This window comes from Lentibacillus cibarius (genome assembly GCF_005887555.1).
In the GTDB taxonomy this organism is placed as follows: domain Bacteria; phylum Bacillota; class Bacilli; order Bacillales; family Amphibacillaceae; genus Lentibacillus; species Lentibacillus cibarius.
On record NZ_VCIA01000001.1, the window covers coordinates 865,070 to 922,740 of the forward strand.

The 57,671-nt window shown below is 41.8% G+C and carries 42 protein-coding genes and 3 pseudogenes (2 of these 45 running past the window's edge); 14 read left to right on the forward strand and 31 right to left on the reverse strand.

Translation table 11 applies throughout. The features are described from left to right. The 7 genes from FFL34_RS04305 to FFL34_RS04335 all read right to left on the reverse strand — a co-directional run. Window positions 1-1,174, reverse strand: the 5' portion of a protein-coding gene (locus FFL34_RS04305; protein ID WP_138601800.1) for a CDP-glycerol glycerophosphotransferase family protein. Its footprint begins 2,444 nt before the window's first position; the window shows 1,174 of its 3,618 coding nt (coding positions 1-1,174); it begins with the start codon at window positions 1,172-1,174; its stop codon lies off the left edge, out of view. Between the two features lie 143 nt (window positions 1,175-1,317). Then, the gene (locus tag FFL34_RS04310; RefSeq protein WP_138601802.1) at window positions 1,318-2,583 is read right to left on the reverse strand and encodes a flagellin N-terminal helical domain-containing protein; all 1,266 of its coding nucleotides are present in this window, start codon (window positions 2,581-2,583) and stop codon (window positions 1,318-1,320) included. A 240-nt stretch (window positions 2,584-2,823) separates the two neighbouring features. Continuing rightward, window positions 2,824-3,108 carry a hypothetical protein gene (locus FFL34_RS04315; RefSeq protein ID WP_138601804.1) on the reverse strand — a complete coding sequence of 95 codons (285 nt, stop codon included), beginning with the start codon at window positions 3,106-3,108 and terminating at the stop codon, window positions 2,824-2,826. A gap of 235 nt (window positions 3,109-3,343) precedes the next feature. Beyond that, window positions 3,344-4,603, reverse strand: a complete 1,260-nt coding sequence (locus FFL34_RS04320; protein WP_138601806.1) for a TIGR02679 family protein — start codon at window positions 4,601-4,603, stop codon at window positions 3,344-3,346. 38 nt (window positions 4,604-4,641) lie between these two features. Further along, complete coding sequence (locus tag FFL34_RS04325) at window positions 4,642-8,790, reverse strand: TIGR02680 family protein (RefSeq protein ID WP_138601808.1); 4,149 nt, start codon at window positions 8,788-8,790, stop codon at window positions 4,642-4,644. Beyond that, window positions 8,774-9,946 (reverse strand): TIGR02678 family protein, encoded by a 1,173-nt coding sequence (locus FFL34_RS04330; protein WP_138601810.1) that lies wholly within the window; start codon window positions 9,944-9,946, stop codon window positions 8,774-8,776. The genes FFL34_RS04325 and FFL34_RS04330 overlap by 17 nt, the downstream gene beginning before the upstream one ends. Beyond that, window positions 9,947-11,443, reverse strand: a complete 1,497-nt coding sequence (locus FFL34_RS04335) for a TIGR02677 family protein (RefSeq protein WP_138604665.1) — start codon at window positions 11,441-11,443, stop codon at window positions 9,947-9,949. Window positions 11,444-11,698: 255 nt separating this feature from the next. On the opposite strand from FFL34_RS04335, the gene FFL34_RS04340 reads away from it, so the two are divergent. Then, window positions 11,699-13,030 (forward strand): short-chain fatty acid transporter, encoded by a 1,332-nt coding sequence (locus tag FFL34_RS04340; RefSeq protein WP_138601812.1) that lies wholly within the window; start codon window positions 11,699-11,701, stop codon window positions 13,028-13,030. A gap of 80 nt (window positions 13,031-13,110) precedes the next feature. Here FFL34_RS04340 and FFL34_RS04345 read toward each other — a convergent pair whose 3' ends face one another. The 5 genes from FFL34_RS04345 to FFL34_RS04370 form a co-directional block, all read right to left on the reverse strand. Continuing rightward, entirely contained in the window at window positions 13,111-13,611 is a 501-nt protein-coding gene (locus FFL34_RS04345) for a GGDEF domain-containing protein (protein WP_138601814.1), read from the reverse strand. Window positions 13,612-13,632: 21 nt separating this feature from the next. Continuing rightward, window positions 13,633-14,379, reverse strand: coding sequence for a PAS domain-containing protein (locus tag FFL34_RS04350; protein ID WP_138601816.1), 747 nt, complete (start codon window positions 14,377-14,379; stop codon window positions 13,633-13,635). Between the two features lie 375 nt (window positions 14,380-14,754). Next, a complete protein-coding gene (locus FFL34_RS04355) occupies window positions 14,755-15,672 on the reverse strand; it encodes a DMT family transporter (protein ID WP_138601818.1) in 918 nt (305 codons plus the stop codon). A 550-nt stretch (window positions 15,673-16,222) separates the two neighbouring features. Beyond that, the gene (locus FFL34_RS04360) at window positions 16,223-17,953 is read right to left on the reverse strand and encodes a methyl-accepting chemotaxis protein (protein ID WP_138601820.1); all 1,731 of its coding nucleotides are present in this window, start codon (window positions 17,951-17,953) and stop codon (window positions 16,223-16,225) included. Window positions 17,954-18,614: 661 nt separating this feature from the next. Continuing rightward, window positions 18,615-19,097 (reverse strand): flavodoxin, encoded by a 483-nt coding sequence (locus tag FFL34_RS04370; protein WP_138601822.1) that lies wholly within the window; start codon window positions 19,095-19,097, stop codon window positions 18,615-18,617. A gap of 205 nt (window positions 19,098-19,302) precedes the next feature. Between FFL34_RS04370 and mscL the strand changes: the two are divergent. Continuing rightward, window positions 19,303-19,790 (forward strand): annotated as a pseudogene (gene mscL / locus FFL34_RS04375) (large conductance mechanosensitive channel protein MscL). Between the two features lie 40 nt (window positions 19,791-19,830). Here mscL and FFL34_RS04380 read toward each other — a convergent pair. Next, the gene (locus tag FFL34_RS04380) at window positions 19,831-21,408 is read right to left on the reverse strand and encodes a plasmid pRiA4b ORF-3 family protein (RefSeq protein ID WP_171046267.1); all 1,578 of its coding nucleotides are present in this window, start codon (window positions 21,406-21,408) and stop codon (window positions 19,831-19,833) included. Window positions 21,409-21,524: 116 nt separating this feature from the next. Here FFL34_RS04380 and FFL34_RS04385 point away from each other — a divergent pair, with 116 nt between their 5' ends. The 3 genes from FFL34_RS04385 to rpoN all read left to right on the forward strand — a co-directional run bounded on the left by FFL34_RS04385 (window position 21,525) and on the right by rpoN (window position 24,540). Further along, the gene (locus FFL34_RS04385) at window positions 21,525-21,947 is read left to right on the forward strand and encodes a YmaF family protein (RefSeq protein ID WP_138601825.1); all 423 of its coding nucleotides are present in this window, start codon (window positions 21,525-21,527) and stop codon (window positions 21,945-21,947) included. A gap of 211 nt (window positions 21,948-22,158) precedes the next feature. Next, window positions 22,159-23,088 carry a DMT family transporter gene (locus FFL34_RS04390; protein ID WP_138601827.1) on the forward strand — a complete coding sequence of 310 codons (930 nt, stop codon included), beginning with the start codon at window positions 22,159-22,161 and terminating at the stop codon, window positions 23,086-23,088. A 135-nt stretch (window positions 23,089-23,223) separates the two neighbouring features. Next, window positions 23,224-24,540 carry an RNA polymerase factor sigma-54 gene (gene rpoN / locus FFL34_RS04395; protein WP_138601829.1) on the forward strand — a complete coding sequence of 439 codons (1,317 nt, stop codon included), beginning with the start codon at window positions 23,224-23,226 and terminating at the stop codon, window positions 24,538-24,540. A 78-nt stretch (window positions 24,541-24,618) separates the two neighbouring features. On the opposite strand, the gene FFL34_RS04400 is transcribed toward rpoN, so the two are convergent. The 6 genes and pseudogenes from FFL34_RS04400 to FFL34_RS04425 all read right to left on the reverse strand — a co-directional run bounded on the left by FFL34_RS04400 (window position 24,619) and on the right by FFL34_RS04425 (window position 31,780). Further along, entirely contained in the window at window positions 24,619-26,106 is a 1,488-nt protein-coding gene (locus tag FFL34_RS04400) for an aldehyde dehydrogenase family protein (RefSeq protein ID WP_138601831.1), read from the reverse strand. A gap of 111 nt (window positions 26,107-26,217) precedes the next feature. Further along, complete coding sequence (gene dapA / locus FFL34_RS04405; RefSeq protein WP_138601832.1) at window positions 26,218-27,114, reverse strand: 4-hydroxy-tetrahydrodipicolinate synthase; 897 nt, start codon at window positions 27,112-27,114, stop codon at window positions 26,218-26,220. A gap of 38 nt (window positions 27,115-27,152) precedes the next feature. After that, window positions 27,153-28,570: pseudogene (gene nhaC, locus FFL34_RS04410) on the reverse strand (Na+/H+ antiporter NhaC). A 78-nt stretch (window positions 28,571-28,648) separates the two neighbouring features. Next, window positions 28,649-29,560, reverse strand: a complete 912-nt coding sequence (locus tag FFL34_RS04415) for a proline racemase family protein (protein ID WP_138601834.1) — start codon at window positions 29,558-29,560, stop codon at window positions 28,649-28,651. A 15-nt stretch (window positions 29,561-29,575) separates the two neighbouring features. Further along, window positions 29,576-30,598, reverse strand: a complete 1,023-nt coding sequence (locus FFL34_RS04420; protein ID WP_138601836.1) for a proline racemase family protein — start codon at window positions 30,596-30,598, stop codon at window positions 29,576-29,578. Then, window positions 30,599-31,780 (reverse strand): NAD(P)/FAD-dependent oxidoreductase, encoded by a 1,182-nt coding sequence (locus FFL34_RS04425; RefSeq protein ID WP_138601838.1) that lies wholly within the window; start codon window positions 31,778-31,780, stop codon window positions 30,599-30,601. It abuts the gene before it with no gap. A gap of 207 nt (window positions 31,781-31,987) precedes the next feature. On the opposite strand from FFL34_RS04425, the gene FFL34_RS04430 reads away from it, so the two are divergent. The 5 genes from FFL34_RS04430 to FFL34_RS04450 all read left to right on the forward strand — a co-directional run bounded on the left by FFL34_RS04430 (window position 31,988) and on the right by FFL34_RS04450 (window position 37,987). Next, entirely contained in the window at window positions 31,988-33,658 is a 1,671-nt protein-coding gene (locus FFL34_RS04430) for a sigma-54 interaction domain-containing protein (RefSeq protein ID WP_171046432.1), read from the forward strand. A 74-nt stretch (window positions 33,659-33,732) separates the two neighbouring features. Beyond that, complete coding sequence (locus FFL34_RS04435) at window positions 33,733-34,050, forward strand: (2Fe-2S)-binding protein (RefSeq protein ID WP_138601840.1); 318 nt, start codon at window positions 33,733-33,735, stop codon at window positions 34,048-34,050. Then, a complete protein-coding gene (locus tag FFL34_RS04440) occupies window positions 34,043-34,381 on the forward strand; it encodes a (2Fe-2S)-binding protein (protein ID WP_138601842.1) in 339 nt (112 codons plus the stop codon). The genes FFL34_RS04435 and FFL34_RS04440 overlap by 8 nt, the downstream gene beginning before the upstream one ends. Next, window positions 34,374-35,600, forward strand: a complete 1,227-nt coding sequence (locus FFL34_RS04445; RefSeq protein WP_138601844.1) for an NAD(P)/FAD-dependent oxidoreductase — start codon at window positions 34,374-34,376, stop codon at window positions 35,598-35,600. Before FFL34_RS04440 ends, FFL34_RS04445 begins: the two co-directional genes overlap by 8 nt. 344 nt (window positions 35,601-35,944) lie before the next feature. Further along, a complete protein-coding gene (locus tag FFL34_RS04450; protein ID WP_138601846.1) occupies window positions 35,945-37,987 on the forward strand; it encodes a prolyl oligopeptidase family serine peptidase in 2,043 nt (680 codons plus the stop codon). 148 nt (window positions 37,988-38,135) lie between these two features. Here the strand turns inward: FFL34_RS04450 and FFL34_RS04455 are convergent, their stop codons facing one another. From FFL34_RS04455 to FFL34_RS04485, 7 genes are all read right to left on the reverse strand, one after another. Then, a complete protein-coding gene (locus tag FFL34_RS04455) occupies window positions 38,136-39,212 on the reverse strand; it encodes a M24 family metallopeptidase (protein WP_138601848.1) in 1,077 nt (358 codons plus the stop codon). A 137-nt stretch (window positions 39,213-39,349) separates the two neighbouring features. Beyond that, window positions 39,350-39,712: a DUF3899 domain-containing protein gene (locus FFL34_RS19015; protein ID WP_138601850.1), complete on the reverse strand. Its 363-nt coding sequence runs from the start codon at window positions 39,710-39,712 to the stop codon at window positions 39,350-39,352. A 15-nt stretch (window positions 39,713-39,727) separates the two neighbouring features. Continuing rightward, window positions 39,728-41,710, reverse strand: coding sequence for an ABC transporter ATP-binding protein (locus FFL34_RS18910; RefSeq protein ID WP_138601852.1), 1,983 nt, complete (start codon window positions 41,708-41,710; stop codon window positions 39,728-39,730). An 11-nt stretch (window positions 41,711-41,721) separates the two neighbouring features. After that, entirely contained in the window at window positions 41,722-42,738 is a 1,017-nt protein-coding gene (gene opp3C, locus FFL34_RS04470) for an oligopeptide ABC transporter permease (protein ID WP_138601854.1), read from the reverse strand. Then, window positions 42,725-43,663 (reverse strand): oligopeptide ABC transporter permease, encoded by a 939-nt coding sequence (opp3b, locus tag FFL34_RS04475; protein ID WP_138601856.1) that lies wholly within the window; start codon window positions 43,661-43,663, stop codon window positions 42,725-42,727. Before opp3b ends, opp3C begins: the two co-directional genes overlap by 14 nt. Window positions 43,664-43,764: 101 nt before the next feature. Beyond that, complete coding sequence (locus FFL34_RS04480) at window positions 43,765-45,426, reverse strand: peptide ABC transporter substrate-binding protein (RefSeq protein WP_171046270.1); 1,662 nt, start codon at window positions 45,424-45,426, stop codon at window positions 43,765-43,767. A gap of 102 nt (window positions 45,427-45,528) precedes the next feature. Beyond that, window positions 45,529-46,530: a proline racemase family protein gene (locus FFL34_RS04485; RefSeq protein ID WP_407656573.1), complete on the reverse strand. Its 1,002-nt coding sequence runs from the start codon at window positions 46,528-46,530 to the stop codon at window positions 45,529-45,531. A gap of 130 nt (window positions 46,531-46,660) precedes the next feature. Between FFL34_RS04485 and FFL34_RS04490 the strand changes: the two genes are divergently transcribed. Further along, the gene (locus FFL34_RS04490) at window positions 46,661-47,770 is read left to right on the forward strand and encodes a M24 family metallopeptidase (RefSeq protein ID WP_138601862.1); all 1,110 of its coding nucleotides are present in this window, start codon (window positions 46,661-46,663) and stop codon (window positions 47,768-47,770) included. A 238-nt stretch (window positions 47,771-48,008) separates the two neighbouring features. After that, the gene (locus tag FFL34_RS04495; RefSeq protein ID WP_138601864.1) at window positions 48,009-49,004 is read left to right on the forward strand and encodes an aldo/keto reductase family protein; all 996 of its coding nucleotides are present in this window, start codon (window positions 48,009-48,011) and stop codon (window positions 49,002-49,004) included. 168 nt (window positions 49,005-49,172) lie between these two features. On the opposite strand, the gene FFL34_RS04500 is transcribed toward FFL34_RS04495, so the two are convergent. The 5 genes and pseudogenes from FFL34_RS04500 to FFL34_RS04520 form a co-directional block, all read right to left on the reverse strand. Continuing rightward, complete coding sequence (locus FFL34_RS04500; protein ID WP_138601866.1) at window positions 49,173-50,513, reverse strand: purine-cytosine permease family protein; 1,341 nt, start codon at window positions 50,511-50,513, stop codon at window positions 49,173-49,175. 170 nt (window positions 50,514-50,683) lie between these two features. Then, window positions 50,684-51,001 (reverse strand): cupin domain-containing protein, encoded by a 318-nt coding sequence (locus FFL34_RS04505; protein WP_138601868.1) that lies wholly within the window; start codon window positions 50,999-51,001, stop codon window positions 50,684-50,686. A 19-nt stretch (window positions 51,002-51,020) separates the two neighbouring features. Beyond that, window positions 51,021-52,753, reverse strand: a pseudogene (locus FFL34_RS04510) (hydantoinase B/oxoprolinase family protein). Further along, a complete protein-coding gene (locus tag FFL34_RS04515) occupies window positions 52,754-54,799 on the reverse strand; it encodes a hydantoinase/oxoprolinase family protein (RefSeq protein ID WP_138601870.1) in 2,046 nt (681 codons plus the stop codon). 32 nt (window positions 54,800-54,831) lie between these two features. Beyond that, window positions 54,832-55,374 (reverse strand): helix-turn-helix domain-containing protein, encoded by a 543-nt coding sequence (locus FFL34_RS04520; protein ID WP_138601872.1) that lies wholly within the window; start codon window positions 55,372-55,374, stop codon window positions 54,832-54,834. A gap of 354 nt (window positions 55,375-55,728) precedes the next feature. Between FFL34_RS04520 and FFL34_RS04525 the strand changes: the two genes are divergently transcribed. Both FFL34_RS04525 and FFL34_RS04530 read left to right on the forward strand, forming a co-directional pair. After that, window positions 55,729-56,754, forward strand: coding sequence for a DNA-methyltransferase (locus tag FFL34_RS04525; RefSeq protein WP_138601874.1), 1,026 nt, complete (start codon window positions 55,729-55,731; stop codon window positions 56,752-56,754). Between the two features lie 4 nt (window positions 56,755-56,758). Further along, on the forward strand, window positions 56,759-57,671 hold the 5' end (the start) of the coding sequence (locus FFL34_RS04530; protein WP_138601876.1) for a thioredoxin domain-containing protein. The gene runs 1,130 nt beyond the window's last position; 913 of the gene's 2,043 nt are visible here — the first part of the coding sequence; the start codon lies at window positions 56,759-56,761; its stop codon lies off the right edge, out of view.

The following is a 57,671-nucleotide window of genomic DNA, read 5'->3' on the forward strand; positions in this document are numbered from 1 at the left end:
CTTCATCATATTCAAGTAATCTATTCATAAACTCCTGTAAAAGCTTATAATCCTCTAACTCCTTAAATAAATTAAGGGTTATGGGAATAATTTTTACTAAATATTGCGTTTTATTTATTTTCATAATATAGTGCTTAGCATTTTCATAGTCCTTTTCCTTTTCATATAATATACATAAATCCGTATATACCACTTCTACGGCGCCGAATGTTTTAATAACAACGGTTGAATCTTGTGCGGCAGGGTTATCTTGATACCTTTTAACTAACTCCAAATATTTATTGTAACTAGCTATGGCTTCCTTATTTTTCCCCATTTGAGATTGTGCTTTTCCTAAATAGCAATAGAAGTCCATAATACCATCTTTTGTATTAATCGCTTCTTTACAAATTTTCTCCACGTCAAATATTTTTTTATTATTCATTAATGCAATAGCTAAGCCAGAATAGACATACATTGTTTTAGATAGATCTATTCTTTTTTCTTTAGCCACCTCATACGCTTTTTGACTATAATATAATTCCTTATCATAATATTTTTTCATGGCGTACGTATTTGCTATATGATGTAGATAGTAGATATTATCTGGATCTTTTTCTAATTCTTTTTCTAACAAACCTCTATTTCTGGTGTATTTTCTTTCCATTAGTGCGTCATCTGTATTGTCATAACCGTAATGAACCAAGGTCAAATCTAATAAATGGGTCGGCCCTTTCTTGAGGGGCTGTTCATGAATGGCACCCACATATTTAAAGTCGCCAGTATTTTTAAACATCCTAGCAATTACAACATAATTATAAAGACCCTTTTCTTCATTAGCGATATTTTTCAAATTAACAAACATGGAATTATAATTTCGATCTTTACCAGATTGATAAAATTCAATTAATACTTCAGGATTTAAAATTACTTCATCCCCGTCTAAAACAAACAACCATTCTCCTTTTGCATAGCTAATAGATTTATTACGCATCGAAGCAAAATCATCATCCCATTCATGAAAGTAAATCTTATCAGTATACTTCCTTGCAATATCAACCGTATTGTCATCAGATCCTGTATCAACGATGATTATTTCACTTTTAATCACTTCTCTAATTGGATTGATACTTTCCAATACTCCTTCTATATGCTTAGCTTCATTTTTCACTACCATGACAAAACTTATTTTCATCTTTATATCCTCCAAGTTATTATGACACCCATTTTCAGAGAATGCTATTTTCTATATCCCCTTTTAAAATCATTCTTTTTATAACAAGAGTGATTTTAAAAAGAGATATTAGACATAACTAATATCTCTTTTATTAATTCAATTTATCGAAGAAGCTGTAGAACTCCTTGTGGCATTTGGTTTGCCTGAGCCAACATGGATTGTGATGCTTGAGAAAGAATAGATGCCTTAGTTTGATTCATCATTTCTTTCGCCATGTCCACATCACGAATACGTGATTCAGCAGCAGTTAGGTTTTCTGATGATGTACCTAAGTTATTGATTGTATGATCTAAACGGTTCTGAACAGCACCTAATTTAGAACGTTCGCTAGACACTCTTTCAATTGCCTGATCTATAACAGAGGTAGCAGCAGATGCTTTGTCACTAGTAGAAACATCGAGCGCATATTCGGTAGATCCAGAAGTTTCACCTAATTGGCCAGTTGATGTGAACGATGCTCCTGAAACCGAATCATCACCTACACCTGTTGCTGAACCTCCCGCGCTACCTGAAATTCCTAATGATTCAGACCGCATGTCTGAGATTTCCACTGTGAGTTGTTGACCTTGGTTTGCACCAATTTGGAATGAAGCACCACTTCCTTCTTCTCCACCACTCAGTGATACAGAATTAGTATCAAAAGTACCAGCTGAAACGGTTGATCCGTCACTTTCTACTGTAAGCTCACTTACACTGACTCCATTTGATGCATCGTCAGAAGCGCCACGTATAATACTTTGAATATCAGCCGCATCATAACTTTGACCGGAAGCTAATTCTACACTTAATGAATTATTACCATCAAAGCTAGCAGATTCATTACTAGCAGTAATAGACGCTGATGAAAAACTAATAGATATTGAATTACCATCAGTTCCACCAGTATTTAAATCAAAAGAAAATGAAGTACTACCAATGCTCGCGTCTGCAGAAGCTGATGTTACTGATTGCGTCCCGTCAAGCAAATTCTGCGTATTAAATTCTGTATTATTACCAATACGAGAAATTTCAGAGGTTAGTTGGTTAATTTCTTTTTGGATTTCACCACGGTCTGTTTCTGTGTTTGTATCGTTCGATGCTTGTACAGTAAGTTCACGCATACGTTGAAGAATTGAATGCGTTTCATTTAAAGAACCTTCAGCCGTTTGAATCATAGAAATACCGTCCTGAGCATTCGTTTGTGCTTGCTCCAACCCACGAATTTGCCCACGCATTTTCTCAGAGATTGCTAGACCTGCTGCATCATCTGAAGCATTGTTAATTCTTAAACCAGAAGATAACTTCTCCATTGAGCTTTGTTGCGCATTGTTTGCAGAACCTAACTGACGATACGTGTTCAGAGCGGCTATGTTGTGATTAATTCTCATTTTACATACCTCCATGTAAATAATAGTTTTGTGCGGGGCACGTCCTTATGTCCCGCGCGGGGTTCCTGCTTGTAAAAGCAAAGCCCCCTATGTTATGGCCATAACATTTATCCATCATGATGATGTATTTCTTATATCGGCACGATTCGGGAATGTTTTAATCTTTTTTAGGGGAATTTTTTACAGTCTTGATATACTCTTAAAAAAGCACAAAAAAATAAGCCTGCGTGCTGCAAGCTTTTACCAATCTATACCTACTTCTTTTTGCAGGATTGAAATATTTGCGTTCGTCTCACTCAGGTCATTGTTAAAATTATTTAGCTTATGATCTATTCTGCGCATATCGCCCCGCATCTTTTTCATCTCTGTCTCCATTGTTCCCACCCTTGCTTCTAGGCTTTCTGTTCTATCTTCTAAATTACCAACTCTACCTTCCAACCTGCTAATACTTTCCTTAACTTCTCCGACATCTTTTGATAGCTCTTTGATTGCAACAAACAAGTCGTCCATGGTTGTATCACTCATCCAGTTTCACCTCCATTTCAATACATTCATCGTAGCACCACGAAGTATCTTCAACAAGTTTAGAAAAACTCGTCATTCGCCTCATCTTATAGCGAATGACGAAGTGTTTCTTACAAGGTCACCCATAAATTTTACTTTCTGACGTTGGAACATAATATGAAATTTCGACCATTAGACATTCTCAAAATTCAATTTTGACCAGGATTAACTTTAACTTTACCACAATGATTTTGACTTATTTTTCAAATTCACCTTTTTTCATATCCTCCACCATCCGCTCCACTAACGCTTCCTGGTACCCGGCCTTACCTTTTTCGCGCATGCGTGCGGCCACGTCAGCCAACGTTGGGTGCTCAATCCGGTTCAGTTTTTCCAGCCGCTCGTCCGGCAGCTCTTTTACCGGATTGCTAGCGGCATAGGCTTCTACATCCATGTGCCATAGTTTCACACGGCCGTCCGGATACCTGTTCAATAGCCGCTGCGCCATGCCGAGGCCTTCCGGGTCGAAATCGCCGGCGTAATGCAGGGTGTTTCCTGATTCCACCAGCCGGTCCAGCAACATGAGCGCGGCGAGAGTGAACTGGCCGTTGGTGCAGACGATTGGGACACCCTTCCTGTAGTCCAATATTGTGGCACATACGCCGGAATTCTCAACCACCCAGACGTCTGAGCCGTACGCAGGATAAACGGCTGTTACATTCACTAGCTCCCGAATCGGTACAATTTGCACGGTGTTTTCACTGACGGCGGCTTCCCACACGGGGTGGGTGCCTGTTTCTGTTTCAGCAAGCAGTCCGGCACAAGTAACATAATTCAGCAGGTCGTCCCGGTAAATATGATAATGCTGCAGAAGCTCGTTAATCGCTTCCGTGCTTGTCGGAACAGGCTCGCGAACACCAATCGCTAGTACGTTCAGCCACAACTTCCCTTGATCGGTATGCAAGTCAAACACATGCGGGTCACCGGTTACACGTTGGCTGAACATCGGCAAGCGCTCCAGTGATGATGGCAATTGGCCCCACGCAGCCTGCAGCCGGTCCACCATCCCCACAAAACGTTCTGGCTCCCGCTCCAGCAGTGTCCAAATCCAGCGGGTTTCGCCCGGGTTCTCAACCAAATAATCAAACCAAAATGCAAGCGACGTATATTTTTCCCTTAGACTAGCTACAAAAGCGTGTAAACCAGCTTCCTTTTCCTGCTTCCGCTGCTTTTTCGAGATAATCTCTTCCCCAAAAAACGCATCAAGCAAGGATTTCAGCGCCACGTCACTAAAACGGGTATCAGCCAGTTGCCGCTCGAACGCTGGCATCGAAATCGTTCCTTTGGCAGCCAGCTTCAACCCTGGCATGCCAAAGAATCCGCCAATTACCTCTAGTTCTTCATCAGTAAACAATCGAACGGGAACGGTACCGCCTATTCTGCCAAGGGATTCGTATTTCTTTTTGAACTCGCTAAATAATTTTTGATAAGCGGCTTCACTTTTAAAAAAGTCCACCGCTTGTTGAAGGTTTTTTCCATCGAATCGTACTCCTTTTACGAATCCAGTGTTGTAGCTGTTTCTTCTTCAGGAATGTCTAAGTGCCTTGTGTTGCCGTCCCAATAATAGCGGATAACGGTGACAAATCCTTCATTTTTCGGGCGGACGAGTTCAGCGATAGCGAGCGACGAAATCGTGTCATAATCGCCCCAGAGCACTTGCGAGTTCATAATATAATCGAATCCGAGCTCCTCGACGATTTCAAACATTTCCCGAATGTTGTTCTCATCGACACCAGCAAATGCCTCGTCCAACGAAATGATATATGGCGCGGTGTCATCGGCCTCCAAATAGCGCGAGTAACATGCCGTAAACAGCGGAATATACATGGCCATCGCTTTTTCGCCGCCACTGAACTTGTAAAACGCATGGTTGGTCAGTTCGCGCTTCGGTTCGCCGGCACGCTGGTAGGATAGGACAAACGAAAACCAGTTCCGGTAATCGAGTACGTCTTTCAGCACTTGCAATAAGGTGTTTCCCTCACCTTTTACATCAACGAGTTCTTTGGCGCGTTCGATTTTGGAGCGGAAGTGCGCAATGACCTGATTGATGTCTTCCTCTTTCAATAAACGGGCGTCACGCCGCAGTAAATCGACCAGTTCCTTCGTATCCAGCTCAGCTTCTGTTTCTGCGGTACGCGGTTTCCATTTAATGGAGAAGGACAAGCCAGAAGACGAATCGCTGCCAGTCATCAGTTTATTCATTTGTTCCGTCCATTTTTGCGCACGGCCAATGCGACTGCGCAATTTTTTACCGACCGAATCAAACAGAATTTCCTCATACAGCCGGCGGTCCTGATCATCTAGCATCGTTTGCTGGCGTTCGCGGTCATCGGCAATTGTTTTCCTAATATAGTACGGGCTTACCCGTTTTCCTTGAAAATCAAGTTCAATTTTGCGCCGCTTCGTTTTTTGCTGCCAGTTGGTGATGTGCATGTGCTGCTCATCAGTCCAGTCGTCACGCATCCAATCTTCATCGGTGGCCGGGATTTCGGTATCGGTCATGCGATATTCCATTAGATTAGTGTTCTGTTCGAAATAGACACTCGTCAGCTGGCTTTCCAGTGTGGACGGGTCTTTTTCTTTCAAAAAGGTTTTATATTCTTTGGCAATTGTTCTAGCTAGTGCATCTGTATCTTCCGTCTGCTCCGGCACGTCGACAAAACCAAAACTAACTTCCTGTTGGAACGATGCTTTCCATGCGTTGGTCATGTTTTCCCCGAAGCGTATTTTTTGCTGAATGGTTGTAATTTCATCCGTGAGCACGTTTTTCTTGGATTCTTTTGCCGGTAAATCTGATTTAATCTGATCAAGCTCTCTGTTTGTCGCGGCAAGCGCTTCCTGTACTTCTCGGATTTGTTTGCGGATGTCGGCGACGCCTTCTAATTCGAGCTGTTTTTCGATTTCGGCGATGTTCTGCTCTTTCTGGGACTGCCTGTCAGCAAGTTCATTCAATTCGCCCTGCAGTTCATCGACTTCCGCAGCCAATTCCTCCAGCCGTTCGTTCGCCTGCTCGATTTGCTGGGCGGTATGCCGGTACGTGGTATGCTTCGTAATCAGTCCGTGCAAGGCTATCTCGTATTCCCGCATCTGCTGGGCCGCTTCCTGGTATGCTGCAAAGGAAAAAGGCAAATTATATGCTCGGGTTTCCGCATCGAGCTTGCTTTTCATTTCCCTGTACGCCTGTGTCAGTTGGTTCATTTGCTCGTCCAATTCACGCAACGTTTTCTCGTATTGACCAATTGCGAACCGTTTTTCTTTTATATGGGAAAAGCTCTCAGCCAAATCATCATCTTGTGGAAACGCATCAAGTGCATCGGTCGCAGCCTGAACGTTGTCTTTTAATTCATCCACTTCCCGTTGAACCACTTGTTGTTCCACTTGTAAGGCATCGAGTTCAGCACTCAGTTGCTCGATTTGCTCTTGCCGGTACCGCCGGCGGGCATTTCGGCCGATGAACCGCACCCGTTCAACCGGAACTGCATGCCCGTGCAGTAAACCAACCTGATACGTGCCATCCGCGTTAATCGCCGCCTTTTCCGCATCCGCGTCACTGTCGACCAGAATACTACGCAGCACGTCATCGACCTGTACCGGGCTAAGTTTCGCATCATCATCCAAATCAGGCTGCAAATAATCAGCCAAAGTGTGCGCCATCATGTTTGGACTCGCTTGCAAGATGCGGTCATGCTGCAGTGGTATGGCTTCGTTTGTCAACAACGCATCCAAGAAGCCGGCATCATTCAGCGCGGCTTCTATCTGCACGCGCACGTTTTCCGGGACATGCTCCTGAAATTCAACCGCTTCATATAAAGGTGCAAATACATGCCCCACTTCGGCCAATTGTTTTCGGGCATCCCGTGTCGTTTCCCGCTGGTTCGGTGGCTCGGGATCACGTTTCGCCTTTAATGCTGACAATTCCGCTTCTTTTGTTCGGATGTCTTCCTTCAGCGTTGTGATTCGACTGTTCTTCAGTGCGATTTGTTCCTTCATTTGCATCTGATAATCACGAACCGCTTCCACATACGGAGTGCGGATACGCTCATAACCGACAGGCTCATAAAGATGGTACATATCGCGGGATGTTTGCTGCAAAATATCCTCAGTGACCGGTACATATGCGTGGTTTTCCGCCCATTGATGGATTTCCGACAGTTGATCCTGTTTATCTTTTTCAAAAATATCGAGCCAATCTTGTTCTTCTTGCTTGACGGTGTCCAGTTCCTGTCGAGTCGACGCCATTTTTTGATCAAGTTCGGCGATGCGGGTTTTCTTTTGTTCTAATTCGCGCAGTTCGCCGGTGAGCGATTCTAGTTTCCGGTAATGCTGTTCCGCTTCCTTTTTCCAGATGGTAAAGTCATGCTCGGTTTGCCTATGCCGATCAAAGTCATGCTTGTTAATCTCATGCTGTAAAAAAGAAGCAGCTTCAGCGTCGTGGTCTAAATCTACTAGCATATCTTCCAGCTCGCGATGTAGTTCATCGAATGATGCGACCAGCTTTTGCTGTTTTTCTTTGGTCGCTAGTTCCTGCTGTTTCTTTCCGGTCAAGGTGCTGTCTTTTTTGGCGTGGTCTTGCTTGATTTCTTGTAACTTTGCCAATTCGCTTTTCCGTTCTTCCTCCAGGTTCCACACTTTATGGCTTTGCAGGCGGGTACGTTTTTGCTCCAGCACGTCATGGTTCTGTTCGAGCGTCCGTTTCCGCTCTTGTAATGCTGTTATTTCGCCGGTCAAATCGCGTTCTTCCGCCTGTTTTTCCGTTAGTGCAGCTGTTTCGTTATTATATCGCTTGTTAGCGTCCACGTAATGAGCCGCTTTATCGGCCAGCTTATACTGATTATACGCATCATACCGTTTCAGCAATTTTTCCAGTGCGGTCTGTTCGCGTTCCAGCTGCTCAATCTGTTGTTTCGTCTGGTCCATATGTTCAATCGTGTCAGACAAATGACGCAAATCTTCATCTGTCAGCGGCGGTAGCGAGGCTTCCAGAATGTCGTAAATGGCAGTCGGGCGGAATTCTTTGGAGAGTTTGGGACTACGCAGCTGGATTAATAATTTAATAAGGTCGTCATACGCTTCCAGATCGGCAAATCCGAAAATATACTTGTTGACAAGTTTCATATACTCCCCTTGTGTTCGGACGACTTGCCCGCCTGTATCAATCCGATTTTCCAGCTGGACCCGTGATAGAGGAATCCGCTGCTTTTCCCCGCCGTTGTATGCCATCTCATAAAGGGCGAAATCTTTCCCGATGCGGCGGTTATCCGTGATGACGAAGCCCCAGAAGTTCATATTTTTATGGCGGCGCGCTTGCAGTCCGATCCCGGTGGTGATGTACTGATTCGTATCTTCGCGCTTGTACTCGAGGAATAAATAGCCTGTCCGCTCATCCCGGTCCACGACATCCTTTTCCCCTAAAAGATAGTCTTCCATTTTCCGTGCGCGTGACCCGAATGGATCCAGACGGTCCGGTGATTTTTTCCCGTCTAATAATACCGGCAGTATACTTTGCATCGTCACCGATTTACCTGAGCCGTTTGAACCCCGAAGCAGTAATTTACCGTCCGCAAAGTCAAAAATTTCATCATCATAATACCAGAAGTTCAACAGCCCAGCCCGGTTCATTTTCCATTTATGATGTTTGTTCATTGGTCTCACCTTCCCGTTCTTGGAAGTCTTTCGGATAATGCCCAGTAACCCGCCCAAACAACGGCTTCATCACATATGCATTGGTTACCGGTTCCACTTCAAGCATTTCCCAGTCAAATAACAGCGCCACCAGCTCATCGGTAATCGTGGCAATCGACGCCTCGCGGAAATGTTTACTCCAGCCATTGCCGTACATTTCGCGGCTCTTCGTCACCATTTCTTCCAGCGCCAATCGCGACAGCCGGATTGTGCCTAGCTCGTCCGGCGCATGTGTACTTTCGTTTCTTAGCACACTTGCCACATGCAGGGCTACATCCATAATCGCTTTTTGGTCAGGGAAAAGCGTCAGTTCCTGCTTTCGTTCCTCGGCGACCAGCATGGCAGCATTTTTGAACACTTCCAGCCGGAATTGACTATGTTCCTCGATGTCCTCACGTAACCGGTTTCGGAAGTTACGAATATAGGCAAAATCCGCGTCATCCTCGCTTTCCCGATGCACGACTGGCGACAAGAACAGCTTCCGGTATACCCGCTTGCGCCGCTCATCAGCTTCATGTCGCTCCCATTCACTCGCCAATATCGCATCCGCTGATGAATAATCAAACAAATCTTTTGGATAAGACCGCATGAAATACCTGGCATACACCGTCGTTTCATAGAGCACTTCCTGTTCCTGGTTCATGGCAAAATGGTCCACTTCCCCTTCCACTGATTGAAAAATGGACAACTGTTCCAACTGTTTGATGACTCGGACGAGTGAGCGGCGGTGGTTATAATTCGTCCAATCGAGCGGGAATTCGCCCGGGTACAAGTCTTTAATCTCCTCGCAAATATCCGACAGCAAAAACTGCTCATCGACCGACCGATTTTCCGTAAAAGCGAGCGCACAGCAAAAGATCGCATAGTCACGCGGTTCTTGAAAAGCCTGCATCCCCATCCAGCTCTTGGCCTCTACTGGGATTTTTTCCAGTTTAATGAAGTGCTGATGGACGATTAATTCAAACCCGAGCTTATCGTCCACGTAACGTTTCAGCACTTTTTCCCGTTCGCGGATCATTTGATACAATTCGGGTTCCTTGAGGCGCAATACCCAAAACCGCTCCAGTAAGAGGCCGAACGCTTTTTCAGCTTTTTCATCAAATTGATTTGTTTCCATTTACTTGTTCACCTCATCTAAAAAGCGGAATGTCACCGCAGGCATTTCAATAGCACCATCTTCTGCATGCAGCACGGCACGTTTTTGTTCGTCCATAATCACTTGTACTTGCCGGCCGTATTCCGTTTTAAACGTATGGTTTTTTCTCGCCATCGCTTTGCCGATCCAGCCAAGCAACATTTTTCGCACATACGGTTCAACTGTCGGTAGTTCCGCCAGCCTGATTTCATTACCGGTCATATAATTTTCCAGCGTCTGCTGTTCAAGCCGCTTGTTGTGCAGATGTTCCTTGCGCGCGGCATCCTTGCGTTCCTTCTGACTGACAATCGCGCCGGGTCGGGTCTTTTCCCGATAGTTCCGGATACGCGGCTTCGTTTCATGTTCCATCGGCGCCTCATCCCACACATCTGTATAAATATCATCGGTCGGAACGTGATCGCTGTAGATATGTCTCGTATGAAACACCCCGAAAACAACAGCGGATAATTCATGTGCCTCATGAATCGTTTCGAGCGAATCAAACCATTCAGCCAGGTGTAAGTAATCTTTTTTGCGACTGCGAAAGTAATGATGCCGTTCACCGAGCCGCTGCACAATACGGGTGATGCGGCGAATTTGTTCGTTTGTACGTGTCTGCAGCATGTCCAAGTTGCTTTCGCCATGTGCATTGCCGAGGAACCATTCACATAAACTGCGCCACTTCTCCTGCTTCTCGTTCATTAACTCCTGTTCATCCAGCCCCATATCCTCAAAACGGGGAACCTGCTGCTCATGGTTGATTACTTGTTTTAGAAGCGGGGTTAACTGCCGGATGCTAATCGACTCCAAAAGCTGCTGAATTTTCAATGCCGTCTGCTGCAGCCCGATTATAAAATCACGCAAATACGCTGTGAACTGATCCTTATATGCGAGAAACGCTTCCGTCTGCATACGCTCTTCTGCAGCTTCACTATTAATGTGGGCCATATAGTCGGATGTGTTCTGATTAATCGAGCGGAAGTAGGTTACGATATCATTCCAAAGTTGTGCACACTCATCAGCAGAGGGAACTTCATCTTGCTTGATGATTTCTTCCACTTTTAACAGTTCCTGATAGAGGCGCTCGAACTCTTTCTTTTCCAGTGACCCGCCAAATACATCGCCGCCCCGCTCCATTTGCTGAAGCATGCGCTCAAATTCCACGGTATACGGCGTGCATTGGTAGCGATAGCGCTTCTTCTTGAATTCCTCAATCGTACTCGCCCGGCTCACTTCCTGCCTCGCCACCAAGTTATTCCACTTCACCAGCTGATCCAAGTCCTGCTGCAACTGCTCTTCTGTATAGTCCTGAAACCCGTCCAGATCGGTTAAATACGCGAAAATTTCTTCCGGAAACAAGAATTCCCGCATCCGTTCATGCTGCACGTAAAAATAGCGAAGGATCGCCCGGTAGCTCCACGCCTTATCAGCTGTCAGATAGGCCGCCTCCTGCACTTTTTTAAACGATGGTGCCTGCATCTTCATCACCCGCAAAATTCGACTTTCTTCTATTGTATGTCTGTGGCGTGAATATGTCTATGGATGAAATTGTGGAATATATTGAGAAGGTAAGTTATTCGGGGTGCTAGCCGGTTAAGGAAAAATATCCGCTGGAGCTTAGAATGCCCCTGTCACTCTCTTGCTAAATCAATCTCCATTTGACGTTGTGCGACTTTTCTGCTAACTTAATAAGGTATATATAAAACGCTTACAAAGGTGAAGGGGGAAGTCCTTTTGAAAGGATTAACATCTTTTTTTGACCGGATGGTGCAGCGGTATTTGCCCGATGCGTTTCTATTCGCGATCATTCTGACAGTTATTGTTTTCTTTCTCGGAATGGGCGTTACCGGTAGCACACCTGTAGAAATGGTTGAATATTGGGGGACGGGATTCTGGGATCTACTCGCGTTTGCCATGCAGATGTCGCTCATCGTGGTGACCGGGTACATTCTTGCAAGCACGCCTGTCGTTCGAACAATGTTACAGAAAATTAGCACACTGGCTAATACGCCCGGACAGGCGATTCTGCTGGTGACATTCGTTGCTGCAGTTGCTTGCCTAATTAACTATGGATTTGGACTTGTCGTTGGCGCACTTCTGGCGATCCACGTGGCAAAACGTATTCCGTCGGTGGACTACCGGTTGCTGATGGCGAGCGCTTACAGCGGGTTCCTGTTGTGGCATGGGGGTTTCTCTGGATCGATTCCGCTACTCATCGCAACAGATGACCATTTTTTGGCTGATAAGATTGGATCATTACCGGTTACTGAAACATTGTTCAGTAGCTTTAATCTGTTTATCGTCTTATTCTTACTGATTACCATGCCGCTATTAAACTGGTACATGATGAAAACGCGTGATCCGCTGGCGAACGCAACTGACGCAACGACTTGGAACACCGAGAGCTATGACCATACCGAAGAAGCTGTTGCCACCGAGAGTATAACTCCAGCTGAGCGGCTGGAAAACAGCCAAATGTTATCCCTACTCATCGCAATCATGGGGCTTGGATTCATCGTTTATCATTTTTCACAAAACGGTTTTGACTTGAATATTAACATTGTCAACTTTATATTCCTGTTTCTTGGTATTCTGTTCCACCGGACACCGCGTCGCTTTTTGGACAGTGTTTCCGATGCGGTAAAAAATGTAGGGGGCATCATTATCCAATTTCCTTTTTATGCAGGAATCATGGGCATGATGGTCGCTTCTGGCCTGTCTCAATCCATGTCAGAATGGTTTGTGAGCATCTCTAACGATGTGACGCTGCCGTTATTCACTTTTCTCAGCGCAGGTATTGTCAACTTCTTCGTGCCATCCGGCGGTGGTCAGTGGGCTGTACAGGGACCGATCATGATTCCCGCAGCATTGGAGATTGGTGCCGATACAGCAAAAACAGCAATGGCCGTTGCCTGGGGGGACGCGTGGACGAACATGATCCAGCCGTTCTGGGCATTACCATTACTAGCGATTGCTGGCTTGAAAGTACGTGACATTATGGGATTCTGTGTCATCATTTTGTTTTATAGCCTGATTCCGATATCAATCGGACTCTTGTTTATGTAAAGTAAAACTTCATTCAAAAGACTGCCACAGCCTAAATAAGGCCGAGGCAGTCTTTTTATTAACAATAACCGGCTGGAAGCTTATCGCAATTTCACCGCATTTCTTCCGGCTCCTTTTGCCTCGTACAGGGCATTGTCTGCTTCTTTCAGCATAGAGAAGACAGTCGCTCCTTTCTCCGGTGCCATGGCAACACCCATGCTTGATGAAACGTGCAAGTGCTTACCAAGTATCGTCCATGGCTTTTTGATCGTATGCTGAATTTCTTTTGCAATAGCCACAGCCTCATTCACCGAGGTCACATTCGATAAAAGGATAACGAATTCATCGCCGCCAAGTCTAGCCGCCATATCGTCATGACGAATAACTCGATTCAAGCGTTTTCCAAATTCCTCAATGACTGCATCACCAACATCATGTCCCAATTCATCATTAATTTGCTTGAAATAGTCGATATCCATCAAAATTACAGCAAAACCGCTCCCGTCCGCATGCTGATGATCGATTGCCTTGCGCAGCTGCTTTTTGAATAACCGTCTGTTTGGCAACCCGGTCAACGAATCATGATGCGCGAAATGTTGCAACTTAGCTTCGTATTCCTTCTGCTAGCTGACATCGCGTGTGATGATAACCATATATTGGAATTTACCTTCACTATCATATACTGAAGTACCGTGAGACTGACACCAAACGGCATTGTTTTCTGCATCAAATTGCCTGCAGGTCGCTGTAAAAGGCTGACCATGTTTAATAGATTCAATCATTTTCCTGTCCATCTCATCCCTGTCATCCGGATGAACATTATGTAAAAAAAACTTCCCTTCATATTCCTGATGATCATGCCCCAATATCGTTTGAAACGATGGGGATGCGTAGACGATTTCCCCTTTATCGTTTACCATTGTTATCAAGTCATTTGCGTATTCGGCAATCGTCCGGAATCGTTCTTCTCGTTCCTTTAATTGTTTTTGCGCAATAATCGCATCTGTAATATCTTTCACAACTGCCACGACATGTGTACACTGGTCGTCAGCATTAAACAATGGGGTCAATTTTGTATTCATATAATAGTTTTCTTCTGAAGCTAGATACGAATCATCAAAACTAACAGACTCCCCAGTATCTACTACTTTTTGATAGTGCGCGTATAATAAGGCTGCATGTTCCGGTTCACAGACATCGGCAATCGTTTTTCCTGTATCTTGTAGACCAATGCCTGTTCCTTCTTCCGCAGCCTTGTTAATAAATTCATAGATAAACTCTGAACCATTCTTCACCCTCATTACAAATACCATGTCTGTAATGCCATCCATCAGCACGCTTTTTAGCAAAGTTTCCATTAAATGGTGCAAGCTACCTCTTCCTTCATCTATTTAGATTTTTAAATACATATCTGCATATGTTGTCTTTTTGAATCATACTATCGGCATCATGGTGTTATTGTATTTAAACACCTTCACAATAGCAAAAAAGTCCCATTCATTCAATCGTTTCTTTTCAGTCGCTGTGACAATTATCCTAAGTTAGTTGAAAAGGAGCCGGGAACAGCTTCTCGCGGTGATATGGCAGCAGATTTTGCAGTGTGACGTATTTGGCGTTTTCGCTTCAAAATTTGGTGTTTACATCCTCAACTTTGGCGTTTTTATCCTGAAATCTGGTGTTTACATCCTCAACTTTGGCGTTTTTATCCTGAAATCTGGTGTTTCTTGTTCCAAACTCTAGCAACCTCACATGTCAACCCTGCTAGCTGACTTCTCTCTTCCAAAAACCTGTGCAATAGCAATGCCAGCAATCACTAGTGCAGATCCGGTGATAATACTGCCGGTGAGCTTTTCTCCAAGTATTAACCAGCCAAAAAACAGGCCGAATACCGGGACGAGCAGTGTCGACAAAGTAGCTGTCACCATATCAATGGTGCTCAGAAGTACAAACCATACCGTGAAACATAACGCAGATGCCAAGACACCAGTAAAGAAGATGTAAAAAACGCTTGCACTGGTCAGGTGCACAGGCTCTCCCCATTCCGTCACCACGGTCGCCGCTAATATCCCAATCGTGCCAAATAGCATTTGATATGCCGATACCTGGAGCTGGGTCATGCCTTCCAGTTTCAACCGGTAATACGTATTGGACCCGGCCCATGAGAATGCCGCTGCCACAATGAGTAACTCACCGAAAATAACTGCCGGATCCTGCACAAAAAAGATATCCCAGCCAAGGATCGTCAACAGGCCAAGCATTCCCATTACTAGGCCAACTATCTTCCCCGGTGTAATGCGCTCACCCAACACTTTTACAGCCAGAAAACTGCTCCAAAGTGGCATGGAATACAACAAAACAGACGACTTGCCGGCATTGACAAACTGCATGCCGTACATAACACAGGAAAAAACAATGGCCGTCTGCAGCATGCCGACGACAAACAAATGCTTCCACATCTGCCTTGGTGGTTTGCCTGCTTTCAATACCAAAACAAACAGCAGCAAGGTCACCGCCCCTGTCCCAAACCGAAATGTGGAAAACGTAAGCGGCCCCATGAAGTCAAGTGCTGCTTTCATCAATACCCACGCATAACCCCAAATGATAGTAATGAGCAGAATCAATCCCCATACCATCCACTTATTTTTAAGTATAGTATTCCCCATGAACGAACAACCTCTTTAATGTGGCCTATTTATATAAGTATATTTTTAACTTTTTATTATGACAACTATTGAATCCTGCCTTTTGCCCAATTTATATTGAAAACGTTCAAAAACGGTATGATGCTCTTTAAAAGAAGAAGAAAGATGCGAAAGCCCTTAATTTGGCACCGCCTGTAATCGTCGTGTTGTGGCTAGCCGGACCTTTCTATAACTAAGGTATACAAATTTGTACACAAAGGGACCCTAACACAAAATTTAATCATACGAATTATTTTCTACCAGTTTAAAGTCGACATAAAATGGCTATACTGTTCATGTATTCCCCCTTTAATTGACCCTTTTGAACTAAAAAGACTTGTCCCATCAGTGATGATGACAAGTCTTTTTAGAAAGATAAGAAACTATAAAATTTAGCTATATAACTTTTACTTGCAAGGTTAAGCCGCGTCCTGCTTCAGCGACTAGCGCGACTTCCTTCACCTCTGTCCGATTCATTGGAAGCATTGAAAAACGCGAACATATTGACAGCGTCTGTTTTGTTTATATATGATCACGTTATTTCCGTTTGCAGTTTTTGTAGTAAATAAATAATTTCGTTGGTCTTTTCATTCAGTTGTTCGAGCATCCCGGTAGCATTTTCTTTATCCCCTTGTTCAACGAATCGTTTCACCTTTTCTACTAAATCATGAAACTCCTGATGCGGTTTTTCAATTGTTTTAAAGGAAGTTTTCGACCCGAGTGATGTTTGCTTCATTTGTTTATACCATTTGCCAAATCTGCACTCGTCAGGCTTGATTTCATTTAACTCATCGATAGATTGGTACCCTAATATGGCATTGTATACCCACCATTGGTATAGTGCGTGTTCAGTCTGTACAACCCGTATCACCTGTTCCGGCACCAATTTCGGAATGCTGCTAATTGTTTGTTTCCGTAAATCATTCACTTCCGAGCTTACCTGATAAATCGACTCACCCGTCTTTTCAGTTTGATGCCGAATGTCTTCTGTATGCTGATGAACTACGCCTATTCGGTTGGCAATATCCTGTGTTGCAGATGACTGCTCTTCTGTAAGGGCTGCAATCGTATTAATCGATTCACCAACGTTATTGATTTTTTCCATGATGAAATTAATTGTTTCAATAGACTGTCTGGCATGTCCGACACGTTCTTGCAATGACGTTGACATATCGTCTACATTGCTAGCAACTTCTTTTGAACTTCCTTGAATTTGGTGAATCGTTGCAGATACTTCTTCTACCGATGTTTTGGTCTGTTCTGCGAGTTTTCGAACCTCATCAGCGACAACCGCAAATCCTTTTCCATGTTCACCAGCACGCGCAGCTTCAATGCTTGCATTCAAGGCTAATAAATTCGTTTCTTCCGCGATGCTTTTAATTGTGTCAACAACCTGTGTTGTCTTGGCCATATGATTCGTTAACGTATCTATCTTTTCTTTCGTGGACGTAAATTCTTCAGCCATTTTTAAAAAACCCTGCAACGATTCTTCAATAAGCTGCCGACCTTCACCAGCCTCTTTTATCATCTTCTCCGTATTTTCAGACATTTCTACTGCATTTTCCGTCACTTGTTCGATTGAGGCATTTAATTCCTGAGATGCTGCACTTACGTTCGATGCTTCATCAACCGATGCATCCACCCTATCTAGTAATAATTTAACCTTATCCATACCGATAACGTATTCCATCACCTTGCTTATACTTTGAACAAGATGATAATCATTTGCTTCCTGAGTGGAGCTGATGACAACCAATGTATCAAAAGTAATAATACGAATCAGAGAAAGGATAATCTCGGATATCGTATGTGATGAATGGTGGAACCGCTTCATAATGATCGGAATTATATATTCGTACACCCGAATATAAGAACCAACATACCATTCATCATATAAGCCTATGCGACTATGTACTCGTCCAATCTTTTTCCGGTATTCTACATAATCCTTAGTAAATTTCGGTTTAGACAATTCTTTGAAATACGCCGTAATCGCCGCAGTATAGCGCTCAAAATTGGAATTGTCATTAAAAATTTGTTGGATTTCAGGTATCTTCATTATCATTTCATAATGGCGTTTTGCCATTTCATAAGCATGTTCTTCCATAATAGGATCAATTTTCCTCAAGTTTTGAAAATCGCCATCCGTGATTTGCAAGAGTTTTGATAATTCATTAATGCGTGCACTTTCACCTTCTATTGTATACGTCTGGTCACCCAGCTCCGGAATTTTCTCTTTTTTACCAAACAGCGTCTGCATCATTTTGTTCCCCAGCCCCTTTTACAAAGTTCGTTCCTAATTTGCCAGTTTTAAGCGAATCATTTCTGCATAGACAGTCTAAAGGAAAAAACTGTCGGGTAGTGTGATAAATATCACACTTATACTGAATGGTACGCTATTTGTCAAACATACGAACGAATTGGTCGAGAAACACGCGGGTTCTGCTTTCTTTTTTTGCGAACATTAATCACTACTAGCTGACTTCTCTCTTCCAAAAAACTGTGCAACAGTGATGCCGGCGATCACTAGTGCAGTTCCGGTGATAATACTGCCGGTTAGCTTTTCTCCAAGCATTAACTAGCCAAAAAACCGTGGTGACGGAATGGGGGGAGCCTGTGCACCTGACCAGTGCAATCGCCGCTAATATCCCGATTGTGCCAAATAGCATTTGATATGCCGATACCTGGAGCTGGGTCATGCCTTCCAGTTTCAATCGGTAATACGTGTTGGACCCGGACCATGAGAATGCCGCTATCACAATGAGTAACTCACCGAAAATAACTGACGAATTATTTTCTACCAGTTTAAAGTCGACATAAAATGGCTATACTGTTAATGTATTCCCCCTTTAATTGACCCTTTTGAACTAAAAAGACTTGTCCCATCAATGATGATGACAAGTCTTTTTAGTTTCTTTTTGTGGCTACCACATCCGTTGGTCTGAAAGAGTTAAGCTTTCAACCATATCACAAAATGTTTCAGCAAACTTTCGGCAGCGCTCCTCATCTTCCTCATCAGGTGCAAGATCGACAATTAGCCGCTCTGGTACCAGTTGGGCCTGTTTTGCTTCCAGACGGTCACCAATGGCGTTGGCAGCGCCGCCGAATGTATCATAAAAGGAATCTCCGGATCCAAATACGCCCGAAACCATGCCGGTAATATCAACATCGTCCAATTCCTCATAAAAATCTTCGGCTTCAAACGGAATCTCCCCATCATCCCATGAGTACGTCCCAATAAGGACACCGTCATAGCTAAAAAGTTCTTCTACATCAATCGGATCCAGTTCAAATGTCTTCGTGACCACTTCATGTCCACGGTACTGTACCGTATCCGTTATAATCGTTGCCAGTTCTTCTGTGTTGCCGGTCATGCTCGCGTATAACAACAATACTTTTTTTCCCATGATAATCCTCCGAAACGTAATCGAATCTTTCCAGTATTATTGTACTGTCGGCGATAATGACTTTCAATTATTCACGTCCAATAGGAGGCATTTTTTCTATGAATGTGACAAAAATGTGATTGTCTTCCCACCCCCGGCATACGTTCTGCTCCGCATAGTCTGTCCATTCCCGTCATAGGAATGAATACAGAAGGGGGATCTGTTCATGGGGCTGTTTCAAGAATTTCGTCAATTTGCAATCAAAGGAAACGCCGTTGATATCGGTGTTGGCGTAGTGTTAGGTGCTGCATTCAGCGGATTCATCGATTCACTGGTTAAAGATATCATTTACCGCCAATCGGGGTTCTTTATTCTAAAATAAATTTTCAAGACCTCTATATCAGTTTGAGCGGGATGACCTATCCATCATTGGAAAAAGCCAAAGAAGCAGGTGCCGCAACGATTAATTATGGACTGTTCATCACTGCTTCCGTTCGCTTTATCATTATTTTATTTACCGTTTTCCTAGTTGTCAGGCAAATTAACCGCTGGAAAAAGCCTCACCAGCATCCACTAGACTCTATGACCAAAAAAGAATGCCCGTATTGCTGCATGCCAATTCCAACCAAGGCGATTGTTTGCCCCAACTGTTCGTCCACTATTAAAAAGCAAGAAAACAAGCGTAAGGCAGGCCCAACATGGCGGATAATGTGAAGTTTCTAAGACCTGCTCGTACTATTGTTCCAACCACAGCCTAGTCAGACAACAAGCTTTCATGCACCATATTGATTACTTGCCGAACGAGCGGCAACTCATCTTCCACGTCAACATTTAACTTCAGCTTAGTGATAAGTGGTTTTAGATAATGAGCGGTTTTTTCATCTACTAAGATGGTTTCTGGAATACCTTCCATCGCTGTTATCATGTTTATAAACTGATTCTGCCAAACAGATGGACCTTCATCACCAGTTACTAGGTCCTGATATACGGCCAGCCCCTGCGTTCGTTCAACAGCCAGCGCTAATATCGGGAATGCCGGTCGTTCTTCAGGCTCGTTTTGCACAGGCATGTCCACATATTCCATAGAAAACTCGATTGTAGCCGGTATCCTTGCGATTTTCTCTACTCTTTTCAAATCCAGCTCCGAAATGGCAAGGGGGACATCCGATTCCAACTCCACTTCCGGATTGTCCTCCAGTTCCACAACCTGATTATAAAAACGAAGCGCCCCGTTTTCTTCATGTGGAACTCTTTCAAGTACGCTTTCATCAGCTATTAAATCAGGCATTTCTAAACCGTTTAGCAATTCATTATAAACTTGCATCGTTTGTTCCAAAGCCAATAGCATAAGTCTTGCTTCTTCATTATCCAACACCCAAGGATAATATCCCGGTTTGTAGCTTCGAAAAGATGGCCAGCTTTTTCGACCGCGAAATGGAATGTCATACGATTTCACCAGGTTGTAATCCGATTTTTCCAAATCCTCCCGATCTTCAAAACTCAGTAGTAAATTGCGCTGCTGCACAATAAATTCAAAATTTGGCTCGCCATCCATTAGCGAATCTATTAATGAAGCATAACCTTCCTTTCCTATGTAAACCACGAGTCCAAACATTTCGCCGCCACCGCCAAGCACAGAACAGTACACCCTTTCGCTTGTAACAGGATCGGTGACAGCAAAAATATGTTCATCAGACATACCTTCCCATGGTTTTCGTCTGAGAAATTCTTTTGCTTTGGCAAGGACATCCGGCCAACAATCATTGTCATCAGAAAGTTGTTCACTGGTTGACAACATATCTTTCAGTTGAAAACGAAACTCCTCATTCACTTCTTCGGTCAGTTCATTCCCGCTCGTATCAGGATGCGTGAGGTCAACATCCCCCATTAACACTTCACCCCTAGTATCCTCATCAGGTGCTATGTTTTTCGCACCTGTACAGTGTGGGTACACGACCCCTTGTTTAGGTTTCAATTTTTTAGTGAATTTGATTTCATGATTCCAGTTATCACCAAAATCATACACGTAGGTGAGCTTATCATCAGGCATCCTGAGCCAGTCAGCCAACAATTCTTCCTTTTCATTGTATATTTCCCTCATGCCCAAAAAGTCAGTAAAGTCATCTTGCTGCTCACGGGAAATTTCCACATGTTCCATCCGTTTACCATTCGACTTATTCACAAAAAAGCTATGTAAATGGTAATTTTCCCAGTCAAAAGCGACCTGCAGTACCCGGTGCAAGTCATAAAACGTTGTATTGCCATCGATTTGAATGTTTCGCCTGACCTGCGTCCCTACATCTTTTAATGTAACTTTCAACTCATAAATCATTATCGTCACCTCACTTGTTGAGTGTAGCATATTGTTGCTCCGTTAATGAAATGACAGAACCACACACGTGCCTAATGCATACGCTGTTACCAGTTTCAATCAAGGAGGAATGAAAAATGCATTATAATAATCAACCATACCCATACACAGGGTATACGCCGTCAGATTCAAATTATATGCCGTATCCACAACATTTTCCCCAGAATCCAAGAACAAATCATCATTACATGTCTAACCAGAAGCCTGATAGATTCGGACATACACATGCACACTTCGGCTCAACCACCTGTGAAGATAACCACAATCATTTACATCCAGGCGTAACCAGTACACCCATCAGAACTAATGAAGGCCATGTTCACGTAGTCTATGGAAACACCACCTTTGACGATGGCCATATTCATTATTATGAAGCATACACAAGTCCACCGATTCCATTGGGTAATGGCTATCATACCCACTACGCTGAAATTAAAACAACGAAAAATGACGGTCATACACATGTGATTAAAGGATATACAGCCGCGTCAAAAAGCTGAGTGGGGTCAACAAATCCCGCTCTTTTTTATATTAGAGTCGACATCTACATTACGTTAAGTTAAGAAAATTTTTCTGTGGCGTATTTTTGTGAAAAATGAGATAATATAGTAACGGAAAAGGATGAGTGATGCATGTATAAGTGATTATCATTGACTCAACGATTGATTCACTCATCAAAAAAGTTTACATAACAAGGAGTTGAGAAACCACATGACGTTTCGACCGAAAATTTTTACCGCCCATTTGCTTACTATCATTCTATGGGCATCAGCATTCCCCGGTATTCGAATGGCGCTAACAGCATACACACCAACCCATGTTTCTTTGCTGCGGTTACTGGTTGGATCGCTCCTTTTACTAGTCGTTGCTTTGTTCATAAAATTACCGCTCCCGGATTTAAAAGACATACCAATCATTTTGTTACTGGGATTTCTGGCATTCGCTGTTTATCATGTGGCGTTAAATTATGGCGAGCAAACTGTCAGTGCCGGACCAGCAAGTCTGCTTGTATCAACAGCACCCATTTTCACCGCAATCATGGCGGTCGTCTTTTTCCGAGAGCGGTTTAAATTACAGGGATGGATTGGCGCATTCATCGCGATTGTCGGTGTCGGGTTTATCTCTTTAGGAGGATCTGAGGAAATTTCTTTTAATCTGGGAGCTATGCTTATCTTACTAGCAGCACTATCAGAAAGTGTTTATTTCGTATTTCAGAATGCATACTTACAGAAGTATGGATTCTTTCCGTTTACCATGTACACCATTTGGGGCGGAACGATTTGTATGCTTGTGTTTTCGGGTGGTCTTCTACAAGAAATGGCCACGGCTCCGATTGACGTTACCATGGCCGTCGTCTATTTGGGAATATTTCCTACTGTTATCCCTTACTTCGCCATAGCATATGTAACGTCCAAAACCGGTGCTGCCGAAGCCACAAGTTCGTTATACCTGACACCGGTGTTTGCTTTTCTCATCGCTTGGATTTGGTTAGGCGAAACACCTGCTGCATCTGCCATCATTGGCGGAGTGATCACCTTGCTTGGCGTGTTTATATCGAACATGCGGAATGAAGAACAAGTGGGTACCAACGAACATGACGTGATGTCCCATGAGCAGACAGGAAATCTTTTTGACGCATAAAGACACCTCACAACTTCGTATTATTAAAAAGGTGTATACAATGTAGTGAAATTCCGATAGAATAATAATTAACCTTTATTCATAAAATTCACTAAAACGCAATGTAAGCGGATTCAAATATGAGGAGGAACATGGATGGAACTCGGGTTGTTTCAAAAGCAAACGATGAATCTTGTGATGACCACTGAGCTCAGACAGGCAATTGCTTTACTGCAGTACAACACGATCGACCTGTCCCAATTCATTCAGGAACAAGCGGTCGAAAATCCTCTCATCGAGCTTGAAGAGCAAACAACAGAACCCCGTTTTGAAGACGTACGGCATGTTCCAAACGCACGAACTTCAACGAATAGTGATGTCAGCCCACTCGATTTTATCGCGAATGACCAGCCGGATTTATATGATGACTTAATGGAGCAGGCGCAATACTTGAACATCAATGAACAAGAGCGAGGTATTTTACAGTATTTGATTCTTAATTTAGATGATCATGGCTTGTTACCTTTAACATCTGCTGAAATAGCCGATCAGCTTACGGTCAACACAGAAATGGTGGATACTTGTATTGCTATGCTGCAACGGTTAGAGCCAATTGGTGTCGGTGCCAGAGATATATACGAATGTCTGCTTTTACAGGCAACCTATTATTATCCAGGCGATGAGTTATTGGCCACCGTCATTGAACATCATTTAGAAGCGCTGGCCAATAAAAAGTGGAAAGAACTGGCCAAACGGCTGAACATTTCGTTACAGGATGTAAAACAGCTTTACGAGCAAATGATCACGCTGAACCCAAGACCATGTGCCGGTCTCTTCAACTCAGGGCCGGACGTATTGTACCCGGATGTTACAGTTGAAAACGTCAATGGAACATATACTGTTTCTTTAAATGATCATTATTTGCCTAAGATCCATCTCAATGAAACTTATATGAGCTTAAAAGACACGAACCCAAGTGCATCAAGCTATATAAAAGATCATTACCGCCAATATCAATGGCTGGTCAAAAGTATTGAACAGCGTAAAGCTACAATCATAAAAATCACTAATACGATCATTGAAAAGCAACGGCCGTTTTTAGAACACGGATTCTCCCATCTGCACCCAATGACATTAAAAGAAGTGGCTGACGCAATTGGCATGCACGAATCCACCGTTAGCAGAGCGACGAACAATAAAGTGATTCAAACACCAAGTGGTTCGTATGAAATGAGTCGGCTGTTCACCTCCAAGCTCGGAACAAGTGATAACAGCAATGCCTCGTCGGCTCAGGTAAAAATCTTATTAAAACAATTGATTGACAATGAGGATCAAAAAAAGCCACTTTCTGATCAAAAGTTGGCTGAACATGTTAAAAAACATAACGGGATAACAATCTCTCGCCGCACCGTTGCCAAGTACAGGGAAGAGCTGAACATTTTATCTTCATCGAAACGAAAGATTATTAGTTAACGCGCAGACAGACAACTGCTGCAACATGTACCTAGACAGCCAAAAAATAGCCGCCCGATAATCGGACGGCTATTTTTTCTATTGCTGTAAATTCACCCAAACGCTTTTTACTTCTGTATAGTTATCCAACGCATAGTTACCCATTTCCCGGCCAATACCGGATTGTTTATAGCCGCCAAATGCTGCCGCAGGGTTTTCCTGGTTGGTATCATTAATCCAAACCGTTCCCGCTTTCAAACGGCGCGCGACCGTGTGCCCTGTGCGGATATTTTCCGTAAAGACAGCAGCAGCCAATCCATAGTCACTGTCATTTGCCCTGCGGATGGCTTCTTCGGTTGTATTAAACGGAAATACCGCTACAACCGGGCCGAAGATTTCTTCTCTAGCAATGCGCATATCATCTTCCACATCTGCAAAAACAGTTGGCTGGACAAAGTAACCTTGATCAAACGCCCTGTCACCACCAGCTACGAGCTTGGCGCCTTCTTTTTTCCCGATTTCGATATAGTTCATGACGCGGTCAAATTGTTCTTTGGAAACGAGTGGCCCCATTTCAGTGTCCGTATCCATCCCGTTACCTAATTTCGTCGCTTTGGCCCGTTCAGCTAATCCTTCCACCACACGATCATAGTGTTTGCGGTGAACGTAGACACGTGATGTTGCGCTGCAGTTTTGGCCGTGATTATCCATAATTCCTGAAAATGCTGCGTCAATCGCTTTGTCCACATCTGCATCTTCCAGAATAAGGTTTGGCGATTTTCCACCGAGCTCAAGGGTTACATCTTTCACTTGGTCTGCAGCTTTACGCATAATTGATTTACCTACATCTGTTGACCCGGTAAAAGCTAGCTTGTCGATATCTGTATGATTTACAATCGCTTCACCCGTTGTTTCCCCGTATCCCGGAACAATGTTAACAACACCATCAGGGAAACCAGCTTCTTTAAACAGACCAGCAGCATACAATAGCGAAAGCGGTGTCTGCTCGGCAGGCTTTATGACAGATGTACACCCTGTTGCCAACGCTGCCCCCAACTTCCATGAAGCCATCGACAACGGAAAGTTCCACGGAATAATCTGACCGACAACCCCTACAGGCTCATGAACCGTATAATTTAAATAATCAGGCGAAATCGGTGTTGTTTGCCCGAGTACTTTTGTCGCCCAGCCTGCATAGTAGCGGAAATGCTCTACTGTCCCGTCAACATCATCTTCTAACGCAATCGTATAAGGCTTGCCATTATCCAATGCTTCTAATTGTGCCAGTTCTTCACGGTTTTGTTCGAGCAAATCAGCAAATTTGTAAATAAGATGAGATCGCTCCGCCGTCGTCATGGTTGCCCATTCGCTGTTTTCAAATGCTTCTCTAGCAGCTTTGACAGCTTGATCAATATCTTCTTCCTGCGCTTCACTAACTTTAGCTAGCACATCTTCCGTAGCCGGGTTATACACCTCGAATGTTTTGCCACTGGCTGCGGGTGTATAGGCTCCATTAATGTAGAGTTCCTTTTCCCCTTCCAAAAACGCTTTTACCTTTGGCTTTAATTCTACCTGTGATGTAATCATTCGAACATCCTCCTTCTAATTGATAGTTATATAGTGTCATACCAGCTTTTACGGGCAAAACTGCTGCTAGCCATCATCACCTAAGCAGCGGTTCTGTCCATTATAGCTGGATCATGATGCTGGCGATCTATCAAGTGATGCTAACAATTCTTTTAACGTCGCATCTTCATCGGTTGTTAGTCCTAACCTTGGCTTTCTGGACGGGCCACCTGCTAGTCCTTGCAGATCCATCGCCCGTTTAACAATTTGCACGTATTTTCCAGACCCTTCTATAAAGTTGCAAAGGGGAAGAACTTTATCATACAATTCCCATGCCCGTTCCATGTTGTTTTCCTGTACACTGTCAAATAAATCAGTAACCAGTTGTGGCGCGATATTTCCTGCAACCGAAATCCAGCCGGTAGCTCCTACTAATAGCGACTCAAGTGCCAAGTCATCAGATCCGCAAAATGTTTCAATAAAGCCTTTTCCTTGTCTGGAAATATCACGTGCTTTACTTATATCACCGCTTGATTCCTTAATATGGGTGATATTCTCGACATCGCGAGCAACGTTTAAAATGGTCTCCGTACCAATATCCACACCAGATGTGAATGGATTGTTGTAAATCATAACCGGAAAACTGACCGATTCTGCTACTGCTTTGAAGTGTTCATAAATCTCTTCATCTTTTGGGTGTGCATAGTAGGAGTTGATCAACAATGCTGCGTCAGCCCCCACTTCCTCAGCATGCTTCGTATACATGATGGCATCCCGGGTTGTTTCTGCAGCGGTACCGACAATCAAAGGAATCCGGCCATTCACTTGTTCCACCGCTAACTCGGCAATTTTAAATTTTTCTTCTTTCGTCAAACTGACAAACTCCCCAGTGCTACCATTAACCGCAATTCCTGCTACCCCTTGTTTTATAAAGTGCTCAATATTTTGTTTTAATCCGTTGTAGTCAACTTCCTCATCGTCATGCATTGGTGTAACGAGAACGGGAAAAGCTCCTTTTAATGCTGTCATTCTAAAACGCCTCCTTAAGGTAGTAAACAATTATTTGTTCAATTAACTATTTTATCTTGATTTTGATTGTTGTCTTGTGACTCTGTATACCATATAAATTTATTGGTAAAACCATATAGTAGTGAAATAATAATAACTAAGAAGTTAAACCATAAAAATGGTAAATAGGTGAGCGTCGACACACCGAGCGTAGTCGCCATAAATACACCGCCATCAGACCACGGCACCATTGGGGTAGTAACCGTCCCCCGGCTTCCGTATTCCTTGACAACACACGGCGGTCGATTCCTAAACGATCGTAATTCTCCTCGGTTATTTTACTTGCTGTAATAACTGAAACGTAAGCTGCACCACCAAAAAAGTTTCCAAAAAAGCCGGAAAGCATGGTTGTTACTGTTGTTTTACCCGCGTTATCAGCCCACGCAAGCATTTTTATACAAATCACACGCAGTATCCCTGTTTTCTCCATTAACCCTCCTACACCAAGGGCGAACAGGATTAAAACAATCACATCAAGCATAAAAGAGATGCCGCCACGATTTAACAGATTGTCGATGAATTCTACTCCTGAATTTATCTCACCTCCCGCGTACAGAATATTAATAGATTCCAGCGCTCCAACGCCCTGAAACAGAAAGGCCCAAATAGACCCAAGTAAGGCACCGAATAAAATAACCGGTATAGAAGGCATCTTCAGCGCAAGTAATACGATTACAACAGCTGCAGGAATCACCATATACCAACTAATATTGAAGTATTCGCTCAATGCTGTCATGGTCGCTTCAGCCTGTGATAAATCACCGCTATTATCAATAAAGAAATAACCAGTGATCACAAATAATGTTCCTGCTATCAAAAAGGCCGGCCCACTGACATATGACATTGATTTAATATGGTCAATTAAATTAACTTTAGATAACGATGCTGTCATTACTGTCGTATCCGATAAGGGTGAAAGTTTATCCCCGACATAGCAACCGGAAATAACAGCACCAGCCACAAGTGCGACAGGTAAACCAAAACTTGCTCCAATCCCCATCATTGCGATCCCTGCTGTGCCCGCTGAACCAAATGATGTTCCTGTAGCAATCGACGTAATCGCACATATGATAAATGCAGCCAGCAGAAAGATGCTCGGATGGATAATGGTTAACCCATAATAAATAATACTTGGCACAACTCCTCCGGCAATCCACGTACCAATTAATGCCCCAACAGAAATGAGTACCAATACTGCTTCAGAACCATCGTAAATACCTTTAAGCAACCCATCCTGCATCTCTTTGTAAGAATAGCCAATTCGCCAGCCTACCAGCATGATTACAAACCATGTGGTTAACAATGCTAGTTGAATAGGCAGTGAGAATTCCACTACAAACAAAAACATGATTAATGTAAACGAAATTAACACAAACAAGACTTCCGGCAGTGTTGGCAAACGCTTATCGGTGCTCATCATTACACTCCTCTTGTTATACTAGATTCATGAGTAACTTTCTTTCTCCCCTTGCTCCTGCCAGATATAAACGTCTTACTATTTCAGTAAAAACCCCCTTTCCAAGGGATCATCCGGATCATACAGAAATTGATGCTCACCGGTAATAAATGCTTGTGTTTCCATGGAATAACGCTGTGCCGATTCCCTCGCTTGTACGGCTGTCAGCTGGCTTCCGAAAATACTGTGATTGTTAAGTTTGGGCGGCTGTTCGCCTTTTTCCGCCAATGCGGTATACAATGCAAACGTACTGTCTGCCCCTGGCGAGCGCAGTATGGCCCCATCTTGTTCAAATGTGACAGAGCGAATTTCGCCTGAGGAGATGGTTTCCATTAAAATAACACCGTGGAGCGACTGGGCATCCATTTCTGCGATTATTTGTTTTCCCCATTTCATAATGGAAGATAGATAGGTCATTTCGATCGCTGGTATCGATTCAGGAAGCGAATAAATCGCATAATGCCTTGAAGCGTCTACTTCCACTAATTGATAATCCTCACCAGCTGACTCGATGACCCGACAGTCGTCAGATTCAACGCCTGCTTTTTCAACCGTTTGATTGACATATGCCGCACGAACCGTATAAATGCCGTTTACCGTCTCCACCTCGTATAGTCCATTTGCTTTTTCAGAGATATTCCCCGTTTCCAACAGGGCGGTCAGCGTCGCCATTAGCCCACTGTAGCTGAACCGATGCTCCCCCGCATGATTCACAAATAGCACGGCATAATCTGCTCGACTCGATGGTGTGACCATACAACCATTAATCCCTCGATGGCCACGTGGTTCATTTAACAAGAGTTCTTTTTCTTGTGCGTAATCGTTTTCTAGTATAGATTGATTCGACGCTATATCTTGCGTACGTAACTGCATTGGAGAATGAATAATCATTCGAAACGCCTCTCCGGCTACATGAATATCGATGGCTGTAAACATTTTTTCTACATTCATGTAAACACCTCCTTTCTAGTGGTCTTCCATTGGTGGAATTAAAAGGAACCCTTCGTTCAGGGAATCGCTTTCATGATAGAAGAAACGATGCATTCCCATCACCCATGCGGAACCAGTTACTTCTGGAAGAACTGCCTGATAATCCTTCACCTTTGTCAATTCCAAAATGCGTGCCTTAAACAACGTGCCGACGATACTTTCATAAACAAATAACTCATCAACGCCGAGTTCACCGCGACTTTTAAGCGTGGCAAGTTTCGCGGATGTCCCTGTCCCGCATGGTGACCGGTCAATCCCGCCCGGCGGAACGATAACCGTATTTTTTAAATCTGCTTCGGGATGAACTGGATCTGTGAAAAATTCAATATGCGTTAATCCATTGATAAACGGAAATTCCGGGTGAACCACTTCTTCTGTCGCATTGATGGCATTACGTATTGTAATAGCCTTATCAATGATGACTGATGCATTTTCCGTCGTTAGTTCCAGCCCAAGTTTACGTGCATCAATAATTCCGTAAAAGTTTCCACCGTAAGCAATGTCACACGCCACATGGCCAACCCCGTCAACATCTATTTCAATCGATTTCAATAAGAACGAAGGAACATTAGCAAACGTCACCTCCTTGGCTTTGCCATCCTCCACTTTAATGGTGGTTTTCACTAATCCGGCTGGTGTATCCACATTTAATTTGGTATATGGTTCACTAACCTCAACCATCCCCGCTTCAACCAAAGCCGTACAATATCCAATCGTATCGTGCCCACACATCGGTAAATAGCCGCCCGTTTCGATGTAAATGACACCGACATCAGCTTCCGGGTGACAAGGAGGGACCATGATTGCACCAGACATAACATCATGCCCTCTAGGTTCGTTCATTAAAAAATTTCTAATCCAATCGAAATGCTCTTTCATGTAAAGCATTTTTTCCGACATGGTTTCCCCGTGTAATTCCGGCATCCCGCTCAGCACCGTTCTAGTCGGGTTCCCCCCCGTATGCGTATCAATGGTGGTAAATAAACGCTGAAAATTCATCTAATTTGTCACCCTCTCTTTAAAACGGTCATACCTTAGTGGTTCTAATGGTATCGATGTCTCCTTTTCCGATAACATTTCTTCCATCACTTTTCCTGTAATCGCTGCCAAACTGATTCCATCCCCCTCATGCCCCGCTGCAACATAAAAACCTGGAACTTCATCTACGTGTGAAACAACCGGCAGATGATCTGCTGTCCACGGTCGCAATCCGGCGTATGTTCTGATCACCATCATATCCGCCATTTTTGGATAAAATCGTACAGCCCGTTTAGCGATATATTTCGTTACGTCATGATTTACTTTAATGTCGAATCCATTAAATTCTCTGCTGCTTCCAATGAGAAAGTTCTGGCTTTCCGTCGGTTCAAATACAAGCGCTACGCCATATTTGTCAGTTACCGGATCAACTACCCGCTCACCGCCGAATTTGGAGATAAGATACCCAAACTCCATCACTTTCCTGAGTCCGACTGGCTGTTCTCTGGAAGCAACAATTAATTGACCTTTCCGAGGTTTAATTGGAATATCCACATCAAGCATTTCTCCAATGAATGGTGCCCAAACGCCACATGCATTGACCACTTTATTAGCGGTAAACGTTTCGCCACTTGTTTCAATGACAAACTGTCCGGCACTATCCTTGGAAACATTTTTTACTTCGGTATGTGTATGTACCTTTGCCCCATGTTTCTGTGCACTGTGGAACATGGAATACGTAAGCATATAAGGATTAACCGTTGAATCCGTTTTACACTCCAGGCCACCATAAAGATCGTCGGCAAAATACTTTGATTCATTTCTGAGGTCTTGCCGGTCGAGCATTTTAAATTCCAACCCTGCATCTTGCTGCTGTTTCACCCATTTCTGTGCGGCGTCAAGTTCCTGGTCATTTTCGCAAACAAGGATGCTTCCCGGATTACGATACTCAAATGAAATCTCCAAATCTTTATTCAATTCATGCACGAGCTGCTGACTTTTTAACGACATCTGACTATCAAAACCCGGATCTTTATCAATAGCAAGAATATTTCCGTCGCACCTGGAGGAAGTACCACTTGCCAACTCCTTTTTTTCAAGAACTGTTATATTCAAACCTGCTTTCGAGCAGTAATACGCAATCGCTGCACCCATAATGCCGCCGCCAATGACAACAATATCTCGATGCTGTACATCTCCCATACAATCTTCCTCCCTATTTTCCTTCATCATTCATTATGCAAATTCCATGCCAACATAATCGTTCCTTCTTATCATTGGTTTGCTATTGATTTTATTAGGAGAATGTGTAAAAATAATTAGAAAGTGTTTAAAAATTTATACAATAAAGGGATGTGATTTATTTTGCTAACACTTCAATCCATTAAGCCCTTTGTAAATAAACAATTTATTCTAGCAAACAGTGAGGAAACTATTGAAAAAGAATTACAGCGGTCGACAGAAGCATCCTCATCGAAAAGAGTATTGCTACAAACAGGAACGCAATTTTTTGATGTTCGAATTTCTGGCATTACAGAACAGCCAGTCTACGTATTATGCGGAACCGTTTCCATCAATGATGATATGAAGAAAGTACTAACCGAACTGGCCGAACGGGAATGCATCGTCGTAGTAGACAAGCAAGGAGCGGCCGGCTATATAAGTGCAAATGAATTATGTCAACATTTATATACAAACTATCAGCAGTTGAATGCTTACATCGATACGATTCTTGCTACCACCGACGAGTCCTGTACGGTAATCGACCAGGACAAAAACGTGATCACGTGGACAAAGGGTGCTGAACGACTATTTTCCATCAAACAAGAAGATATTATAGGCAAGCCAATCAACGAATTTTTCAGCCGCGAACGACTAGAAATCTTTAACTCGCTTGAGAAAGGAACCTCCGTCCATCATCAACAGCATAAAGCAAAAGAAAATCAAGTCGTGCTCATTAACTCAAACCCAGTCTACTTTAATAACAACATTATTGGTGCCGTCGTCTCGGAAACTGATATAACCAGTCAAATAAGGTTGAATAAAGAGTTATACCATGCAAGTGAAAAACTATTTAACTTGGAAAAAGAAGTAACAAAATTAACCGCAAGCGAAGACCCTTTTCAAAATATACGCGGAAACAGTCCTGCACTTAAGAAAACAATCGATAAAATCGAAAAGGCCTCCTCAACTGATGCAAGCATTTTAATCCACGGGGAAAGTGGTGTCGGGAAAGAGCTTTTCGCTAAAGCAGCCCATAACGTGCGTGAAGATGAGAACGCACCATTTGTCGCTATTAATTGCGGTGCTATTCCTTCTGCGCTATTCGAGAGTGAAATATTCGGTTATGAAAAAGGAGCCTTTTCCGGAGCAGATCAGAAAGGAAAAAAAGGTAAAGCACAACTCGCGAAAGGCGGCACATTATTTTTAGACGAAATTGGTGAGATGCCGCTGGAAATGCAAGTAAAAATACTGCGCTTGCTGCAGGAAAAGAAATTCTATCCTGTAGGCGGTACAAAAGAAATTGAAGTCGACTTTCGTGTCATTGCAGCTACAAACAAAGACTTGCAAGAACTTGTCAACGAAAATAAATTCCGAGCAGACTTGTATTATCGCTTAAATGTCGTCAGCGTTGAAGTACCCCCATTGCGCAAACGGCCGGCGGATATCATCGAGCTGACCCACTACTTCTTACATGAAATATCAATTAAATACAACCGCCCTATTCACGGAATATCCCAGGACATCATGCAAGCGTTGCTCCAGCATCAGTGGCCCGGAAATACTAGAGAGCTAAAAAATGTGATCGAACGTTTAGTGGTATTCTCAGAAGACGGGGAAATAAAGCTTGATGAAATCCCATTTGAATTCGATCAAGCTAAGGCTTCTTCCAGTACTAGTCAAATAGAATTCAATCACAATGACAATCGCTCATTGAGTGCTAGACTGCAAGATGTTGAGAAAAATATCATTCTTAATGAGTTGGAGAAAACGGACGGAAACAAACTGCAATGTGCTAAAAACCTGAACATTACGCGGGCTACCCTGTACAACCGGATCAAAAAACTGGGGATAACGTAACATGAAATCGGAAGCATAGAAGTGTTATTCGTCCACGAGGCGGGATAAGCATCTTCCATTGGCATCATTCTTGCATGTCATTCTATGTAAACGCATTTATTATTTCAGAGGTGATCCAATTGACCGAACATGAATTAATGGTATGCCGCTGTGAAGAGGTTACCTTTAAAGAACTTAGTGAAACTGCATCGAAATATCAATGCTCAGCCAGAGAACTAAAACTCCGAACCCGTGCCGGCATGGGATACTGTGGCGGTCGGACGTGCAGACCGCTTGTCGATAAAGTAACACGTGATTTGGAACAGAACAGTCAAAGTCAGGTCACATTAAAATATCAACCGCCCGTCCGCCCAATCAGTTTCGGTAATTTAGGAGGCGAGCAGAATGAGTAAGCGAATCACCGACCATCCCGTCCTCGGTCCCTTGGAGGAACAAAAAGAGGTATCGTTCACATTTAATGGCCAAACATTAATTGGCAGAGAAAATGAGTCAATCGCCGCTGCACTTCTTGCCAATGGCATACGCACATTGCGCCACCATGAAGACAGTGGATCTCCAAGGGGCATTTATTGCAACATTGGACACTGTTTTGAATGCCGGGTAACAGTCAACAGTAAGCAAGGTGTCCGATCCTGCCTCACCCCTTTGCAAGAAGGAATGACCATTCAAAGTGGTGGCCCGCTTCCTTCACCAGTGAGGGATTGGAGGAATGCACATGAATGATGTCATTATTATCGGAGCAGGTCCGGCTGGGTTATCTGCTGCAGTCACCTGTGCCCGTAAAGGTTTACAAGTACTGGTAATCGATGAATATATGAAACCAGGCGGACGTTTGCTTGGACAACTTTATGAGCAGCCGGATGGGACATGGTGGAATGGCATTCAAGAATCCGCCCGTTTACATCGACAAGCAACCGACCTTGGGGTACAAATCTTGCTGAACACACCTGTTCATAACTTAGAACGCGATGAAGACCAATGGACGATTTATACGGAAAAAAATATATATTCTACAAATCATTTACTGTTGGCAACCGGCGCCGCGGAATCCCCGGTGCCTGTTCCGGGCTGGACATTACCTGGCGTCATGTCTGTCGGGGCAGCACAAGTGATGACCAATGTCCACCGCGTGAAACCAGGAGAACGGGGCGTCATCATTGGTGTGAATGCCCTTTCCGCTGTCATCGCCTCAGAACTGCAGATGGCAGGCGTCAACGTAGCAGCACTGGCACTACCGGAGCGAAACAAGCTTACCCAAGAAGCAGCACAGCCGGAAAGCGTGATGAATGACTTGCTGCATGTTGCCCATATGGCACCTTCTGCCCTAATGCGATTTGGCAGTAAACTGATGAAAAACGATCTGATGAAACAGCTGGGCATTACCTTCTACCCGAAAAGCGGTTTTAAAATGTGGGGGATTCCGATTCAGCTTCGAAAAGCAGTCGTGGAAATCTACGGTAATAAACAAGTCGAAGGTGTAAAGATAGCAACCGTTCGACCAGATGGAGACATCATTCCCGGCACAGAGGAAACCATCTCCTGCGACTTTGTATGCATTGCAGGCGGATTATACCCATTAACCGAACTGGCAGCTGTTGCAGGTTGCCCATTTTACCTGATTGATGAACTCGGCGGCTATGTCCCGCTGCACAACAATAGAATGGAAACGGCTTTGGACGGCCTATACGTTGCCGGTAATATCACCGGAATTGAAGGGGCGAAAATCGCCATTGATCAAGGAACAGTGGCCGGTCTGACCATCGCAGCCAATCATGGTGTCAACGAACTTGAGAACGAAATCGAACAAGCAATTGCATCCGTCAGCCAAACAAGGGATCAGGCACCATTTCAGTTTGACCCGAATGTCAGAAAGGGAAAACGGATTATGCAGGAGAAGTGGGAAGAATATCAAAGAAGTAAAAGTGAATGGACGGTTGGGTAATAAACCTAAAGACTTGAAATCATACTAGATTAATATCATTTAAATGGCCCACTTAGACTAATATCTAGTGGGCCATTGTTGCGAATAAATCTCCATCCATATGAATACAACCCATCATTATCAATTGGATAGTGTATAATTTTTTATACAGTTATTTGCGCTCACGTCTTTTTACCCCACAGAGACCTCAATGTCACACGTCTATGATAAACTTTTCACTCAAACGGCACAAAAATTGCATAATATTCAGTAGATTGAAAGGGTTAATTTAGAGGGGAGGAAAAGCGGGAACTGAATGAAACTTCCATTAATGGAGGAAATATAAACTAAGGAGGAACGATGATATGCGTATTGTTTCAAAACAAGAATCAATTGTAGAAAATTTTCATGGTGTTGACGTTGCCGACCCTTACCGGTGGCTTGAGGATGCTGAAACGGCTGAGACAAAAGAATGGACAGAAGCACAAAACCTTCGTACAAGGGACTACCTTGACAGCTATCCTGAGAGACAAAAACTTAAAGAAAGATTGTCAACTTTAATGAATTACCCTAAATATTCAGCACCACAAAAACACGGTGCCTATTACTACTTCCATAAAAACGATGGATTACAAAATCAGCCTGTATTTTACAGGAGCAAGTCCATAAATGAACCTGTTGAAATGGAAGTTGTCATTGATCCGAATAAACTCAATAACAATGGTACTGCCGCTATTACTAATATTAGTTTTAGCCAGAGCGGATCTATGCTTGCTTATGGTGTCTCCTACAATGGAAGTGACTGGCAAGAAGTTAAAATTAAAAACTTGCAAACGATGGAAGATCTCCCCGAAGTCTTAGAGTGGTGCAAATTTAGTAATATCGCATGGAGCGAAGATGACAGCGGATTTTACTATAACCGTTATCCAGAGCAACATTTTTTTACTGATGAAAGCTTTTATAACAGTGTTTACTGGCACACACTGGGAACCCTACAATCCGAAGACATACTTATCCACGAGGACAGGAATAACAAAGAACTGTCTTTTCTTCCAGTATTATCGGATGATAATCAATATCTCATTCTAAAGGTATATAATGGTACTGAACCGAAGAGCAGAATTTTTTACCGGAGCGTGGACAGTGACGGGGAATTCGTTCGCCTAATCAATGATGGAGAAGATTATTTTTCGTTCATCGGTAATGACGACGACACATTTTACATTTATACCAATAATAAGGCGCCAAAAGGAAGACTCATCGCTGTTGATTTGAAACAGCCGGATAGAGAGCATTGGCAGACGGTGATTCCTGAAACGAACAATACATTATCGATGATTAAGCTTAAACAGGGGCACTTTATCGTCGCTTATCTGCAAAGCGCATACGACGAGCTAAAAGTTTTCGATAAAAAGGGCAATCTGAAAAAGAAACCGTCTCTCCCTTCATATATCACCATAACCGATATACAGGGGAAAAATGATGGAGAAGAACTATTTATTCAATATACATCCTATCTCCATCCTCCTAAAACGGTAAAATATGTACTGGAAGACGACCAAATGGAAGAATGTCTGAAATCAGATGCACCAATCCAGTCCAATCAATTCGAAACAAAACAGGTTTTCTACCGTTCAAAAGACGGTACAGAGATCCCGATGTTTATTACACATAAAAAAGGACTAAAGCTTGATGGTAATAACCCGACACTTCTCTTTGGCTATGGCGGATACAACATTAGCTTAACACCTTCTTTTTCCCCATCACAGATGCTGTGGATGGAGAATGGTGGCGTTTATGTCGTTGCCAATCTGCGAGGTGGTGGTGAGTTTGGCGAGAACTGGCATTTAGCCGGAATACTTAAGAAGAAACAAAATGTTTTTGACGATTTCATTGCAGCTGCAGAATGGTTAATCGATAACAACTATACCAGCTCGCAAAAGCTTGCAATCATGGGAGGAAGTAACGGTGGACTGCTAGTTGGTGCATGTATTACACAACGGCCAGAATTGTTCGGTGCAGCTTTATGCCTTGTCCCGGTTACCGATATGCTGCGATTTCACCGGTTTACTGTCGGCCGTTTCTGGACTACAGAATTCGGCAATGCGGAAGAAAACCCTGATCATTTCAAATTCATGTATGAATATTCGCCGCTGCATAACGTAAAAGATGGTGTGGAATACCCTCCTACACTTATTACAACAGCCGATACGGATGATAGAGTTGTTCCTTTACACGCCAAAAAATTTACGGCAACGTTGCAGGAAGCACAATCCGGGGACAATCCAATTCTTTTGCGAGTTGAAAAAAATGCCGGCCATGGTATGGGAAAACCCACATCTAAAATAATTGAAGAGCAAACAGATTTGTATACTTTTTTGTTTAAGCAATTCGGGATATTTGTTTAACAATTGCTCCATTTTTAAGTAGGAATGTCGATAGTACAATTACCGACATTCCTTTTTGCTATTGATTAATAAAATACGTACATTATCTTATCTAAATGAAATGGACATTTACGTAAAATAAGGTATCTTCAGATTTTCATAGTCAATACTAAATAATTACCAGCTCTTTCGTCGATGGTGTTAACACTTCACATCCACCCTCAGTTATTAACAGCACGTCTTCTACACGCGCACCGCCTAAATCTGGAATGTAAATGCCGGGCTCAACAGTTACTGTCATTCCTGCCTTAAGTTCTTTTTCTTTCATAACAGAAAAGAGAGGCTTTTCATGCACTTCTAAGCCGATGCCATGACCAGTTCCTGTACCGGATTGTTCATTATATCCTGTTTTCATCAAGTGCTTCCGCATTAACCAATCAACGTCTTGATCGCTGATTCCCGCCTTTATATTCCTTACACAATTTTTGAATGATTTCAAAACGATCTCCTGTATTTCCTTTATTTTGGAATCCGGCTCACCTAGAGAGACAGTTCTGGATATATCTGCCCAATAACTCTGGTAATTGGCACCAAAATCTATCGTAATCATTTCTCCTTTTTCTATTTTCTTATCACTGGCCCGGCCATGTGGCATTGATGAACGAACCCCTGATGCAACAATGGGAGGAAAGCCAGTAGTTGTACCGCCATTTTTTTTAATAAAAGATTGGAGCTCTTCGGATACATCCATCTCTGTCATTCCTGGATGGATATATTCAAGTATGTGTAAATAGGCTTGGTCGGTTATGTGCGATGCAGTTTTAAGCTTCGTAAGCTCTGCTTCAGATTTAATCATGCGCAAATCTTCAATAAGGTCAAAGGTAGGTATTAATTCCGTATGCATCAGCTCTTTCACTTTGCAATAAGCACCATAGTTAAGGTGCTGCTGTTCAAAGCCTAATCGATTTATTCCCAATGCATTTACTTGTTTGGCAACTTCCGTGAAAATTTTATCTTTATGTCCAGTATGTTCTGCATGCAGAATAACATCAAAATCCGTCTGTATTTTTGCCTGCTCCACATATCGATAGTCAGTAATGAGTATTTTTTCATTTTTGGTTATCAGTAGAACTCCATTGCTTCCAGTAAAACCGGAAAGATATCTTCTGTTCCAGGCCCCCGTAATCATTAATCCATCGAATTCTTCAGTATTCAATTTACTTTGTGTTCTTCGGATATTAGACATTGTTATCCTCCCTATATTAGTTTTCTTAAAAGTTCTCCTATTTTCTTTGACTTTTTCTTACCCCCTACCCGACAGTCACTCATGTAATGCTATACTTTCACCGCTGAAAAAACAGGGGTTATCCCAGTAGATCCTTATTAATAATAAAAAAAATATGATGAAACAGTTGATGTAATTAAAATGAACAAACCAAACAACAATAACTTAGTGCCAATGGAACTTTTTAACGGGGCTATATCATTTGTTACTCTTTCCTCCTCAAGTTCCGACACATAGTTTTCTATCTTGGAGCTTTTTTTAAAAAATAGTCGAAAGCTATTAATAGTATTTTTAAATACATTATTTTCTATCAGCCAGAAAACGCCCCCTATCATAAAACATAGTAAACCGAAAAGGAAGAATTTATCCCAGAATACTACATTCACTGTTCCTGTCATTGTAAGCATTAGAAGAATCACAAAGACTATAGGTAGTAACCACTTATTTATTTTCATTGCCATCACCTTTTAGAAAAATCACGTAGGTATGATTGTTTCATTATTCTGTTGTTTAAGTTTCTTGTATTCCAACTCTGTACATGCTACCCAGTGATTTTTCTTAACTTGTCGTAGAGTTGAACTATCAAGTTCGCCCTCCCACTTTGAAACACTATTGCCAGCCTTTTTCTTTTCTGTATCTGGATCAGGCAATGGTATTGCATCAAGAAGAGATTTCGTATAGCCATGTAGAGGATTTCTATACAGTTCATCACTATCGGCTATTTCAACTAGTTTTCCTTGGTACATCACACCAATTTTATCACTGATATGTTTCACCATGGATAAATCATGTGCGATAAACAAAAAAGTAAGTCCTTTTTCCTTCTGCAGTTTCCTCATTAAATTAATAATTTGTGCTTGAATAGAAACATCAAGTGCGGAAATGGGTTCGTCGGCAATAATGAATTCTGGCTCCACTGCTAATGCTCTGGCTATTCCAATACGTTGACGCTGTCCACCACTAAACTCGTGAGGGTATCGACTTGAATGCTCCTTTTGTAATCCCACCGTTTCCAGTAATTCATAAACTTTTGTAAGCCGCTCTTTTTTATTGTGGTATAAACCGTGTATATCTAGACCCTCAGCGATAATATCGGAAACCGTCCATCTTGGATTGAGAGAGGAATATGGGTCTTGAAATATCATTTGTATTTCTTTATTTAAGTCACTTTTACTTTTTTGCTTAATGTCAGCTCCTTTGAATAAAATTTGACCAGAAGTAGCATTATATAATTGTACCAACGTCCTTCCAGTGGTTGACTTACCACATCCTGACTCACCTACAAGCCCAAATACCTCCCCTTTACAAATATCAAATGTTATACCATCAACTGCTTTAACACTACTTCTTCTTCCTGTTTTGAAATGCTGTTTGAGTTCTTTTACTTCTAAAATTTTTTCAGTAGAAACGGTTGGCTTGGTACCATAATTAGTTGTATCTTCCCGATTACCCAACTGCTGTTGATAGAACTCCTTTGCCTTTTTGGATGCTTTTTCATGCATTAACCAGGTTGCGACAAAGTGTGTATCCGATACCTCAAAAAATGGTGGTTCATAAAGATAGTCAATTTTCAACGCATGTTTGTTGCGTTCTGCAAAGGCATCCCCCGCTGGAGGAACCATGAGATTTGGGGGTGAACCTGGGATGGTTGCCAATTCATCCTGTATTTTGGATAAATTTGGCATTGCATTTAGCAAACCAATAGTATAGGGGTGTTTTGGATTATAAAAAATCTCTTCAGCTTTCCCTATCTCCACAATTTTCCCAGCATACATAACTGCTACTCGATCTGCTATATTTGCAACAACTCCCAAATCATGTGTAATAAATATAATGGATGTGCCTAGCCGTTGTTGAATATCTTTAAGTAAATCGAGTACTTGAGCCTGTACCGTTACATCAAGTGCAGTCGTAGGTTCGTCAGCTATTAATATATCCGGGTTGCATGCTAGCGCCATAGCAATTACCACTCTTTGTTGCATACCGCCTGAAAATTGGTGCGGATAATGATTGATTCGATTGGCAGCATCATGAATTCCCACTAGTTCCAATAATTCAATTGCCTTTTTTGAAGCAACACCTCTTGATACATTCTGATGTGCTATCATTCCTTCTATTATTTGCTTTTTTACAGGCATTGTTGGATTCAGTGAAGTCATAGGATCTTGAAAAATAATTGATATTTCCGATCCCCTTATTTTACGAATTTCTTTTTTAGATAGGTTTCCAACATTCTTATTTTTATAATGTATGTTACCACTGGTTATTTTACCAGGAGGACTTGGAATTAACCCTATTAAGCTTTTAGACATAACAGATTTACCTGACCCTGACTCTCCAACCACAGCTAATGTTTCACCTTTATATAAATCAAAGGAAATTCCTCTTACTGCTTTCACTTCCCCCTCGTACGTATCAAACGAGACACTTAAATCCTCTACCGACAGTACTTTATCCAAAATGACCACCCCTATTTTTTCATTTTAGGATCAAATGCGTCACGCAAACCGTCACCTACAAGATTGAAACTAACCATAATTAAACTGATAACTATTGAGGAAAATAACAAAGAATGCGGATAGATTTTCAATAATTTAAATCCATCATTAACAATCGTACCTAATGATGCTGCAGGTGGTTGAATTCCCAAACCTATAAAACTAAGAAAAGCCTCTGTAAAAATCGCATTTGGAATTGTGAACATTGTCGTAATAATAATCGGTCCAAGGGAGTTAGGTATTAAATGTCCCCATAGCAGCCGCCTGTCCTTAGCTCCCAAAGTCCTAGATGCCAAAACAAATTCTTGACCTTTTAACTTTAATACCTGACCACGGATAATCCTTGCCATATTCACCCATCCGGTAATTACCATAGCTAAGGTAATGGACATTATGCCGGGCTTTAAAATTAATATGAGTAATATAACCACAATTAAATTAGGTACACCCACTAAAATCTCTATTATTCTTTGCATAACATTATCGACTTTTCCACCGTAAAACGCCGATATACTACCATATGCAACGCCAATTATTAAATCCAGTAGAGCAGCTAAAAACGCAATATACAATGATATCCGTGTCCCTTGCCATATTCTTGTCCACACATCTCTACCCAATTCATCCGTTCCAAACCAAAAATAGCCTTCTATATTTTTAAGTTCATATTGGTCCTGCCCCCGGATATCTACGCCATCAAAACCAAGGAATGATATATCTTCTAATAACGGAACTTTAGGAGGAAGATTGTTCCGTGAGAGATTTTGCTCTTTATACCCATAGTCGTTCATAATCGGACCAAAAATAGCCAACAAGACAATAACAGTAATAAGTATTATTCCAACTATAGCACCTTTATTTTTTTTCAACCGTAACCAAGAATCCTTCCAATAGGTGGCTGGTGGACGTTTTATTTTTTCAACATTCGTATGATTTTGCTCCGCCTCCTCAAATAATTCATCAGTCAATTTATTATCAGGTACGCCCATCTTTTCCACCTCCCGAAAGTCTAATTCGTGGATCGATAACACCATATAACAAATCAACAATAAAGATTACAGTTATAAACAAAATACTGAAAAATAACGTCACACCCATGATAACAGGATAATCATTAGTCATTATTGACTTAACAAATTGCTCTCCTAAACCTGGGATACTGAATATTTTTTCAACTACTAAAGTTCCGGTCGTCAGATGTACAATTAAAGGACCTAGTATCGTGATAATGGGGATCATCGCATTTCTCAGTCCATGCTTTATCACAACTGACGAGTCTCGTATCCCCTTAGACCTTGCAGTGTTAATATATTCCTGTCCAAGTACCTCAAGCATTTCAGTTCTCATAAATCGCGCAATTGTTGCCACCACAAAGGCTGCTAACGATATGGTTGGTAAAATGGAATACTCCAAACCTTCCCAAAATGCTACGGGCAGCCACTGTAACCTTACTCCAACCCAATATTGAAGAATTCCAGCAAATACAAAATTAGGTATTGATAAACCAAGAACAGCTAAAACCATCGATCCATAATCAATAAACGTATTATGTTTTAGCGCTGCAATAATTCCTAGCAATAAACCTATAACTGTTCCAACAATTAAAGATTGCGCCCCCAATAATGCTGATGCGCCTATTCTTTCTGATATAATATCTGTAACCGGCCTTCCATCAAATTGAAATGAAACGCCAAAGTCCCCTTGAATAATATTCCCTAAATATTTTACATATTGGATGGCAACGGGGTCATCTAAACCATATCTTTCATACATGATTTCTTTTTGAACGTCTGTCATTCTTTGATCATTAAATGGTGATCCTGGTAACGTTTGCATCAAAAAAAATGTGAATGTAACGATTAAAAGAAATGTGAAAACCATATACCCGAGCCGACTTACAATATACTTTTTCATACGAACACCTCTAGTATAGTTTCAAGTATTTCTTTTTGCTTTATAGCAGTTAAGAACTGTATCTTCTTATCAAAAAAGATAAGAAGATACTTTCAACTTAACTATTTCTTAACTTTCACCCATTTATAGGTATACGTGTTGTTAGAATGAGCCACAAAATCTTTAACATAAGGTTTTATTAATTTGGCGGAGCCTGCTTGATACATTGGCGATATAGCTGCCTCTTCTTCAATAAGAATACGTTCCGCCTCTTGCAGATCCTTAAATCGCTTTTCAATATCTGAGAAGTCGGTTTGAGCTTTCTTCACTAGCTTGTCGTACTTTTCATTTCTAAAATTCTGCCAGTTATATGGTCCATCTGAAAGAAAAAGAGACAAAAATTCTACCGGATCTTTAACATCATTCCTCCATCCAGAGTGAGAAACATCGTAATCAAGTTTTTCCTCTAGCGCAATTTTTTGTTTGTTTGGCTGCTGATTAATAGTGATTGATAACCCAGGCAGGTTCTTTTCCCATTGATTTTTAATATATTCCGCAACAGACTTTCGCTGGCCATCATCATAGCTTAGTAATTCTAGCGATACTTTACTAACTCCCAGTTCATCCATTCCTTGTTTAAATAATTCCTGTGCTTTTTCAACTTCTGTCGTATTAAAATTACCATATTTCTCCCGGAAGTCTTCACCAGATGATGATTCGGTGAAATTATAAGGAACTAGATAGTGCGCAGGCTTTGACCCATTTTTAAGAATTACCTCTGTTGCTTGCTTTTTATCCCATGCCATATCAAGTGCTTTTCGGATTTTTACATTACTTAAAAATTTATTTTTCTGGTTGAATCGTAAGAAATAAACCTCTGACATAACAGATGTTGCAAATTCTTTATTATCTTTATATACATCAACAAATTCAGAAGATAGATTGGCAACATCAATAGTATTTGATTCATATAAATTAACTGCAGTAGATGTATCCTTTGCTACTTTATAATTAATTTCATCTGTTTTAACTGTTTTGGAATCCCAATAAGCCTTATTTTTCTCCAAAACCCAACCTTGTCCGTGATTCCACGATTTTAATGTGAATGGTCCATTAAAGACTAAATTTTCTACTTCTAGTGCGTAATCCTCTCCCTGCTCCTCTACAAACTTTTTATTTTGTGGGTAAAAAACAGGGTTAGTTAGTAATTCGATAAAGTACGGAACTTTATTCTCCAATGTAACTTCTAATGTTTTTTTATCTAATGCCTTAACACCAAGCTGATCAACCTTTCCATACTTAACGTCATCCGGATTCTGAATTTCGGAAGCATTTTTAATTGGTGACATTAAATAGGCATGTGGTGAGAATGTGTCTGGATGAAGTGCCTTTTTCCATGCATAAATAAAATCATTTGCCGTAACAGAATCCCCATTTGACCATTGCGCATCTTCTCTAAGATCAAATGTGAAGACCTTACCATTCTCACTGGTTTCATAACCACTTGCTATACCTTCAGTTGGTTTATCATCTTTTCCGATTCTGTAAAGCCCCTCAAAAATGTTCTGAATTATAGTTTGCGAGAGACCATCCATCGTTCCATTTGTTTTTAACGTAGGAATCTCACCAGTAGTAGCAAGATACAAGGTACTTTGTGATTCCGCGGCATCGCCTTCCTTTTGATTGGAATCATTCACTGATTCATACCCTCCCCCATAACAACCTGTCAGGAGTACTATACCTGCAAGTATGACCCAAACAGAAACCACTTTTTTTACAACCATAGACTTTCCTCCATTCCATATTTGATAAAGATGCCTATACATTTTTAAATCAAAATGTATAAAACTTTAGACACCAACTTCTTTTGAATATAGAACCAGTCATTACAACAAAAACCCTTCCGGCATTGCGTCTCTCGCATCGATTACAAATTGATGAAAACCAGTAATTTCAGCTGTGCCAGCGACTTTCGGAACAATTGCATCATAGTGTTGTACTTTTGATTCCCGGAGCACTTCACTTTGAAAAACGCCACCCGTAATGCTCTCATGTAAAAAGGCTTCCCCTTTATCCAATTCACCTCTTGCAAATAGCGTTGCAGCTCGTGCGCTTGTTCCAGTTCCACATGGCGAACGGTCGATTTGATGATCAGCAAAAATCGTCACGTTTTTTAAGTCAGCGCTTTCATTAGATGGTTCACCAGAAAAAATCACACCATATATGTCTCTTAAATCTCCTTGAAGCGGATGCTGTACGTCTAAGTTCGCCTCAATATAATGTTTAATCTCCATCCCCAATGATTGCATTTGTGTTAAATCATTTTTGTTTAACTGTAAATTTAATTTGACACTGTCAACAATTGCATAAAAGGCCCCACCAAACGCGATGTCAACAGGTACGGACTGTCCATTTACTTTTACAGGGTAATCTTTTTCATAAACGAACGAAGGAACATTTTCAAATGCGACACTGACTACTTTTTGCTCCTCACATGTTGCATAAGCAATTACTTCACCCGCAGGACTGTCAATAATGAACTTCCGGCGACCGTCTTGCACATCGAACTGCCCTGTTTCAACAACCATCGTAACAACCGCAATAATGCCATGCCCGCACATCGTACTCCAGCCTTCATTGTGTAAAAATAATACACCGAAGTCAGCGTGTTCTGACGCGGGTGGCGTAATAATACAGCCGTACATCCCGTGATGGCCGCGGGGTTCATTCATCAGCGTTTTTCGCAGTCCATCCAAATGTTCCATACAATAAGCCCGTCGTTCCGGCTGTGTATTGCCTTTTATTGCAGGTAACCCACCGGTAATAATTCGTAATGGCTCACCTGCCACGTGTAAATCAACAGTTGAAATAAAACGATGAATATCCAATTTCTCCACCCCCCAATCTTTTGCTATATATATCTTTGCAATTTTTGTGCCAAATTACAATTTTACAAATATTTAAAGTGGTACAACTTTTGCATGTTATAATAGAAGCGAAATATATGGAGGTGTTGCTATGACAATTAATTACCAAAGTCGACTAACAGCATTACAAAACTATTTGCAGGAACAAAGTATTGATATCGCGATGATTACCGATCCAGCTAATGTTTTTTATTACACTGGTTTTCATTCTGACCCACATGAACGTTTTCTAGCGCTCGTATTGGATGGTCGCGATCAAGCATTTACCCTTTTCGTCCCAGCATTGGACAAAGAGATAGCCGATAATGAATCATACGTAAAAAATATTGTGCCGATTTCTGATGAAGAGGATCCATTTTCCAAGCTGCAAATGGAACTAGGCGCAAATGTACAATATATCGGATTAGAAATGAAAGTCGTCAGCATGTTCCGTCACCAGCGTTTACAGGACGTGTTTCCGGATGCTGGTTATACTGACATTCAACCTGCAATTAACAAACAACGGCTCAAAAAGTCCAGGAATGAAATGGACTATTTGCAAGAAGCCGTGAACATTATTGAGAAAGTACTGGCTGAAGGTATCAAAAAAGTAAAAGTTGGGATGACCGAAGCAGAATTAGCTGCCGAATTGGAATTTCTTATGAAAAAACTTGGTGCGGCTGGCCCTTCTTTTTCAACTATTGTGCTTGCCGGAGAAAAGTCGGCGTTGCCACATGGTACCCCAGGTGACCGTGCGCTTCAGAATGGGGACTTTTTACTAATTGATTTCGGCGTTATAACAAATGCCGGTTATTGTTCCGACATTACAAGGACGTTTATTGTCGGAGAAGCAACGGAAGAACAGCGAAAAATCTATGACATTGTTTTAAAGTCTAATCAGGCAGGTATTGATGCTGTACAAGCCGGTGTTCCACTTAAAGCGTTCGACATTGCGGCTCGAAAAGTGATTGACGAAAGCGGGTATGGCGATTACTTTAATAATCGAGTTGGCCACGGGCTCGGAATCGAGGTACATGAAGAACCATCTATTCATGAAAACAATGAAACGATAGCGGAAAATGGGCTCATGTTTACCATCGAACCTGGGATTTATTTACCCGATTACGGTGGTGTTCGTATTGAAGATGAGGTTTATATAAATGAAAATGGGAAAGCAGAAGTATTGACCACGTTCCCAAAAGACCTGCAAATTTTGACGTGAACTAACTAATTAATCCAAGAAGGTTATTGCTAGCCTTCTTCTTATAACTAAGGATGCAGCATTGGAAATATCACCTCTGTACCTCGGTGTCTAAAAACATTTACGTCGCAATATCTATATATAGTATAAAGCCACAGTTCTTTATTATCTCTTATTATAGAGGTGGCATAACTATTGAAATTTACGAGAATTAGGGTCATAGATTTTTTTAAGTTTATTAAAGATTGGAGATATTTTGATGAAATATCGACGTTTAGGAAACAGCGGTCTAAAGGTTAGTGAAATCGGACTGGGAAGCTGGTTGACTTATGATGAATCCACTAAGCAAAATACGGCTGAAGCTTGTATTCACAGAGCTTATGAATTAGGGGTTAACTTTTTCGACACGGCTAATGTGTATAACCATGGAGAAGCGGAGAAGGTTGTGGGAAAGGCACTTAAAGCTTATCCGCGCACTAGTTATGTGCTGGCATCAAAGGTTTACTTCCCAATGGGAGATGGACCAAACGATCGTGGGCTTTCTCGGAAACATATTATGGAGCAGTGTGATGCCAGTCTAAAACGGCTGGGCGTTGATTATCTTGATTTGTATCAATGTCACCGATTTGATAAGGAAACACCGACGGAAGAAACTTTGCTTGCTTTAGATGATCTCGTTCGCCAAGGAAAAATACTTTATTACGGGACGAGTGAATGGAGCGCTGCACAATTGACGGAAGCTACACATATTACAAAAGAACGTAATCTGAATTCAATAGTCTCGAATCAGCCAATCTATAACATGCTTGTGCGTTATATTGAAAAAGAAGTGTTGCCGGTTAGTCAAAAGAACGGTATCGGTCAAGTTGTATTTTCGCCGCTTGCACAAGGCGTTTTATCCGGTAAATATAAACCAGGACAAGGGGCCCCAACTGATAGCCGAGCAGCAAATGACAACAGTAATTTACACATTAAAAAATATTTGAATGACAAGGTATTGGAACAGGTTATGAAATTGAACCACATCGCTCAAGAGCTGGGTGTTAAGTTGTCGCAGTTGGCAATAGCCTGGGTTTTACGGCAACCGGGTATTAGCTCTGCTATTGTTGGAGCAAGCCGCCCTCCTCAAATCGAAGAAAACGTAAGGGCTACTGATATTACATTAACAGATGATGTTTTAAGAGAGATTGAAATCGTATTAAAAGAGATTAATCAATTTGTTCCGGATGTCGAACAACTCATTGATAAGGCTTAATTATTATATGAAAAGGCTGTTTCAGTAATAAAAACTGAAACAGCCTTTTTCAGCATAGATGGATATTGCCTTGGTTGATCAATATTTCACTTCATATTTATCAAATTATGTTTTATTTTCATTAATGGTGTCCACTTTAGCACCATTATTTAAGTTCTTTTACATAAATCACTTTGCTTCTAAATCGGTATCAACTTCATTTTCGCCGATAGTTTGAGTGAAATGGTCAGGAGCTACCTGTGCTTTCCATTTCATCGCTGCGTAATAAACGATCCCAGTAACAATTAATGACTGTACGGCCGGAATCCCAAAAACAATAACATACTGTGTTAAATAGCCCACTAACGTTCCTGCTGCCATAGCGATGGTTGCCATCCAGTTCCATCCGTCATTATCTTCCCACGTCTGTTTTCGGATAAGAAAGAAATCCGCCATCATTACACCGGCAATCGCAGGGTATACAATCGCGGTCATATTTAGGAAGTCCATAAAGTAATCTAGAATCCCTGCAAGCGCCACGACGATGGCAAGTAAAGTTCCTCCAAATGTGAGAAGCGCTCTTCCCTTATTCGAATTAACATTAAGCATATTGGAAAAGGCCAATCCCATACTATAGTTATTCACCAATTGGCTTGTCCATGTTGCAAACCATAAAATTAAAAAGCCCCAAAAAGGAAAGCCTAGATTCATCATCACATTAACGATGTCAGCATCCCCTACTCCAACAGACATAACTGCTCCAACTATAAATAGTGGAAATCCTACCAGAACAATACCTGTTGGAATCAGTGCATTATCCCTAATTGTCGGCTTTGCATAGCGGGTATAGTCAGCTGCTATCACCCACTGCGAAACGTTTGCGCCGATAATAAGACTTATCGCTGCAAGAATTCCAATTGTAGGTTCCGGATCCCAACTGGTTATTGACTCCATTCCATTACTATCTAAAGCAAAATAAATACCGGCAACAACTAATAACAACCCTGCAGGGACTGCAATGTAATCCGTCCACTTCATCGAGCTATAGCCAATAATTGATGGAATAGCGAATAGCAATCCTGCTATTGTTGTAATCAATGCCCACATTCCCCATTGTGATGTATAATCAATACCTAACATTGCAGAAATTGCATTTCCGGCAACTGACGTCTGAACAGCCCACCAACCGAGTGAAACAATGAAAATAGTTAAACCAACAATAAATCGAGCTTGTTTTGCTCCAAAGCTTGTACGTGCAATGACCGAAGAGGCTCGGCCCGTTTTCGCTCCTATATAACCTTGTAATGCATTCCCTATCCACTGAATACCAAATAAAGCGATGATTAATATAAAGAAAATCTCGCTAAGGCCATAGCTTCCTGCCAAAGTTGCCCCCACCATTAAAACAGGTATTGTAAATTCTAGTCCACCAAAGATCATAGCGGGAGTAATCCAATGTTGTCTTTTATCATCTGGTATAGCCTGCAATGCTTCATCTTTTTTGATACTACCTGCATTCTTATTACTCATTTCATTATACACTCCTTTTACTTGTATGCGTTTATGTGCACCCTAGGAGTTCGTTAAACATACATTCACTAGTAAACATGCTCATTTTAACTATATTTGAAATTTTGGGAACAAAGAGTTTAAATAGTAGTAGTAGAAAAACTTAAGTTTCCTACTACTACACTCCTAATTTAATTTTCTTTCACAAGCACCCAGACAATTTTACATGGTTCTTCACCTGAATTTATAGACCAATGCTGTTCCCCGGCAGGAATAAAAGTTGCATGAGATTCTAATACCTTAAAGGGGGTCCCTCCGCTTTCACCTTCTATTTCCCCCTTAACAATAATGGCGTATTCATTTTCTTCATGTTTAGATAAACCTTTCTTTGGTACCCTTTCCCCGGGAGGAATTGTGACAGTGCCAAACCTTACATCCATTTCATTATGCTTTTCTTCAAATAATGTTAATAAACTATTATTTTCAAAGCCGCATTTATTTACTTCCATTTAAAGTCACCTTCTCAAATTACTTTCTATTATCCAATTCCTGATATTCAAACGTTTTTGGATCAACCTTAACACCAAATAAAGACTTCGCTTCATCTACAGTGTAATATTCATTCTTTACGTCACTTGCAACTTGTTCTGCCGGTCGCTTCAACGGATCTCCATATCCACCGCCAGTTGCAGTCATTAATTTTAGAACATCGCCTTTTTGCAGCTCATACCGCGGGTAAACACCGTATGGACCATCTACTTCTCCATTAGCTTTATTAACATAAAATTCGTTGACGGAACCTTCTAATCCGCCTCCTGTGCCCCATAAGCGATATTGGTTACGTCCAAAGGTGATGGTAGCCTCCTGTCCATCTGTAAGTGGTCGATATGATCTGATAACACCCTTACCGCCGATATATTCACCAGCTCCAGTACCATCTATCCTCAAGCTATATTCATCAATCATTACACCATATCGTGTTTCAGCAACTTCTACAGGAACATTGTAAGTTTCACCGTCTAAAATACAAAATTGCCCACTTGCTCCGTCTTGGCCATCAGCTCCTCCCCATCCGCCGACAGAAGGTTCTACAATCAAGAAAGGTTCTTCAGTATCTTGGTGTGAACCAGTTAGTGTAACAGAACAAACTGATAGCAAGTGTGCCGCTGCAAGCCTATGTGGTATATGTGGAGCCAAAGCTTTCCAAATTAAATCCGTGCATCCAAGCATTGTTTCAAAATAGTTCGACGTAGGAGCAGGCCTTTCTGCTGACATTATTGATTTTTCATCTGTTATAATTTTTAACGGTCTAAATACGCCATCATTTACATTCTGATCAGGGTTTGTAATTGCCAAAAAAATGGTTCTAACAGCAGAGGCAAGTCCTGTATATGAACAATTGACAGGGCCGGGAACCTGTGCACTGCTGCCCCTAAAATCACAAACAAATTCATTATCAGTTACTGTCACTTCAACCTGGATAGGAAAAGGTCCATTTCCGATACCATCCGTTTCAACATAACCTTCCGCTGTAAACATACCCTTAGGCAGTTTTACAAGCTCCTGTCTTGATATGATCTCACCATGGTCTAATTGACTGTCAATTGCAGATAGCACTGTATCCTTACCATGCTTCTCGCAAATTTCCTTAACCCTTCTTTCACCTGTTTTAAGTGCTGCTACCTGCGCCCCATATCACCGAGAGATAATTCAGGAAAACGAACGTTCGATCGTATTATCTCAACGAGCCCTTCATTTAATTGACCTCCATCGTACAATTTAACGGATGGAAATTGTAATCCTTCCTGAAAAATATCTCTTGAATCGTTTGTAAATGAACCGGGGTCTTTCCCACCAACTTCTGTCCAGTGTGCTTTATTTGCGGAAAAAGCGATAAGCTCGTTCTCGTAGAATATGGGCATAACTAGTCCAACATCTGATAAGTGGGAGCCTCCTCCGCCATAAGGGTCATTAACGATAATGATATCCCCTGGTTTTAACTCACCTTTTTCACCGTATTTTTTCAAAGTTTGCTTAACCATGTAAGAAAGCATTCCTATAAATCCAGTGACTCCGTTACCTTGTGTTAATAATTGACCTTTTGAATCCGTCAAACCACTTGCATAGTCCAATACCTCATAAATAATTGGACTCATTGAGGTTTTTGCCAAAGCTATAAACATTTCATCTCCAGTAGCAAGTAAAGAATCTTTTACAATCTCCAGTGTAAATGGGTCAACTTTTGTCTCATTTGCAAGCATTTATCTCGCCCCCGTTTCGATTATTAAATTACCATAATCATCTACTCTTAAAGTTTGGCCTTGATAAAGTACAGTGACTGCTGCTTTTTCTTCAACAATTGCAGGTCCCTTAATAGGTTCGTTTGCCGGAAGTAATTCTCGGTTGTAGACATCCGTATGAACCCACCCTTTTGGATTCTCAAAATAAACTTCCCTAGTTTCTATTTTTGCATCCTCTAGGGTTGTACTTGTTTCCCTTTTCTTAAATTTAGGCTTTTCAACTTTACCAAAAGCGGTGACGTGCAGATTAACAATTTCAGTTTCCGTACCATCAAGTCGAAACGTATAATTTTGTTCGTGTAATTGATGGAATGTTTCGACAATTCTTTGTAAGTGTTCATCTGACCAATCACCATCTGGAATCGGGACTTTCACAGTATGTTCCTGACCAAGGTAACGCATATCTGCATACCGATGGAACACTATCTCTTCTTTAGCTATACCTTCATTATTAAACTGTTCGTACGCTTCATTATCAATCTGATTCCACTGTTCCCAGATTTCACTTTGTTCGAGTTTATTCAACCGCTTAATGAAAGTCTTTATATAATCATGACGCAGATCACTCATCAGCATGCCCCATGCAGAAAACACTGGTGATGCAACTGGGATAACAACTTTTTTGACTCCCAATTCTTTTGCAAGTGCGGGAGCATGCATCGAACCGCCCCCACCGAACGCAACTAATGTGAAGTCCTGAGGGTTATGCCCTTTTCTGATTGAAATCAGTTTAAGAGCATTTAACATATTGGAATTCGCGATACGGATAATGCCAAGTGCTGCTTCTTCCGTGGTCATATCGAAATGATCAGCAATCTTTTCCTTAATGACTTCTTTAACCAAGTTCAAATCAACATTATAGTCAAAATTATCAGCGGAAAGCCTGCCAGTTAATAGATTTGCATCTGTTGTTGTAGGTTCAGTACCACCTTGACCATACGATACAGGCCCAGGAACTGCTCCGGCTGATTCAGGGCCGACTTTAAGTGCACCGGCTTCATCTAACCAAGCTATTGATCCACCACCATTACCAATTTCCACGATATCAACTACTGGTGTTTTTATCGGATAACCTGCATTCCGATCATTACGTTCAATATAATAATCCGTAGAGACTTTCACTTCGCCTTGTTCAATCAATGAGCATTTCGCTGTCGTTCCTCCAATGTCAAATGCAATCATATTCTCTTCACCTATTAAATCGCCGAGTACAGCAGCACCATAAATTCCTGCGACTGGTCCGGATTCTACCATGTTAATTGGAACTTTTTTAGCTTCTTCAAATGTCGTTGTGCCGCCATTCGATTGCATGATAAACTTTTGACTTTCAGTGTTTAATTCAGCCAATTTATTATCTAATCTATTAACATATGAAGTTGCTGTTGGCTGAACATAGGAATTTAATGCGACTGTATTTGTTCGTTCATACTCTCGCCATTCCTTTGTAACATCGTGAGAGGCAGATACGGAGACTTCTGGCCATAATTCTTTAATTAATTTAACCGTCTCTTTTTCATGTTTTGGATTTACATAGGAATGCAAGTAAGCTACTGCTATCGCCTCTACACCCTCCCTTTTGAAATAATTAACTAACTCTTTTACCTGTTCTTTGTCCAAGGGGGTGAGAACTTCACCTTTGTAATTAAGTCGTTCAGTGACTTCTTTTCGAAGACTTCGTTCAATGAACGGTTCAGGTTTCTTATAACGGATATTAAATAAATCTGGACGGTTTCCCCTCGCAATTTCCAGAACATCCCTAAATCCTTCCGTCGTAATTAATCCAGTCTTTGCGCCTTTTCTTTCAGTTAAGGCGTTAATAATCACAGTAGTGCCATGGATGAATGTAGAAATGGCTTCTTGGTTAATTCCACTGTTTTTCAATATATCAATAACACCCTGTTCGAAGTTTGGAGGGGTTGTGGGACCTTTAGCAATCTCAATTTGCCCGCCTTCATCAACATATACCATGTCTGTAAATGTTCCTCCAATATCAGTTGCAACTCTCATATATTCCACCCTTTCTATATTCATTAAACTTTCTAAAAAATAACTGGTGTCAATACGCTCAACAATACTGTTTCTTCATTCATAGGATTTTTCCACTCATGTACTTTTTCAGAAGGGAAATGAATGGAGTCACCTTTATTTAAAATGTACTCCTTTTCCTCAACTTTGAATATTATTGTCCCTTTTATAACATGATAAAATTCTTCCCCCGGATGGCTGTGCCTCTCGATAAACAGTTTGTTTGGAGGTACCGTAACTAGCATAGGTTCCATTTTTCGCTCCGGAAACTTTCCAGCTAATCGGATGTGCTGAACATTGGAACCTTCTAGTTTAAAAGGTTTTTGTTCCGATTCACGAACTGCATAATTGTGATTTTCAATTTCTTTAAAGAAGTAAGCGATATTAATGTCAAAGGCATCAGAGATTTTCTTCAAAGAAGTTATAGCAAGTGATGAGTTTCCTCGTTCAATTTGTGAAAGAAAACTTACGGAAAGTCCTGTTTTCTCGCTTAGGTCCTTAAGAGTCATTTCTTTTTCTAATCTTATTTTTTTAATCTTTTTACTGATATCCTCCATTTATCCATAATCCTTTTCCTTACATTTTTTGTTTAGAGTGTAACTTTTTCACCTCCACTTTATTTTTTATAATCTTAACATAATTTTTATATAATTGAAAGAAAAATTTATATATTTTAAAGTTTTTACATTCAACCGGTGATAGATATCTGAATTGATTTTATACTATTTAAAATATCAAAATAGGACTTGATTTATCATGGACAAAAAGTTATACCCACCCTTATTTCTTTTGTTATAATAAAATCCAGTTTCCTGAAATCCACCAATCGGGATAGAATAGGATGTATCTGATTTACCTAGTCCACACACGACGAACTTTCGACTTCTGGTATAGGAGGTGACAAGAAACAAATGGATGAAGAACTACGGTTAGATGCCATTTGCGGTGATGTTCTAGGGGAACTAAAACAAATAGAGTCCGCATCAATTGACCTAATTGTCACCGACCCACCTTATAATTTATCCAAAGATTACGGAGAAACAACGGACAACCTTGACTTTGATGCGTATTTGGATTTTTCCAGACAATGGCTTCATGAATGCAAACGCGTCTTGAAAAATGACGGAACCATCTATGTATTTATGGGAGTCCGACACATATCCTACATTTATATGATTATGGAACAGGAACTAGGGCTTGTCTTTAATTCCTGGATAACATGGTATTACACCCAGGGAATCGGGAAAACAAAAGGATTTAGCCCTCGGCATGACGATATTCTCATGTTCACGAAAAGCAAACAATTTAACTTTTACTTGGATGCTATCCGTATTCCGCAAAAATATTACCGGAGCCGCAATAACATGCGTGGAGCCAACCCTGGCAATGTATGGGAATTCAGTCATGTGCATTACAGCAATAAAAACAGACAGACCCATCCGACGCAAAAGCCTGAGGGATTATTCGAGCGAATGATTTTGGCGAGCTCCAAAAAAGGCGATACGGTACTTGATCCATTCGTCGGCAGTGGCACCACACTCCGAGTTTGTCAGCAGACCGGCAGAAATGGGATTGGCATTGACGCAAACAGCGACTATATAGCCATGACCCATGAGCGACTGCAGCAGGAATTTCACGGATTTGACAGTATAGACGTTAGACTGGCGCGCGTACCAAATGACTTGAACGACCGGGACGTGCGTAAAGCTTATATCAAAAATCACATTGCCTGGTTTTTAACGAACCATCATGATACGGTTAAAACTTTCATCGATGCCGTCAAAGAAAAATACGGACATAAAATGGATGAGGAAGAAATGATGGGATTGAATGCCCTATTAGAGGAAAAACTACATACCAAGCCCAGGAAGAGCGAATTACCAAAAATAGTAGTTACATCCAGCAAAACAGGCCAACCCGAGCCAGAAAGGAAGTGAGCACATGGCTAATCGCCTGCAATACGAAAAGTCACCATATCTCCTGCAACACAAGGATAATCCGGTTGACTGGTACCCATGGGGTGAGGAGGCATTTGCCAAAGCGAAACAGGAAGACAAACCGATTTTCCTCTCAGTCGGTTATTCGACGTGTCATTGGTGTCACGTCCTCGCCCATGAATCATTTGAAGATGATGAAGTAGCGAGTTTTTTGAACGAGCATTACGTTTCTATTAAAGTTGACCGGGAAGAACGTCCGGACATCGATTCCGTCTACATGAAAGTTTGCCAAATGATGACCGGGCAAGGTGGCTGGCCGTTATCGATTTTCATGACGCCAGATAAAGTGCCCTTTTACGCTGGAACGTATTTTCCAAGAGAAAGTAAATATGGCATGCCCGGTTTTATGGATGTTATCACACAGCTCCATCAAAAATATAAACAAGATCATGAACGTATCACCGAAGTCACCCAAAGTGTTACCGACGCCCTTGCCAAAACTGTCAGTGCCAAGAGTGAACACCGGCTGACGAAAGACATGACCGACAAAGCATTCAAGCAGCTAGGAAACCGGTTTGATGCTGTGAATGGCGGGTTCAGTAGCGCACCAAAATTTCCAGCACCACACCAGTTGCTTTATTTGCTACGGTATCATTATTTCACCGGTAATACAGCAGCTCGAAAAATGGTCGAGCATACGCTTGATGCGATGGCGGCGGGTGGCATTTATGACCATGTCGGGTTCGGCTTTGCCCGGTACTCCACCGATGAAAAATGGCTCGTGCCACACTTTGAAAAAATGCTCTATGACAATGCCCTGCTTTTGATGGCCTATACGGAAGGCTACCAGGTTACAAAAAATGAACGGTACAAAACAGTTAGTGAACAGATCATCTCGTTTGTGATGCGTGAGATGC

What these genes read in the sequence shown, in the direction of transcription:
- FFL34_RS04360 (WP_138601820.1), bottom strand. Translation starts at nt 17,953, where the DNA reads ATGATGCAGACGCTGTTTGGTAAAAAAGAGAAAATTCCGGAGCTGGGT.
- FFL34_RS04435 (WP_138601840.1), top strand. Translation starts at nt 33,733, where the DNA reads ATGTCATTCTATGTAAACGCATTTATTATTTCAGAGGTGATCCAATTG.
- opp3b (WP_138601856.1), bottom strand. Translation starts at nt 43,663, where the DNA reads ATGAAAAAGTATATTGTAAGTCGGCTCGGGTATATGGTTTTCACATTT.
- FFL34_RS04370 (WP_138601822.1), bottom strand. Translation starts at nt 19,097, where the DNA reads ATGGGAAAAAAAGTATTGTTGTTATACGCGAGCATGACCGGCAACACA.
- FFL34_RS04525 (WP_138601874.1), top strand. Translation starts at nt 55,729, where the DNA reads ATGGATGAAGAACTACGGTTAGATGCCATTTGCGGTGATGTTCTAGGG.
- FFL34_RS04495 (WP_138601864.1), top strand. Translation starts at nt 48,009, where the DNA reads ATGAAATATCGACGTTTAGGAAACAGCGGTCTAAAGGTTAGTGAAATC.
- FFL34_RS04315 (WP_138601804.1), bottom strand. Translation starts at nt 3,108, where the DNA reads ATGAGTGATACAACCATGGACGACTTGTTTGTTGCAATCAAAGAGCTA.
- FFL34_RS04330 (WP_138601810.1), bottom strand. Translation starts at nt 9,946, where the DNA reads ATGGAAACAAATCAATTTGATGAAAAAGCTGAAAAAGCGTTCGGCCTC.
- FFL34_RS04440 (WP_138601842.1), top strand. Translation starts at nt 34,043, where the DNA reads ATGAGTAAGCGAATCACCGACCATCCCGTCCTCGGTCCCTTGGAGGAA.
- FFL34_RS04445 (WP_138601844.1), top strand. Translation starts at nt 34,374, where the DNA reads ATGAATGATGTCATTATTATCGGAGCAGGTCCGGCTGGGTTATCTGCT.
- FFL34_RS04325 (WP_138601808.1), bottom strand. Translation starts at nt 8,790, where the DNA reads ATGAACAAACATCATAAATGGAAAATGAACCGGGCTGGGCTGTTGAAC.
- FFL34_RS04455 (WP_138601848.1), bottom strand. Translation starts at nt 39,212, where the DNA reads ATGTCTAATATCCGAAGAACACAAAGTAAATTGAATACTGAAGAATTC.
- FFL34_RS04415 (WP_138601834.1), bottom strand. Translation starts at nt 29,560, where the DNA reads ATGAATGTAGAAAAAATGTTTACAGCCATCGATATTCATGTAGCCGGA.
- FFL34_RS04425 (WP_138601838.1), bottom strand. Translation starts at nt 31,780, where the DNA reads ATGGGAGATGTACAGCATCGAGATATTGTTGTCATTGGCGGCGGCATT.
- FFL34_RS04390 (WP_138601827.1), top strand. Translation starts at nt 22,159, where the DNA reads ATGACGTTTCGACCGAAAATTTTTACCGCCCATTTGCTTACTATCATT.
- FFL34_RS19015 (WP_138601850.1), bottom strand. Translation starts at nt 39,712, where the DNA reads ATGGCAATGAAAATAAATAAGTGGTTACTACCTATAGTCTTTGTGATT.
- opp3C (WP_138601854.1), bottom strand. Translation starts at nt 42,738, where the DNA reads ATGGGCGTACCTGATAATAAATTGACTGATGAATTATTTGAGGAGGCG.
- FFL34_RS04520 (WP_138601872.1), bottom strand. Translation starts at nt 55,374, where the DNA reads ATGGAGGATATCAGTAAAAAGATTAAAAAAATAAGATTAGAAAAAGAA.
- FFL34_RS04355 (WP_138601818.1), bottom strand. Translation starts at nt 15,672, where the DNA reads ATGGGGAATACTATACTTAAAAATAAGTGGATGGTATGGGGATTGATT.
- FFL34_RS04515 (WP_138601870.1), bottom strand. Translation starts at nt 54,799, where the DNA reads ATGAGAGTTGCAACTGATATTGGAGGAACATTTACAGACATGGTATAT.
- FFL34_RS04450 (WP_138601846.1), top strand. Translation starts at nt 35,945, where the DNA reads ATGCGTATTGTTTCAAAACAAGAATCAATTGTAGAAAATTTTCATGGT.
- FFL34_RS04310 (WP_138601802.1), bottom strand. Translation starts at nt 2,583, where the DNA reads ATGAGAATTAATCACAACATAGCCGCTCTGAACACGTATCGTCAGTTA.
- FFL34_RS04480 (WP_171046270.1), bottom strand. Translation starts at nt 45,426, where the DNA reads ATGGTTGTAAAAAAAGTGGTTTCTGTTTGGGTCATACTTGCAGGTATA.
- FFL34_RS04490 (WP_138601862.1), top strand. Translation starts at nt 46,661, where the DNA reads ATGACAATTAATTACCAAAGTCGACTAACAGCATTACAAAACTATTTG.
- FFL34_RS04385 (WP_138601825.1), top strand. Translation starts at nt 21,525, where the DNA reads ATGCATTATAATAATCAACCATACCCATACACAGGGTATACGCCGTCA.
- FFL34_RS04420 (WP_138601836.1), bottom strand. Translation starts at nt 30,598, where the DNA reads ATGAATTTTCAGCGTTTATTTACCACCATTGATACGCATACGGGGGGG.
- FFL34_RS04380 (WP_171046267.1), bottom strand. Translation starts at nt 21,408, where the DNA reads ATGATTTATGAGTTGAAAGTTACATTAAAAGATGTAGGGACGCAGGTC.
- rpoN (WP_138601829.1), top strand. Translation starts at nt 23,224, where the DNA reads ATGGAACTCGGGTTGTTTCAAAAGCAAACGATGAATCTTGTGATGACC.
- FFL34_RS04335 (WP_138604665.1), bottom strand. Translation starts at nt 11,443, where the DNA reads ATGCAGGCACCATCGTTTAAAAAAGTGCAGGAGGCGGCCTATCTGACA.
- FFL34_RS04400 (WP_138601831.1), bottom strand. Translation starts at nt 26,106, where the DNA reads ATGATTACATCACAGGTAGAATTAAAGCCAAAGGTAAAAGCGTTTTTG.
- dapA (WP_138601832.1), bottom strand. Translation starts at nt 27,114, where the DNA reads ATGACAGCATTAAAAGGAGCTTTTCCCGTTCTCGTTACACCAATGCAT.
- FFL34_RS04500 (WP_138601866.1), bottom strand. Translation starts at nt 50,513, where the DNA reads ATGAGTAATAAGAATGCAGGTAGTATCAAAAAAGATGAAGCATTGCAG.
- FFL34_RS04505 (WP_138601868.1), bottom strand. Translation starts at nt 51,001, where the DNA reads ATGGAAGTAAATAAATGCGGCTTTGAAAATAATAGTTTATTAACATTA.